This window comes from Paenibacillus wulumuqiensis, from assembly GCF_000971965.1.
GTDB classification, from domain to species: Bacteria; Bacillota; Bacilli; order Paenibacillales; family Paenibacillaceae; genus Saccharibacillus; species Saccharibacillus wulumuqiensis.
This window is the reverse complement of sequence record NZ_LAQP01000019.1, coordinates 57,672-115,342: the sequence shown is the minus strand read 5'-3', so window position 1 is coordinate 115,342 and position 57,671 is coordinate 57,672. Positions and strand designations below refer to the sequence as shown.

The 57,671-nt window shown below is 50.1% G+C and carries 48 protein-coding genes and 2 pseudogenes (1 of these 50 only partly in view); 32 read left to right on the top strand and 18 right to left on the bottom strand.

The window, feature by feature from the left end; translation table 11 throughout:
• Nucleotides 1-87: 87 nt before the first annotated feature.
• Entirely contained in the window at nucleotides 88-708 is a 621-nt protein-coding gene (locus tag WH45_RS21070) for a hypothetical protein (RefSeq protein WP_046216376.1), read from the bottom strand.
• 221 nt (nucleotides 709-929) lie between these two features.
• Here WH45_RS21070 and WH45_RS21065 point away from each other — a divergent pair, with 221 nt between their 5' ends.
• The 3 genes from WH45_RS21065 to WH45_RS21055 all read left to right on the top strand — a co-directional run bounded on the left by WH45_RS21065 (nucleotide 930) and on the right by WH45_RS21055 (nucleotide 7,371).
• Nucleotides 930-2,129: an ROK family protein gene (locus WH45_RS21065; protein ID WP_046216375.1), complete on the top strand. Its 1,200-nt coding sequence runs from the start codon at nucleotides 930-932 to the stop codon at nucleotides 2,127-2,129.
• Between the two features lie 586 nt (nucleotides 2,130-2,715).
• Nucleotides 2,716-3,936, top strand: coding sequence for an S-layer homology domain-containing protein (locus WH45_RS21060; protein WP_052723898.1), 1,221 nt, complete (start codon nucleotides 2,716-2,718; stop codon nucleotides 3,934-3,936).
• 537 nt (nucleotides 3,937-4,473) lie between these two features.
• A complete protein-coding gene (locus WH45_RS21055) occupies nucleotides 4,474-7,371 on the top strand; it encodes a DUF5704 domain-containing protein (RefSeq protein WP_407668046.1) in 2,898 nt (965 codons plus the stop codon).
• Between the two features lie 359 nt (nucleotides 7,372-7,730).
• On the opposite strand, the gene WH45_RS21050 is transcribed toward WH45_RS21055, so the two are convergent.
• Nucleotides 7,731-8,315, bottom strand: coding sequence for a hypothetical protein (locus WH45_RS21050; protein WP_046216374.1), 585 nt, complete (start codon nucleotides 8,313-8,315; stop codon nucleotides 7,731-7,733).
• Nucleotides 8,316-8,386: 71 nt separating this feature from the next.
• On the bottom strand, nucleotides 8,387-9,037 hold the full coding sequence (locus WH45_RS21045; protein WP_046216373.1) for a hypothetical protein: 651 nt from the start codon (nucleotides 9,035-9,037) through the stop codon (nucleotides 8,387-8,389).
• A 300-nt stretch (nucleotides 9,038-9,337) separates the two neighbouring features.
• Here WH45_RS21045 and WH45_RS21040 point away from each other — a divergent pair, with 300 nt between their 5' ends.
• Nucleotides 9,338-10,774: a dihydrolipoyl dehydrogenase family protein gene (locus WH45_RS21040; RefSeq protein WP_046216372.1), complete on the top strand. Its 1,437-nt coding sequence runs from the start codon at nucleotides 9,338-9,340 to the stop codon at nucleotides 10,772-10,774.
• Nucleotides 10,775-10,880: 106 nt separating this feature from the next.
• Here the strand turns inward: WH45_RS21040 and WH45_RS21035 are convergent, their stop codons facing one another.
• Nucleotides 10,881-14,585 (bottom strand): collagen binding domain-containing protein, encoded by a 3,705-nt coding sequence (locus WH45_RS21035; protein WP_052723896.1) that lies wholly within the window; start codon nucleotides 14,583-14,585, stop codon nucleotides 10,881-10,883.
• Between the two features lie 282 nt (nucleotides 14,586-14,867).
• Here WH45_RS21035 and WH45_RS21030 point away from each other — a divergent pair, with 282 nt between their 5' ends.
• Nucleotides 14,868-15,872, top strand: a complete 1,005-nt coding sequence (locus tag WH45_RS21030; RefSeq protein WP_046216371.1) for an LLM class flavin-dependent oxidoreductase — start codon at nucleotides 14,868-14,870, stop codon at nucleotides 15,870-15,872.
• Between the two features lie 111 nt (nucleotides 15,873-15,983).
• Nucleotides 15,984-16,667, top strand: coding sequence for a hypothetical protein (locus tag WH45_RS21025; RefSeq protein ID WP_152663619.1), 684 nt, complete (start codon nucleotides 15,984-15,986; stop codon nucleotides 16,665-16,667).
• A 99-nt stretch (nucleotides 16,668-16,766) separates the two neighbouring features.
• Here WH45_RS21025 and WH45_RS21020 read toward each other — a convergent pair whose 3' ends face one another.
• The 3 genes from WH45_RS21020 to WH45_RS21010 all read right to left on the bottom strand — a co-directional run bounded on the left by WH45_RS21020 (nucleotide 16,767) and on the right by WH45_RS21010 (nucleotide 20,210).
• On the bottom strand, nucleotides 16,767-17,369 hold the full coding sequence (locus WH45_RS21020) for a nitroreductase family protein (RefSeq protein ID WP_046216369.1): 603 nt from the start codon (nucleotides 17,367-17,369) through the stop codon (nucleotides 16,767-16,769).
• Between the two features lie 339 nt (nucleotides 17,370-17,708).
• On the bottom strand, nucleotides 17,709-19,511 hold the full coding sequence (gene pepF, locus WH45_RS21015) for an oligoendopeptidase F (RefSeq protein ID WP_046216368.1): 1,803 nt from the start codon (nucleotides 19,509-19,511) through the stop codon (nucleotides 17,709-17,711).
• A gap of 219 nt (nucleotides 19,512-19,730) precedes the next feature.
• A complete protein-coding gene (locus WH45_RS21010) occupies nucleotides 19,731-20,210 on the bottom strand; it encodes a GAF domain-containing protein (protein ID WP_046216367.1) in 480 nt (159 codons plus the stop codon).
• Nucleotides 20,211-20,569: 359 nt separating this feature from the next.
• Between WH45_RS21010 and WH45_RS21005 the strand changes: the two genes are divergently transcribed.
• From WH45_RS21005 to WH45_RS20990, 4 genes are all read left to right on the top strand, one after another.
• Nucleotides 20,570-20,902 (top strand): hypothetical protein, encoded by a 333-nt coding sequence (locus tag WH45_RS21005; protein WP_046216366.1) that lies wholly within the window; start codon nucleotides 20,570-20,572, stop codon nucleotides 20,900-20,902.
• A 185-nt stretch (nucleotides 20,903-21,087) separates the two neighbouring features.
• Complete coding sequence (locus tag WH45_RS21000) at nucleotides 21,088-21,843, top strand: energy-coupling factor transporter transmembrane component T family protein (RefSeq protein ID WP_046216365.1); 756 nt, start codon at nucleotides 21,088-21,090, stop codon at nucleotides 21,841-21,843.
• 212 nt (nucleotides 21,844-22,055) lie between these two features.
• Complete coding sequence (locus WH45_RS20995; protein ID WP_046216364.1) at nucleotides 22,056-22,658, top strand: ECF transporter S component; 603 nt, start codon at nucleotides 22,056-22,058, stop codon at nucleotides 22,656-22,658.
• A gap of 1 nt (nucleotide 22,659) precedes the next feature.
• Nucleotides 22,660-24,189 carry an ABC transporter ATP-binding protein gene (locus WH45_RS20990; RefSeq protein WP_046216363.1) on the top strand — a complete coding sequence of 510 codons (1,530 nt, stop codon included), beginning with the start codon at nucleotides 22,660-22,662 and terminating at the stop codon, nucleotides 24,187-24,189.
• A gap of 142 nt (nucleotides 24,190-24,331) precedes the next feature.
• Here WH45_RS20990 and WH45_RS20985 read toward each other — a convergent pair whose 3' ends face one another.
• Nucleotides 24,332-24,799, bottom strand: a complete 468-nt coding sequence (locus tag WH45_RS20985; RefSeq protein WP_046216362.1) for a MarR family winged helix-turn-helix transcriptional regulator — start codon at nucleotides 24,797-24,799, stop codon at nucleotides 24,332-24,334.
• A 702-nt stretch (nucleotides 24,800-25,501) separates the two neighbouring features.
• Between WH45_RS20985 and WH45_RS20980 the strand changes: the two genes are divergently transcribed.
• A complete protein-coding gene (locus tag WH45_RS20980) occupies nucleotides 25,502-26,404 on the top strand; it encodes a glycerophosphodiester phosphodiesterase family protein (protein ID WP_052723895.1) in 903 nt (300 codons plus the stop codon).
• Between the two features lie 164 nt (nucleotides 26,405-26,568).
• On the opposite strand, the gene WH45_RS20975 is transcribed toward WH45_RS20980, so the two are convergent.
• Nucleotides 26,569-27,843, bottom strand: a complete 1,275-nt coding sequence (locus tag WH45_RS20975) for a BaiN/RdsA family NAD(P)/FAD-dependent oxidoreductase (protein ID WP_046216361.1) — start codon at nucleotides 27,841-27,843, stop codon at nucleotides 26,569-26,571.
• Between the two features lie 305 nt (nucleotides 27,844-28,148).
• On the opposite strand from WH45_RS20975, the gene WH45_RS20970 reads away from it, so the two are divergent.
• The 6 genes from WH45_RS20970 to WH45_RS20945 all read left to right on the top strand — a co-directional run bounded on the left by WH45_RS20970 (nucleotide 28,149) and on the right by WH45_RS20945 (nucleotide 34,985).
• Complete coding sequence (locus WH45_RS20970; protein ID WP_052723894.1) at nucleotides 28,149-29,846, top strand: ATP-binding protein; 1,698 nt, start codon at nucleotides 28,149-28,151, stop codon at nucleotides 29,844-29,846.
• A 189-nt stretch (nucleotides 29,847-30,035) separates the two neighbouring features.
• Entirely contained in the window at nucleotides 30,036-30,470 is a 435-nt protein-coding gene (locus WH45_RS20965) for a BrxA/BrxB family bacilliredoxin (protein WP_046216360.1), read from the top strand.
• A gap of 210 nt (nucleotides 30,471-30,680) precedes the next feature.
• A complete protein-coding gene (nadE, locus tag WH45_RS20960) occupies nucleotides 30,681-31,487 on the top strand; it encodes an ammonia-dependent NAD(+) synthetase (protein ID WP_046216359.1) in 807 nt (268 codons plus the stop codon).
• Nucleotides 31,488-31,747: 260 nt separating this feature from the next.
• Nucleotides 31,748-32,149, top strand: a complete 402-nt coding sequence (gene acpS / locus WH45_RS20955; protein WP_046216358.1) for a holo-ACP synthase — start codon at nucleotides 31,748-31,750, stop codon at nucleotides 32,147-32,149.
• 16 nt (nucleotides 32,150-32,165) lie between these two features.
• Nucleotides 32,166-33,611, top strand: coding sequence for an A/G-specific adenine glycosylase (gene mutY / locus WH45_RS20950; protein WP_046216357.1), 1,446 nt, complete (start codon nucleotides 32,166-32,168; stop codon nucleotides 33,609-33,611).
• Nucleotides 33,612-33,836: 225 nt separating this feature from the next.
• On the top strand, nucleotides 33,837-34,985 hold the full coding sequence (locus WH45_RS20945) for an oligogalacturonate lyase family protein (RefSeq protein WP_235338440.1): 1,149 nt from the start codon (nucleotides 33,837-33,839) through the stop codon (nucleotides 34,983-34,985).
• A gap of 322 nt (nucleotides 34,986-35,307) precedes the next feature.
• On the opposite strand, the gene WH45_RS20940 is transcribed toward WH45_RS20945, so the two are convergent.
• Entirely contained in the window at nucleotides 35,308-35,919 is a 612-nt protein-coding gene (locus tag WH45_RS20940) for a superoxide dismutase (RefSeq protein ID WP_046216356.1), read from the bottom strand.
• Nucleotides 35,920-36,762: 843 nt separating this feature from the next.
• Between WH45_RS20940 and WH45_RS20935 the strand changes: the two genes are divergently transcribed.
• From WH45_RS20935 to WH45_RS23630, 7 genes are all read left to right on the top strand, one after another.
• Nucleotides 36,763-37,191 (top strand): GNAT family N-acetyltransferase, encoded by a 429-nt coding sequence (locus WH45_RS20935; protein ID WP_046216355.1) that lies wholly within the window; start codon nucleotides 36,763-36,765, stop codon nucleotides 37,189-37,191.
• 386 nt (nucleotides 37,192-37,577) lie between these two features.
• Nucleotides 37,578-38,759: a tRNA epoxyqueuosine(34) reductase QueG gene (gene queG / locus WH45_RS20930; protein WP_046216354.1), complete on the top strand. Its 1,182-nt coding sequence runs from the start codon at nucleotides 37,578-37,580 to the stop codon at nucleotides 38,757-38,759.
• The gene (locus WH45_RS20925; protein ID WP_082097019.1) at nucleotides 38,756-39,334 is read left to right on the top strand and encodes a methylated-DNA--[protein]-cysteine S-methyltransferase; all 579 of its coding nucleotides are present in this window, start codon (nucleotides 38,756-38,758) and stop codon (nucleotides 39,332-39,334) included. The genes queG and WH45_RS20925 overlap by 4 nt, the downstream gene beginning before the upstream one ends.
• An 89-nt stretch (nucleotides 39,335-39,423) precedes the next feature.
• On the top strand, nucleotides 39,424-40,458 hold the full coding sequence (locus WH45_RS20920) for an HD-GYP domain-containing protein (protein ID WP_046216353.1): 1,035 nt from the start codon (nucleotides 39,424-39,426) through the stop codon (nucleotides 40,456-40,458).
• Between the two features lie 145 nt (nucleotides 40,459-40,603).
• A complete protein-coding gene (locus WH45_RS20915) occupies nucleotides 40,604-40,879 on the top strand; it encodes a YneF family protein (RefSeq protein ID WP_046216352.1) in 276 nt (91 codons plus the stop codon).
• Between the two features lie 52 nt (nucleotides 40,880-40,931).
• Nucleotides 40,932-41,528, top strand: coding sequence for a GTP cyclohydrolase I FolE (gene folE / locus WH45_RS20910; protein WP_046216351.1), 597 nt, complete (start codon nucleotides 40,932-40,934; stop codon nucleotides 41,526-41,528).
• A 255-nt stretch (nucleotides 41,529-41,783) separates the two neighbouring features.
• Nucleotides 41,784-41,957 (top strand): hypothetical protein, encoded by a 174-nt coding sequence (locus WH45_RS23630; protein WP_156075165.1) that lies wholly within the window; start codon nucleotides 41,784-41,786, stop codon nucleotides 41,955-41,957.
• An 87-nt stretch (nucleotides 41,958-42,044) separates the two neighbouring features.
• Here WH45_RS23630 and WH45_RS20905 read toward each other — a convergent pair whose 3' ends face one another.
• Both WH45_RS20905 and WH45_RS20900 read right to left on the bottom strand, forming a co-directional pair.
• A complete protein-coding gene (locus tag WH45_RS20905) occupies nucleotides 42,045-42,890 on the bottom strand; it encodes a MurR/RpiR family transcriptional regulator (protein ID WP_046216350.1) in 846 nt (281 codons plus the stop codon).
• Between the two features lie 68 nt (nucleotides 42,891-42,958).
• Nucleotides 42,959-44,164 (bottom strand): serine hydrolase domain-containing protein, encoded by a 1,206-nt coding sequence (locus WH45_RS20900; RefSeq protein ID WP_052723893.1) that lies wholly within the window; start codon nucleotides 44,162-44,164, stop codon nucleotides 42,959-42,961.
• Between the two features lie 406 nt (nucleotides 44,165-44,570).
• On the opposite strand from WH45_RS20900, the gene WH45_RS20895 reads away from it, so the two are divergent.
• The 5 genes and pseudogenes from WH45_RS20895 to WH45_RS23485 all read left to right on the top strand — a co-directional run bounded on the left by WH45_RS20895 (nucleotide 44,571) and on the right by WH45_RS23485 (nucleotide 48,682).
• Nucleotides 44,571-45,536 (top strand): N-acetylglucosamine kinase, encoded by a 966-nt coding sequence (locus WH45_RS20895; protein ID WP_046216349.1) that lies wholly within the window; start codon nucleotides 44,571-44,573, stop codon nucleotides 45,534-45,536.
• A gap of 3 nt (nucleotides 45,537-45,539) precedes the next feature.
• Complete coding sequence (gene murQ / locus WH45_RS20890) at nucleotides 45,540-46,448, top strand: N-acetylmuramic acid 6-phosphate etherase (protein ID WP_046216348.1); 909 nt, start codon at nucleotides 45,540-45,542, stop codon at nucleotides 46,446-46,448.
• A gap of 216 nt (nucleotides 46,449-46,664) precedes the next feature.
• A complete protein-coding gene (locus tag WH45_RS20885) occupies nucleotides 46,665-47,519 on the top strand; it encodes a lipoate--protein ligase family protein (RefSeq protein ID WP_152663618.1) in 855 nt (284 codons plus the stop codon).
• A gap of 104 nt (nucleotides 47,520-47,623) precedes the next feature.
• Nucleotides 47,624-48,366: pseudogene (locus WH45_RS20880) on the top strand (SDR family NAD(P)-dependent oxidoreductase).
• Between the two features lie 136 nt (nucleotides 48,367-48,502).
• Nucleotides 48,503-48,682: a hypothetical protein gene (locus WH45_RS23485; RefSeq protein ID WP_152663617.1), complete on the top strand. Its 180-nt coding sequence runs from the start codon at nucleotides 48,503-48,505 to the stop codon at nucleotides 48,680-48,682.
• A gap of 516 nt (nucleotides 48,683-49,198) precedes the next feature.
• On the opposite strand, the pseudogene WH45_RS20875 reads toward WH45_RS23485, so the two are convergent.
• Nucleotides 49,199-50,176: pseudogene (locus WH45_RS20875) on the bottom strand (alpha/beta hydrolase); the annotation flags it as partial.
• A gap of 308 nt (nucleotides 50,177-50,484) precedes the next feature.
• Here WH45_RS20875 and WH45_RS20870 point away from each other — a divergent pair.
• A complete protein-coding gene (locus WH45_RS20870; RefSeq protein WP_046216346.1) occupies nucleotides 50,485-51,228 on the top strand; it encodes an IclR family transcriptional regulator in 744 nt (247 codons plus the stop codon).
• Nucleotides 51,229-51,277: 49 nt separating this feature from the next.
• Nucleotides 51,278-51,481, top strand: a complete 204-nt coding sequence (locus tag WH45_RS20865) for a hypothetical protein (protein WP_046216345.1) — start codon at nucleotides 51,278-51,280, stop codon at nucleotides 51,479-51,481.
• A 144-nt stretch (nucleotides 51,482-51,625) separates the two neighbouring features.
• Here the strand turns inward: WH45_RS20865 and acnA are convergent, their stop codons facing one another.
• From acnA to WH45_RS20845, 5 genes are all read right to left on the bottom strand, one after another.
• Nucleotides 51,626-54,355: an aconitate hydratase AcnA gene (acnA, locus tag WH45_RS20860; RefSeq protein WP_046216344.1), complete on the bottom strand. Its 2,730-nt coding sequence runs from the start codon at nucleotides 54,353-54,355 to the stop codon at nucleotides 51,626-51,628.
• Between the two features lie 297 nt (nucleotides 54,356-54,652).
• Nucleotides 54,653-54,799: a hypothetical protein gene (locus tag WH45_RS23625; protein WP_156075164.1), complete on the bottom strand. Its 147-nt coding sequence runs from the start codon at nucleotides 54,797-54,799 to the stop codon at nucleotides 54,653-54,655.
• Between the two features lie 35 nt (nucleotides 54,800-54,834).
• Nucleotides 54,835-55,557 carry an AAA family ATPase gene (locus WH45_RS20855; RefSeq protein ID WP_052723892.1) on the bottom strand — a complete coding sequence of 241 codons (723 nt, stop codon included), beginning with the start codon at nucleotides 55,555-55,557 and terminating at the stop codon, nucleotides 54,835-54,837.
• Nucleotides 55,558-55,573: 16 nt separating this feature from the next.
• Entirely contained in the window at nucleotides 55,574-56,368 is a 795-nt protein-coding gene (locus WH45_RS20850; protein WP_046216343.1) for a hypothetical protein, read from the bottom strand.
• 219 nt (nucleotides 56,369-56,587) lie between these two features.
• A complete protein-coding gene (locus tag WH45_RS20845) occupies nucleotides 56,588-57,475 on the bottom strand; it encodes a LysR family transcriptional regulator (RefSeq protein WP_046216342.1) in 888 nt (295 codons plus the stop codon).
• A 134-nt stretch (nucleotides 57,476-57,609) separates the two neighbouring features.
• On the opposite strand from WH45_RS20845, the gene WH45_RS20840 reads away from it, so the two are divergent.
• A protein-coding gene (locus WH45_RS20840) for an HlyD family secretion protein (protein WP_046216341.1) crosses the window boundary here: on the top strand, nucleotides 57,610-57,671 show its beginning. Its footprint extends 1,339 nt past the window's final position; 62 of the gene's 1,401 nt are visible here — the first part of the coding sequence; the start codon lies at nucleotides 57,610-57,612; the stop codon falls past the right edge of the window.

The window sequence follows — 57,671 nt, the reverse complement described above, 5'->3', positions numbered from 1 at the left end:
GGATATGGCAACAACGCTTGCAGTGGATACCTGGTATCCTGCAAGCGCCTAAGGAAAATCAGTATTTAGCAGCTGTGGAGCAGCAATCTAGAATTGGGCTACATAGTTAAATAATTCCGTATTATATTGATCGATCCACTTTTTGCCGGATTTCAGTTTATTATTGGCTTTATAAAAGAGAAGATCATCGCGCTTGGCTTTGCTAAAATATTTTTGCAGCAATTGAAAACCTTCCAGTTGCAGGCTTATCCCTTTAAGAAGATTTTGATGAAGCTTGTTCAATTTGGAATCAGCAGGGTTTACCGTTTTCATCAATGAAACGAATTTCTTATAGTTGGGTATAACGGAATGGGTCATACCGTTATACGATTGCACACGGGTCTTGACGGAATCCACACGGTATTTTTGATATGCCGTATTGGCCAGAGCTTCATATTTCCGGTGTTTTAGCGTCGTGGTTAAATAGATGACGTAATCATCATAAGCGTCCAGCATATCCGGTTCTACCAGTTCACGGTAGGCGCTCAGATATTGCTTCAAGTCTGCCTGAAGTGAAGGCTGGGTCAGAATATCTTCGTACATAATAGGAGCAACAGCAGATGAAGAGTCCGCAGCAGGGTCGGCAGAAGCGACGGCAGGCAGCTGGAATACAGTCGATGCCAGAAGTACACCGCTTAGTAGCCAAGTGATCAAACGATAATTTTTCAATGGTTTCTCTCCTTTAAATCTATGTATATTGTCTTCTTTCTTCATATCGGCAAAATGATGAGAAAATGGAATATCCAAGGTGAATTTGGGTAAAAGCTGTTATTTTTATTGTCATGTATGAAAAGGCCTGTGCAGGATACAGGTGGTTATTCGGCAGTTCGGAAGATACAATAGAACAAGGTGCTGTTCGCAGCCAAAGTTACCAAGGACAGGGAGAATGAATGATTGTGTATCAGACTACAGCCAAAACGTTAAAACGGCAGGTGTACGACCGGATAGCCGTTCAGGATGACGTTTACAAGCTTGAACTGATGAAAGATATCGATATTACAAGCAGCAGTCTGAACCGGACGCTGGATGAACTGCTGCATGAAGGTTGGATCGTCGAATCGGGTCTTGGACCGTCGACCGGTGGCAGAAGACCGACACTGTACCGGATCAATGCCGGCCACCGGTATATTTTCGGACTGGATATTTCGCGGATCTATTCGGTGCTGGGATTGTACGATCTGCGTATGAATGCATTATATACACACCGCTGGCAGATGGATGAACAGATGGAACCGGAAGTGCTCGCCGATTATGTCGCTGCCCGTATCCAGGAGGCGCTGGCAGAGCGCCATCTGAGCCGTAAACGGATTCTCGGCATAGGTGTTGGCGCTGTCGGCCCGCTGGATCACCGGCAGGGAACGATTGTGAGCCCGGCGCATTTCCCGGCAGCCGGCTGGCAAAATGTGCCGATCTGCCGGATGCTGACCGAGCGTACCGGACTGTCTGCCCGGCTCGATAATGGTGCCAATACAGCACTCATCGGAGAGCACTGGGCGATGCGGGAAGATAACATCCAGCATATGCTGTACGTCAATGCCGGAGCAGGGATTCGCTCGGCGATTCTGTCATCCGGCCAGCTGGTGAGGGGAGCGATGGACAAGGAAGGCGCCGTCGGACAGATGGTCGTCCAGGCTGGCGGTGCACGACTGCATGATGAAGGAAATTATGGTGCGCTGGAAGCCTACGTATCCATCCAGGCACTGGAACAGCAGGTACGGCAAAGGAGCATGATCGGTCTGGAACTCAGGGGAGCCGGAGAGCCACTGCAGCCGGAGCAGATTCATTTTGATACGCTGGTAAAGGCACTGAATGAAGGCAACCCGGTGCTGCGGGAGATGTTTAACCAGTCGGCCGGTTATATGGGAATTGGCCTCGCCAATCTGATCAATACGCTGCAGCCCGAAAAGGTCATTCTGGGCGGCGCGCTGATCAATGCGGACCCGGGTTACTATGACACGGCGATAGCGGTGGCGAAAAAGCAAATCTATGGCGAGGAACGCTTTCAGCCCGCCTTTTCTAGAGGAATTCTGCAGGACAAGGCCGTGTCGGTCGGAGCGGCGGTGATGATCATGTCGCAGATGGACATGTAATACAGATGTTAGCAGAAACTGGTTGAACGGCGATATCAATTGATGTCAGACCTGAGTGCATAGGAAGCAAGCAAGAAAGTAATTGACAATAATATACTACTGAAATAAGATATGGATATTGATAGACCGAGTAGGGATCAAAGCGAAGCACGCTGAATGTCTTGGGCATTTTGCGTGCTTTTTTTGTGCGCGATGACATCCGATCAGGAGAATGGGATTATTCGAAAATCCCGTTTCTTCCGATAAACATAAGGGATGTCCCGGCAGTGAGGCATCACAACAGACTGTCAAAATGAACCTACATAAGCCAGACATTCGTTAAAGTACGACCCAAGCATAATTGGAGGAATGAACGATGAGAATGAGAGCCCACCTGCGGCTCTACAACAGCCATTATTGATTGTGAGAATAATTTTCTTTCAAGCATCCTTATGATTACTGAGATATCGGCAAACTGGAAATGCTGGATATTCCGAAAAAGGTAATCGAAGTAAACATGCCCCGATTAGAGTATCGAGGGTGTAAGTAAGAAATGTACGGATTATATTCAGCAGTTCACCAAAATACGTATATGGGGGAAGTAACTATGCCAACCAAAATGATGAAAAAGACCATCCTGTCCGTGATTGCAGCTTCGATGCTGGCAATCAGTATTCCGGCGGCGCAGCAAACCAGCGCCGCTGCTTCATTCAAGGACGTTCCCGCATCACACTGGGCCAAGACCGCTATTGAACAGGCTGTTGCTAAAGGCTATTTCAAAGGCTATGCCGATGGTACATTCAAGCCTGGTGCACAGGTGACACGTGCGGAGTTCGCTGTACTGCTGGACCGGGTATCGACCAATCCGGCGACCGGCACAGCTGGAAGCTTTGCAGATTTAAGCGGTAGCTGGAGTGAAGCAGGTGTAAAAGATGCGGCAGCCAAAGGATTTATTACTTCTGCCGATTACCCGAATGGCTTCAAGCCTTCTACACCACTAACGCGCAAGGAAATGGCCAAATGGATGACGTCTGGTCTGGCTGCAGCAGATACGGATTATAAGCAGGCGATGAGCGATACGGCAGAGACTGTCATACCAGTAGCGGAGTACTTCAAAAAAACATTGTCCAAAAGTGACTATCCCTATGTATCGGTAGCTCTTGGAACTGGCTTGATGTCCGGTTATGCCGATGGGAATTTTGGTCCGGCCAAGACAACAACACGTGCGGAAGCAGCCGTTATTTTGATGAGACTGGCGGATGTGCAAAAGCAGGGAGCGGATACCTTTACCGGTTTGAAAGAGCTGAGAGCGGTGGGGACGACGGGGACGAACCTTAATGTTCTAACAAATCTAAACACAGGAGTTACCCCTTTTAAAAATGTACAATTTAAACCTATGAAATTTAGAAATGGTGGGGGACGTCTAACACTGAACTATTTCATTGTAGTAGATACACGGAATTGGACTAATAAGAAAGGGATTTATCAATCTGTATTTGTAGCTGACAGTGATGATAAAGGAAACGAAAACGAATATTACCGTGTGTATGAACAACAAACTATTTACCCTACAGTAAAAGAATTTAGTATAGGTAACTATATGAATTCCAGCTTAGATACTCTGGCTGTTGGTATGGCGATTCGCAATGATCTCCCCAAAAAATTTGGTTATCTGACATTGCCTACAACCGAAGCTAAAAAGGTTTTTAGTAAGTATGTAGGAAATGAATCTGGTATGAATGTATGGGTATCCAACTTTATTTCAGTAAAAAATCCACACGAAACCTATCAAGCAAGTGATGGCTCATTCTTTGGAATATCCAGTTAAGATATAGGTGAAAACATGAAAAGAAAGTTTAAGCTTCTATTACTAATTGCTATTTTAGCATTTGGTACAACAAATTTTATTGGGAATTCTGCTTATAGTAGAGATATGTCTTTGGGATATCCTTCTAATATAGTGGTTAGCCCAAAAGGTCCGGTAAAAGTTCAAACGTTAAAAATACCATTAAGTGGAATAAGTAATCCGAATCCTAAGGTTGTATGGATTCAAACCGATAAGGATAAGTGGCTTGCTTCTAGGAATAACGGTTACGATAATTATGAAACAGGAACTCATGGGTCAAAAAATGATACTTATCCACTGGCACATGTAGTTACAGATAAAATTACCGTAGATGAATATCCGCCTAAAAGCATGAGAGATAAAAATAATAACCCTTATGATCAAAAATATATTAGCGAGCTAGGATTTGAACAGGTAGAGTTTGATAAACAGTCTGCTTATACAGGCAGTGGAAACAAAGAAAATTTCTTGTATGGTGGAAAGAGCATTGATTATACAAAAGGCAGTATTTTTGCTGTAATCCAAACAGAGACAGGGTATCCCTATAGTTTCTCTGATGAATCCAAATACAGCACCAGACCAGACGGCTATGATAAACGACAAGTTGAATACTACACGCCACTCCTAATCAATTACACAGGTTATGCCATAGAAAAAAAAGAAATCCAAGTGACGGAGAATTCCAGTCTTGAAGTAGGAAATACTGTTCAATTGAAAGCGGAGGTTCGCACAAAAGAGTACAACGAGCAGGAATTTGGAGATAATTGGGTGGATATCACAACTCGCTCGCAAACTAGCTGGGTATCTTCCGATCCATCTGTAGCGCAGGTGAGTCCATCTGGACAGGTTACTGCACTCGCCAAAGGAACTACAAAAGTATCAGCAGAATGGAAATCTGAGGATGGCGTATGGCATCTGAAAGATAGTGTAGAAATTACAGTCGGTCAAGAGGAAACGCCTACTCCACCTTCGGGCAGCTGCACGTTCACCATTCTGCCGCCCACTCGCTCACAGGAAATCGCCAAATCGGTTATGAATCCGGAAGCTTCCGGACATATTCTTGGAGATGACGCTGCCAATGGACGTCACTTCGATGCGACTAGAGGAATACCCACCAGCGACAATCTGTATGCTAATGCCTGGGGATACAATTATCTGTTCCAGCATAAATTTACGGAAATGAAAGGCAAAATTGAATACCAATGCAAAATCAGTGTGAAGTACAGCCTTAAATGGCAGGAGAAAAACAACAAGGACAAATGGAAAACCAAAACAGGTTCCGCAACCAAATCGTATTCATTCAGCTTCACACGTGACTATGATTACTGGCAAATCAATCTGCTGGAAGTGCTGGGTATCGATCATGCAGTGATGAACAACTATGCACTGCCGGGTGGAACGGTAACGCTGCCAGTGAGTGGCTATTCCGCACCCAAAGTACAGAAAACAAACAGCAGCAATGTCAAAGATCATGTTCGACCGGACGAGACCGGTGCGATTAACTACAACCCACCAACGGTCAACGGTGGGAAAAGCGGTCGCCCTACGCCTCCCAATGACCGGGATAAGCTGAAAAACATGGCCGAAGGCAAGACGGATGATCCACAGGTACGTAATGATGGACTGCAGTTTACGTTTAATAATAACAAGACCGAAGTTATGAACAGCGATTGGGTCAAGAAAATCGGTCCACAGCCTAAAGAAATCCCTGCACCAGCCAAAATCCGTTCATTCAAGGATTCCGGCGAAAAAGTGCTGTACAAAGGTGCCCAGCTGATCAGCAGCAAGCTGGTCAACAAGGCGAGTACGTCATCCAGTGGAACCATTTTCTATTCCATGCTGAGTGAGAATGTACAGGGATCAGGCAATAAAAATTTTCCGATCCAGAACATCAATACCGTCACCGTACATACACCGGTCGTCGATTATGCCTCCATCTCGGATGACAAGGCTCATAACCAGAAAACCGTGCCCAACCCGAGCCGGATGGCGCTGATCCTGGATCGCCCGTTTACCGTGCGTATCCCCACTACCGGGCAGCATCTGGATGGATCGACCTATCCCGGTTATGGTAGCCGGGAGTATGCCAAGTATTTCAAAACCAAGCAGGTGCAGTTCCCGTTCGACGTCTATGACCAGCAGCGCAAGCACTTTTATCCGAGAAATACCTGGATCGATGTCCCGGTCAGTCAACTGGATACTGTGTTTGTACTGCCCGTCTGGGTCGATGAAGGCGACTATACGGTCTATTTCCGCAATATCGCCGAGAATGCTCCGACCGGGTTCACGACCCAGCCGGATGCCAATACGAATCTGACGCATCATGTGGCCACCGATACGGTAGCAGTAGAAGTCATTGGACGGCTGTACGATTTCCATGTGACCGATATTGCCGACTTTAATTGGGAGAGTGTCTTCCGTCAGAGCAGCGGCAGCCGCCAACCGACAGGTAAATCTTTCTGGGTAGGAACCGGCAGTATCGACGGAGCAGCGAGGGGCAATACAGCTCCTTATACCCTGCCGATTATGCGAGGCAGTCATTCTCTGTCTGGCTACAAAAATGTTGCTGTAAAAACCGGTTACCATTTCAAATTCGATCTGAAAACGAAAGGCAATATGTTTGGTGACAAAGATGGCATTCGAATCACTCCGACATTCTTTTACCAGGACAAAGATGCGTCTACCGCACCAGAACGCGTGCCGGTCGATCTGTATTACCATACCGACGAGCGGAAGTTTATCCGGATCGGCTCCAGCCAGGATACCGAGCGGCGTATGGTCACGCTGAATCAGCGGCTGCGCAATGTACCGGCCCAGGATCTGATCGATACCGCCGCAGCGATCTATGAGCTGTCTACCGGATGGACGCAGAGCAAGGCGCAGTATATTGCCGCTTTTCAGAAGCGAGCCAACCAGACGACCTATACTGGCGGATATGATATCCAGCTGCTGCCTTCGCCGCTGCGTACTTTTATCCAGTCAGCGGAGCAGCGTCCAGAAAACGCCAGCGCTTCACCGTCCAGAGTAACAGCGAGCGTACAACAGTGGTACGGCGAATACAGCCTGCCTGCGCAGGTGTATGTGGTGCCCGGAGGAACCGATCTGGCCGCCTATGGACGCAGTCATGTACTGGATGAGAAGTCACCGGTCTTTCTGAAAAATGGGTATATCACGGTGAATTTTGATATTGAAAGTATCGTGAACGCAGACACCCAGCATCCTCACCTGCAGTACATCCATGCCCCGCTGAGCAACCAGTGGTGGAGCATGGAAGGGTACGACAATACCGATGGCAGCCGGGATCACTTTGTAACCGATCCTTATCAGGTAAAATACCGGGTGGAAGATGGTGACGTATTGTTCTATGATACCGACCAGTCTTCATACGGTGACTTTACTTCAAGAGGAACGCATTAATTGACTGGCTGTTGCTATGCGAATATCCGGAACTGCTTTTTCTGCTGTAAGAGATCGGAGTATGATCCTGATTACACCGTGGAAATAACTCTGAGATTACTTGCAGCCCAAATGTTGTTCAACCGGGGACTGGATGGATAAAAGCAGCATGAAATTCAATTACCACTATAAGTGCAAATGAAATGCCGGTACGAATATAGATACAGATACGAATATAAATACAGATATAAGAACAAGAAGAAACACAACCACAAAAAAGCCACCGCCCGGATCATCCATACCCTATAGGGAATTATGATTCGAGCAGTGGCTTTTTTTGCAGCTATAGCATACCTCTGTATCCCAAGCAACCAATCCGGTTATTCGAATTTCTTCGAATACTGTTTCATGTCCTCATAGTATTCATGCAGCATTTTGATGCCTGCATCCACTTTGAGATTCGCCTGCTTGAGTGTGGCGGACTTCAATTGAGGAGTGGATACGTATTTTTTGAACAGGGTCAGCGCCTGCAGCTGCAGGGAAGCGGCTTTGATGTATTTGCCATGAATTTTAGCCAGTTCCGGTGTGGATGGCTTGATCTGCTTCAGGCCGGTGACAAACTTGGTGTAGCTTGGAACAACGGTATTGTTCATGGCTGTATAGGTTTTTTTACGGTTGGACGATGTGACATAACGAACCGAATTGTACGTATCGACAGCCTTATCTTCATAGGCGGCAATTTTGCCCAGCTGATCCAGGTAATCGAGCAGATCGTTTGCTTCTGCGATAAGGGCCGGGTCCAGATCTGCATAATCTTCGCTCAGTTCATCGCTGGTGGATTCTTCGGTAGATGCGGAACTGCTGGTTGTCTGGTCGCCTGCAGCATGGACAGAACTCAGCGGGAACAGACTGGTGCCGGACAGCAGGAAGGATAGCGCCAGCAAAAGGATTAATTTCTTTTTCATGGTTCGGTTAACTCCTTGGAATATGATTATATTTTGGCGACTGATCGTTATGCAGTGCCAATTAAATGCTTTTACTGCAGTGCATCGAATTTGCTGACATATTTATCGATTTCTTTATTAAACTGGTCGATGAGCTTGCCGCCTGCCTGCAGTTTGAGCTTGGACTGTTTGAGGATGGCATCATTGAGTGTAGCGCTGGATACGTATTTTTTGTACAGTACAAATCCTTCCAGTTCCAGATAGGCCCCTTTTACATATTTGGCATGGATTTTGGCCAGTTCCGCGTTTTGTGGTTTGACCAGCTTGATGCCGGATACGAACTTGGTATAGTTAGGTACCACGGTGTAGGTCATCAGCTTGTATTCCTGTTTGCGGTTGGAGCTTTTCACGTATTCATTAATATTATAGGCATCCCAGGCTTTGGTCTCGTACGTGAACAGCGGTTCCATTTTATCGGAGTATTCGAGGAACTGACTCGCTTCTTCGATCAGTGCGGGATCGGCGTCTGCCCAGCTGTCTTCACCGTCGGAGATACTCTGGTCAGCATTGTCTTCAGCAGGCGCTGCGCTATCTGCGCTGTCGTCTGCATTGCTGGTCAGATCCATCGTATAACTGCCGTCGGGTGCATCATCTGTCGCTGCGTACGTTATACTGGCAGGCAGTGCGGAGGAAGTCGTAACCAGTGCTGCGAGCATCAAGGTCAGTAGTAATTTGTTCTTCATGTTAGTAACCCCTCTATTATGTATTTATTAGATTATTTTTACAATTTAACACGTTAAGTCATGAAAAAGAAAGACTGAAAAGGTAAGAAATGCAATATAATGACAGATCAGGCCGTATATCGATGAAATTGGTTGAATAGTCGCATAAAACGGTAGGATATCGGTCACTGTCCTCTATAGCCACCAGTTTCGTCATTGCGTAATAGTGCCGCCGATTGTGGTTGTCATTTGAAGTTTAAAAGAATAAGAGAGTGACTTCTAACCAGGTGACTTGAATTCAGATAAATGAGGCGATAATTGATGGAACAGCATTTTGATCTCGTTGTAATCGGTACCGGCAGTGCAGGAGCTGCTGCGGCTCAAGCCTGTCGTGAACAGAACTGGGAAGTCGCCATTATCGATTCACGCGAATATGGTGGTACCTGTGCACTGCGTGGATGCGATCCCAAAAAGGTACTGGTCGGAGCAGCAGAGCTGGTCGACCGTACCGCACGGATGGTCGGCAAAGGATTGCAGGACAGTGTCCGCATCAACTGGCCGGATCTGATGGCCTTCAAGCATACATTTACCGACTATATCCCCGATGCACATGAACAGAAGCTGCAGGATGCAGGCATTCATACGTTTCACGGACATGCCAGATTCGTCAGCGAGGATACGATTGAAGTGGAGGGCCAACGGCTGATTGGCAAGCACATCCTGATTGCCACCGGTGCCAAGCCTGCGCCATTATCGGTAGAAGGGGAGCAATATCTGGCAGACAGCGACCATTTTCTGAATCTGGAACAGCTGCCTTCTCCGCTCGTATTCGTCGGTGGCGGTTATATCTCGTTTGAATTTGCGCATATCGCTGCCCGTGCAGGTGCAGAGGTACATATTTTGCATAAGGATGAACAGCCGCTCAAAGGATTCGATCCGGAGTTGGTACAGGAACTGGTCAAACGAAGCCGGGAGATTGGCATCAAGATTCATCTGAATACATCGCTGCAATCCATTGAACAGCTATCCGGCGGAGAGACTGATCAGTCAGTGGCAAATGAACAAAACGGTCGTACCGCCAATGCTGCCAGCCGCGCAAGCTATCTAATCCGTGCCAGTCAGAACGGTGGTACAGAAGGAGATAACGAACTGCATCTGGAGTGCGAACTGGTCGTGCATGGTGCTGGACGGATGCCCAATATTATGGATATGCAGCTGGAACAGGGCAATGTGGAATATGGCAAAAAGGGCATTCATGTTAATGAATACATGCAAAGTGTGAGCAACCCGCGCGTCTATGCTGCAGGTGACTGCACCGATTCTCCGGGACTGCCGCTCACGCCGCTCGCAAGTCTGGAATCGCAGGTCGCTTCCCATAATCTGCTGAACGGCAATACACGTACACCGGATTACCGGGAGATGCCAAGTGTAGCCTTTACCCTTCCCAAACTGGGTTCGCTCGGCATAACGGAAGAGGAAGCCCGCAAGCTGGGGAATCATGTAAAGATCAATACATTTGATACGTCGTCCTGGTATACGTACAAGCGTACCAATGAACCAGCCGCAATGGCCAAAATTATTATCGACACCAACACCCGAAAAATTCTCGGTGCTCATCTGTTGAGCGGAGAAGCGGACGAGCTGCTCAACCATTTCGCCGTCGCGATCCGGCTGAACCTGACGATCGATCAGATGCGGGATGTGCTGTATGCCTATCCGACGGCAGCATCCGATATCGGCTATATGCTGAAAATCTAACTTACGGTCTTGCTTCGCTAACATCACAAAAAAGCACCTGTCATTCGTATACGATGATCCAATCTCATCGAACGGATGACAGGTGCTTTATGTTAAATAATCCTATTTATTTCCCGGATGTTCCGCGTTCAGCAGAACGTCTGCGTGCGGCCTGTACCTGATACAATACAAGACCCATTGCCAGCAGGGCTGCACCGGTCAACCAGTATGGCATCCGGCTGGATTCCCCTGTCTGCGGCAGCGTCGGCTGCTGGGTTGGAGTACGATCCGGCTGCGTTGTTCCCTGCGGTACCGGCTCGTCATTCACCGGAATATCCGGTTGTTGAGCAGATGCCGGTGGAACAGTGCCGCTTGGAATCGGCTCGTCCGGAATTGGCATATCCGGCTCACCAGGATTGTCTGGTGAAGGTGGTAATGTCTCCGGTAGAACGGACGGATTGGACGGGGTCGGATCTACCGTACCCGATGGAGTAGGCTCGTCTTCAACCGGAATCGTCGGTTCCGTTACCGGTGTACCTCCTGATGGATTGCCGCCACCTGGTGGAGTAGACGGTGTTCCCGGCTTGTCGTTATCCGGTTTGTTGTCTGTCGGGCTTCCCGGATTGCCTGGATTATCTGGCGATCCCGGGTTACCGGGGGTACCTGGGCTTCCTGGATTGCCAGGGTTGTCAGGATTGCTCGGCGTTCCCGGATTATCTGGATTGCCCGGAGGTACGATCGGCTGCTTGGTATTAGTCAGCGTCAGGAACAGCGCATTATTGGACTGCTTGATGCTGGAATTGATCGTTACCGTGTGTACGGTTGGATCGAGTATATAACCTGCAGGAGCAACCGTTTCCTGCAATGTATAATTGCCAAACAGCAGTCGGGTAAATAATGCCCGGCCCTGTGGATCGGTAGTGACGGTTATTGCCGGTCTGGCTTTGGCTGCATCCTGCAGGACAAAGGTTGCGCCTTCCAGTGGAAGTGTCGCATCGTCCTTGTCGACTTTGGTTACGATGAGGTTGCCTACTACTCCTGTACCGGTACCGGAAGCGGAAGACGTACGCACGATAATTTCCTTGGTCGTATCAATCGTACCGGTTGTAATGCCATCTCCGGCAAATTGTACGGTGTTCCCGATTTGCTCTCTGTCTTCTGCCGTAATCATGGACGTATACTCCAGAATTAGGGCCGAACGGATCGGTTTGAGGAAAGTCAGTTCGAACTGCTCCGGACTGCCTGATGTAATGCTCAGTTTGTAATCTGTGTCGCGTACAAGCTTGGTTCCTTTGGCTAATCCGCCGTTGCTGGCGACACTGGCCGAGTACAGGTTAAAGGAATCCGTCAGCAGAATCTGATTCGGTGTCGGCTTGTCGGTAATCCGTGCATTTTCCACATAGGATTGTCCACGATTAATATAGACGGTCCAGTAGATTTTGTCGCCATCCTGCGTACCAGTTTTGGATACATACTCCCCACCTTTGGGGATGCTCACAGACGCGGCCCACGGATAGACAGCCTGATCGCTGTGCAGAACAGCATTGTTGCGAATCACCGGTTTCACCACATGATTGTCCAGAGTGGTCTTAAAGGTAATCCAGTACGGCGAATTGATCGGCTTGTTGAAGCGTACCTGCAGTTTGCCGCCATCCTCACCATCAGCCGGAAGGACGACAGTATAGTCGGACGGAGCAACCGCTTTGCCCCGGGTTACGCTGTTCCAGACGCCGACCAGATTCATATGGTTGACCTGCAGCGAGCCCGGTACATACGATTGACCCGGTTCCAGCATATCTTCGATATAGGCATTGGTCAGCTGACGACTGCTGTAATTGGCTTTGATGTTCCAGGTGATTTGCTTGGTAGTTGCATTGTACGAACCATCCTTGGAACCGTTATTCACGGTCATGCTATCCGGCCAGAAACGTGCTTCTGCGTCGGCTGTACGTGTTTTTCCATTTTCGATCCAGGATAGCTGTGCATGATTTAGAAACGATACATCGGTCTTGTCCTTTTTCCATTCCGCATCGAACAGTGTACGATAGGTAATCGTTAGCGGCTCCGTGAGATCGGTATGGAACGTAATCTTGAATCCGGATCGCAGATTGTCGCTGCTTACCGTATACGAAGAGGGCGGATACAAACTGCCATCCGCACGCTGAATCTGCAGGGAGCCCTGTTGGAATTCCAGTCCGCTGTTCGGGAATGTATCATTGATGATTGCATTGGACATTGGATAGCCATCACGGTTAAGCGTCAGCTTCCAGGTCGCATCCTTGCGGATATAGTTGGCATCACTCAGAACTTTGGTAAATACCACGTTTTTGATCACCTGGGAAGCTGTATCGCTTGCTCCACCCGAAGTGACGGTGTTGGTTACTTTCTCGTCTTTGTCCACACGATTTACCGGTTGGGTCTGGTACTTGATCGTGTAGGGAGAGCTGATATCGTACTGGAACTTCAGATCAAATCCGGTACGTCCGCTTTTGATCGGTGCCGGTGTGATCGTGTAGTCCTGGCCTTCAGTCAACAGAAGGTTTGTAGTCGCGTTATATACTTTGATGGAATCCTGTACCAGCTGCTGGCTGGCATTAAAGCGATCCTGCAGCATGGCCTGAGCCTGGGGAATTGAACGGCTGTTCAGATTGTAGCCGATAGACCAGGAAATGATACCGGTCTGCTCATCGTAATGTTCTACCTTTTTGGTCAAAAACTGCTGTTCCACCGATACTTCCGCTTTGGCAGTCAGTGTGCCTTTGTTGCTGGCAAAAGAGGCAGTATTGGTAAATTTACTCTGTGTATCCGTTGTAATGTCGGTTACATAGGTAATGCGATAAGCCGAGCGAATGACCGGCTCCAGTGTCAGCTTGAAACTGCTGCTGTCAGCTTCCAGCTGGTAGCCGGAAGTCAGTTGCTGTCCGCGGGTAGTGGTACCATCTACATTGACATTCAGCTCATAAAGCTGAATCGAACTTGTATCCAGTGACATGCCTGCAGCGATCGGATCGCTTACTACCGCATTCTCGATTTTTTCCTTGGTTGTATTCACGTCGATCGTCCACTCGATATGGTTCTGATCGAGCGCCTGTCCGCGCTTGCTGATGGAAGTGCCTTTATCCGGTTTGAAATAAACCAGGATGAACTGGGAGTCTCCATTCACAGGTACCGGAATCTGTACCTCGGTGCTGCCATGGGTCACTTCCTGGCTAAAGGCGGTACGGAACTGCATCGTTCCGTGTACATTCGAATATTGTTCGATCGTATCGTTAAATGTCATCGTGACATGTCCGCTGCGTGTTGCGCTAAAGCTGCCCACTGTGCCATCCTCAAATTGCAGAGGCACATTCGTAATATCGTTGTACAGCTGGAAAGCGGACGGCAGATCATATTCAAACGTAGAGCCGTTATGATAGGAACCGTCATCCGGCAGAGCCCACTCGTAATTCAGATATACCGGCGCATCCGGGTCAATCTGGGTATCCGGGTTGACCTGACCATCAATCACATTCTGGTTAATATCCGTTAGAAATATCCGTGTGATAATATTCTGATATGTATCAGCTGCGGGAGTTGCAGGAGGCTGAGTGTCCGTATCCGTAGAAGGTGATTCAGCATTCCCGCCTGGGGCCTTATCTGTGCCGCCACTCCCCGGCTGACCATAGGTGTCGGACTGTACGCTTGCTCCTGTATCGGAAGGTGAAGCAGAAGAGACAGCCGTATCGGAAGAAGTACCTGTATCGGCAGCATAGATGGACGAAGAACCGAACAGACCCGGTAATACAATAGTTAAAGTAAGCAATAACATACTTACTTTCTTAAATATTTTCATGAGTAGCTCCTTTTTATGTGTAGTTTTAGCAATACGCTGGCTGCAGAAACACTCCTTCAACAAGAGATAAGGGTGGATATCTCTTTGCTGGCTTTTTATGTAAAACGTGTTTGATTCATTATACATGATTATATAGAATAATTTGTTGATAATATTTTAGGAATCGCAAAAAAATAATATGCATATTTAGGAATCTACACGCCCCTCTCAATTTAACCAGAATACATCGTGCGAAACATGGGAAATATTGGTTCTTTGATTTGAGAAAGGAGAGAAATCGGAATGATTTCATTATCGATATTGGACTATTCGCCTGTAGATGAAGGCAGCAATGATCGTACAGCGCTGCAGCAAACTGCCGAGCTGGCACGAGCCGCAGACCGTCTGGGCTATCGTCGGTTCTGGGTGTCGGAGCATCATTATTTGCCACCGCTTGCCGGCAGTAATCCGGAGCTGCTGATGATGCATCTGGCAGATCAGACCGAACGTATCCGGATTGGCTCGGGCGGCGTCATGCTGCCCAACTATAGTGCTTACAAAATAGCGGAGAACTTTCGCATACTGGAAGCACTGCACCCGGGCCGGATCGATCTCGGAGCCGGAAGGGCTGCCGGTGCCGGCCGGATTGGCAAGCAGGCGCTGAACGAGGGACGCACCGAAATTGTGCCTTATGAACAGCAGCTTGTCGACCTGATCCGCTATCTGCATGATGAGGATTCGCCGGATCACCGGTTTCCAGGTCTGAAAGCAACCCCCATGATCGACACCCGGCCCGAACTGTGGATGCTGGGAACCGGTCGCGGAGGAGCCCAGCTGGCTGCGGCTCATGGAACCGGGCTGGCCTTTGCCCATTTTATCAATGCATCATCGGTCGGCCGTGCGGCCATGAGGCAGTACCGGGAAGACTTTCGTCCTTCCGCCGGACTGGCGAAACCAAGCGGCATGGTCGGTATATTCGTGACAGTGGCCGATACGCAGGAAGAAGCCGAACAGCTGGCCCGGAGCTGGGATTACTGGCTGCTGATGTCAGAGAATAAGGGGCAGCGCCGGTCCTTTTTTCCGGCGCCGGCAACGATACAGTTTCAGGAGTATACGGAAAAGGACAGGGAAGTGATTGCTCGCAACCGCAGTCGGATGCTCGTGGGGACTGCGGATAATGTACGGCAGGGGATTGAAGAACTGGCTGCCAGTTATGAGGTGGATGAAGTGCTGATCCTGCCGCTGATCTATGGATTTGCCAACCGGATGCGCGCGATTGAGCTGTTGGCCGAAGCGTTTGAATTGTAATGGGCAGGTGCTCCCTTTAATTAACGTTTGGAATTACCCTGGTTTGGGGTAAAGAAATATGTGAGTGTGTAAATTGATTCCCGTAACGGAGATTACAGAGAGGGGCTTGGCATGATGATAAAAACATTTAAAATGAGTGCAGCGGCAGCGTTGCTGTTGTCCAGTGTGATAGCAGGCTGCAGCGATGCACAGGAAAGCCAGAGCAACGATCCGACAACAGCCGGACAAAGTGCCGCTGAGTCCAAACCGGAAGATACCGGAAAGGATAATACCAACCCGGTAACGACAGATGCGGATTTCCGCCAGTATTCCAGCGATCCGAACAAGTCCAATACCGATTCGGATTATAATCTTGTAGGTACTTATGTAGCCGAGAATGAAGATACAATGACGCTGGAGGTCAATGGCAAGCAGCTGGTCATTCCGAAAAGCAATTCGTATGAGCCGGCAGCTTCCCTGCCGCCTTCCACCGATCTGGCGGGCCAGCAGATCAGTGTTACGCTGAGTGCACAGGATAGCATGATCACTGTAGCCGAGCCTGCCGACAAAGCAGATGATGCAGATAATTCCCAACAGGATCTGGTAGGACAGTATGTGTCCGAGACAGCTACCCAGGTTGTCATCAAACAGGGTGAGAAAGAAAAGACATATACCAAGTCTGCCCAGTTTGAAGGCGAAAAAGAGCCTCAAAATGAAGAGCTGCAAGGTACAACCGTACGTCTGGATCTGGACAAAGACGGCAATGTACTGCGTATCCGTACCCAGTATCAGGATGGCAGCTCGGTCGGCGAATAATACGTATTTTCATATGAGCCAACAACAGCAAAAAGCTCCTGTCATCGCAATCGGATGGCAGGAGCTTTTGTTATGTGTTATGCATGGTGGGAGCGACTATTATCTGAAAAATTTCACGCGCTCGTCTACCGGCTGATACGTTTTCTCGCCAGCAGGTGCGGCCGGTTTGCCGAAAGGCATTTGAGCGACCAGCTGCCATTGTGCAGGAATGTTCCACGTGGATTTTACTTCTTCGTCGATAACCGGGTTGTAGTGCTGCAGAGTAGCACCCAGACCTTCTGCTTCCAGTGCAGTCCAGATTACCAGCTGCAGCATGCCGTTAGCCTGTTGTCCCCACAGCGGGAAGTTATCACGATAAGCTTCGAACTGATTTTGCAGGTTCGCAATGATGTCCATATCTTCAAAGAACAATACGGTGCCGTAACCGTTTTTGAACATGTTCATTTTGTCGGCAGTGGATTGGAAGAGTTCTTCGTTATTTACGATACCGCGCAGTGTCTCGGTAGTGATATCCCACAGCTTGTCGTGCTGCTCACCGACGAGTACGACTACACGCGCACTCTGGGAGTTGAAGGAAGATGGTGTGTATTTAACGGCTTCTTCAACGATGTGTTGAATCTTGCTGTCTTCGATTGGCGATTCCTTGCTGATCACATAGATGGAGCGACGGTTTTCAAGAGCTTTCATAAATTCAGTAGACATATTCGGTAATCCTCCTCGTTTATATGTAAATGTTTGTTACTTACTTTTATAATGATACTACAAATAAAACAGAAATCAAGCCTTTTGAGAAAATAATCTTAATTTAAAGAGAAATAGCCGCTGTAACGGCAGCAGAGCATTATCAAGGGGCTTTGCTGCCGATGACAGGCGGCTATTCAAAAAAAAGGGATACTGTAGTTTGCCTTTTTGCTGTGGTCTGTCCTGATTTTAGAATGACTACTGTACTGCATTTCCGATCCCGTGTGATATCAGGCTAATCAGATAATATTCAGCATGATAACGCTCGGCTGGAATGGTAATAAAGCAATAGTCTGTTCATTATTCATACAGTGATTCCAGCTCGGTGATCAGGGAACCGACATAAGCAGCAGCCGTGGAAATGGGTTCCGGTCCGGACATATCGACACCGGCCAGCTTCATCAGTTCGAGCGGCGGCAGCGAACCACCGGCTTGAAGCGCCTGCAGCCAGCGATCCACGGCAGGTTGTCCTTCCTCACGGATCAGCTGCATCGCAGCGGTGGAAGCGGTAAGTCCTGCAGCATACGTATACGGATACAGACCCATATAATAATGAGGCTGGCGCATCCAGGTCAGTCTTGCACCTTCGTCAATTTCCACCGTATCTCCCCAGAAGCCGGACAGAATTGATCCTTTGGTGGAAGAAAGCCAGTCTGCGGTGATTGCCTGTCCCTGCATCGCGGCGCCATAGACCTGGCGCTGCAGCTCGGCCTCCAGCAGATGGGTGACAAAGTTATGGTAGTACGTGCTCAGGAGCTGCAGGATGACCCAGCGGCGCAGCTGTTTGTCATCCGATTCCTTCATAAGGTGATCAGCCAGCAGCAGTTCATTCATGGTGGATGGCGCTTCGATAAAGTACAGGGAAGGACGATAATTAGACAGACGCTGATTCCGGGCAGCCAGGGTCAGATGCCCGGCATGTCCCAGTTCATGTGCCAGAGTAAAGGCATTGCGCATATTGTCTGCCCATGCCATCAGAATATACGGATGCTCTCCATAAATGGAAGAACAGAATGCACCTGTCGATTTGCCGGTATTGTCCGCATAGTCGATCCAGCGGGAGCGGAAAGCTTCCTGCATAATATCCATATAATCTTTTCCCATGATTGCGAGAGCTTCCTTGACCTTGTCGGCTGCTTCCTCAAACGATACGGATGGATTGTAATCGGGATCAAGGGGTGCCTTGAGATCACAGAATGTCATGCGGTCCAGTCCGAGCTGGCGCTGCTTGAGCCGGGCGAGCCGCTGCATATGTGGAGCCAGCTCGCGGAGCAGCACATTATGGATATTGTCGTACATGTCCCGGGTGACTTCCTGCGGCTGCAGCAGCATATCCGTGACCGATTCATAGCCGCGCAGACGAGACATGACGATCTGCTTTTTCACTTCGGTTGCGTACGTCTCGGCAATCGTATTGCGGTAACGGCTCAGCGTCCGGGTAAAGGAGGCGAAAGCACTGCGGCGCAGTTCCGTATCCGGCGAGACTTCATACGCATTTTCATACAATCGGAAAGAAACGGGCTGCACCTGACCCTCCTGATCCGCCGCATCGTCAAACGACATATCCGCCAGCTTGCTGCGCAGATAGATCTGGTAAGGTGCACCGGTCACTTCACCAAGAGATGCCAGCGCAGCTTCCACATCCGGAGACAGGCGATGGGCGCGTGTCTTCAGCAGCAGGTTCAGATTGCGTTCATAGACCGCCAGTTCCGGCGTACCGGCGATATAACCGGCAATCGTATCTTCGGGCAGCTCCAGAATCTCGGAATTGATCCAGGTCAGCCGGGCATAGACAGCGGATAATACATCACCGGATTTGGCAGCACGGGCGATATTGGACGGATTGGTGCCATCTTCGGACTGCTGCAGGCTCGCATAGCTGGATGCTTTTATCAGCTTTTGCATCAGGGTCTCCTGCATATCGAGACATTGCAAAAGCGTATGAGCGGATTCGACGAGACGGCCTTTGTACGATTGGATATCCTCAGCGAGCTGCTGCAAAGCGGAGAGATCCTTTTCCCAGTCAGCTTCGGTAGCATACAGATCACTCAGATTCCAGGTGGAGGAGACAGGGACTTCAGAACGGGTCAATGTTTTTGACATTTCATTCATTCCTTTCCGGGATTATGTAAAATAATATGTCACAACAATAGTATAAGTTTATTCCACATTAAAGTAAAAATGACATGCATAAGTATAAAAAAGCAGCCTTACTCATCGAAAATGAATAAAGCTGCCTGCAGTATAACGATTAACATGTATCTCAAACACAAACGTTAAAATATGAACCGGATAAAACGGAACGAAAAACAATCAACCTGCTCAGATCGCCTGTACCAGAATGGCAGCGAATTCCTCGAGGAACTTCTGATCCTGTTCATCAAAGCGGGATTTGAGCGGGCTGTCGATGTCGATGACACCGATCAGTTCGCCGTCTTTGACCAGCGGCACTACGATCTCGCTGTTGGATGCGGCATCACAGGCGATATGGCCGGGGAATTCATGCACATCGTCGACCAGCATCGTACGGCGCTCGGCTGCAGATGTACCGCATACGCCTTTGCCCAGCGGGATACGGATGCAGGCAGGCAGTCCCTGGAAAGGACCGAGTACCAGTTCCTTGCCGTCATACAAATAGAAGCCTGCCCAGTTGGTATCGGTCAGAAACTGCTTCAGCAGAGCGGACGCATTGGACAGATTGGCAATACGGTCGGGTTCATCGTGAATAAGGCCTTTGAGCTGGCTGAGTGCCATGCTGTACTGCTCTTCACGGGAACCGGAATAAGCTATATTTTCAAACATGAGATTCACCTTTTCCGAAATAGAATTTACAGATCATCTTCTGCAGGGATGGCAGCTGTACGGAAGCGGGACTTCGGTGACAGCGCATAGGGATAGTATACAACCCGCAGGTGTTTTTGCAAATGAAGATACGATGTAATCTGCAGGAATATACCCTCTCAGTACATAAGGTAAAATTTGGAATAAAACACCGGAAATATGTTTACCAAGCTGGCAAGGAGGGTAAGTACAGCATGAAGCCCTTAAGGACAGAAAAGGCTAGGTCTGCCGCGGCTATATCCTTGTTTGTACGAACTCTTAGCCAGGAATGGATACACGGCCTTCATAACTTACACATCACTGGAAGGAGAGAAGAGTATATGCATGCGGAGGTACAAAATCTTTTTATCCGAATTCACATGCTGCACCAGGCTACTCAGCATAAGCTGACGATCAACGATATGCAGCCGATTCTGGAGAGTCACGGCTATCGTGTAGGAGATCGCGAAGTAAAGCAGGAACTGGAGCATCTCACTACGGAAAATATGCTGACGGCCAATGGTGAGGAATATATGATCACCGGCACAGGTATCGGAGAACTCAAAGAAATCCGCAAACGTCTTACCATGCTGTGCAGTGAAGTGGTCTCCCATCAGACCGGTAACCTCTCTGACCGTACCCGCTCGGAAAAAAAATCATCTGTCGTTGTCTGATCGCTGACTACATAGGCTGCAGCGGTCTTCCTTCATGAGAAGAGCGTATCCCATAATGCATTATGGGATACGCTCTTTTTGTGCGAAGCGGGGCGGAAGAGAGCACCTGCAGACGAACGGGGATTGACGGAACGGCGGTTTTTCGTCAATATATGAATGTTCCATTAACAGAAAGGATAGATTGCATGACTTTAACGAACAATAAATCCGGGTCCCGCAAGTTTCTTTATCGGATAGACCCTTTGACCAAAATCGTCATGCTGCTGTGCATCTCGGTACTGGCCGTTCATATCGAACACGTACTGCCGCAGCTGCTGTTATTTGCCGCTGTATGGATCGCCATAGTGCTCGGTTCCGGACAAATGGTGAGTACGCCGCTGATCCGGCTGCTGGCTGCGATCGGCATTCCGTATTTTGGCCTATCCATGCTGTCGGTCAGAGAGGGGGATATCTGGTGGCAGTGGGGAGCGCTGCAGCTGACTTCCGGAGGACTGGAATATGGAGCAGTGATGACCTTGCGCATTTTTATTCTGTGTCTGACTTCGGTGGCTCTGTCGATGACGACCGATTACCGTGAGCTGGTGGGTGCACTTGTCCTGAAGCTGAAGGTCCCTTACCGGCTGGCATATGGTCTGGCACTCGCACTGACATTTTTGCCACTGCTGCGTGAAGAAGCCCGGCTGACTCTAGCTGCCCGGCGGCTGCGTGGCCAGCAAAGGGCACGCGGACTGGCTGCACTGCTGCAGACCAAAGACTATATGGGAGCTATATTTACCGGCTCGATCCGCCGTATCCAGCATATTGCAGGTGCCATGGAATCCAAAGGGTTCGGGGCCTATCCGGATCGTACCTTTTATCATCCATTTGTACTGCCTTCATCGGCACCGTACTGGATGGGTGGCAGTGTACTGGTCACGATAATTTTGTATCTCACGGTATAGATGTTCCGGACAAAGGACATGTAAAGTACAGTAATGATATCGCTAAACAGACAGAGAACACCGGGAGCAAATATCCGCTGCCAGGCAGCCGACACGACAAAGGCTGACTTTGGATACCAGCCGGCTAAGAAGAAAAAAATTGACTTATTCTTATTGTTAACCTAAATTATTAAAAGTAGTTAACAATAAAAGTTTGAGGAGAGAACTTTTTTATGAGCAATGTAATGAATCGCAGTGTAAATAAAACCCTGCAGGCATTTACCACTATGGAGATCGTACTCATGGCTCTGCTGGCGACGGCCAATGCGGTAATGACCATGTACCTGTCCGGAGTAAATCAGCTGCTGAGCAGCATCGGCGGTCCGATTATGACGTCCAGCATTACCGGTCTGTATATGATCTATGGACTGCTGGCCTACTATATTATCCGCAAACCGGGTACGGCAGTAATCACCTATGCCCTTGGTGCGCTGGTGCAGTGTTTTGTCGGTACATCGTACGGGATTGCTTCAGCCTTTGCGGCAGCGATCTGTTATATGGTAATCGCGGAATTGATCTTTGCGCTGCTGCGTTACCGTCGCTGGTCGATGGGTGTAATGATGCTGGTCGGCGGAGCCATGGTACCGATCTGGTTCCTGGTAGCGATCCAAATGTTCGGTTATTCCAAATGGGGTATGACCGTGCTGAGTATCGCGATGATCGTACGAATCGCCAGCGGTGTCATTCTGTGCGGTATGCTAACGGTTGTATTTGGCAAGGCGATTGGTCGTACAGGACTGCTGCGCCGGTTTGCCGCTTTCTCCAAAGAGCGTTAATATGCTTACTGATTCAGCACCGTTCTTACAACTCAGCGGAGTATCCTACACGTATGAAGACAGCGATCGCCGGACACTGGAGCAGATCTCGCTGGATGTGCGTGCCGGTGAGTGGCTGATGATTATCGGCAGCAGCGGCAGCGGCAAATCGACGCTCTGCCGTGTGATCAATGGACAGCTGCCGAGGATTGCTGGCGGCCAGCGTGAAGGAACGGTACGTATTGGCGATATGGACCCCGGATCAGCAGAGCCGGGTCTGCTCGCCAGCCGGATGGGATCGCTGGGACAGGACCCGGATGCCGAGCTGGTCGTAGGCACGGTCGAAGATGAGATCGCTTTTGGACCGGAGAATTTGCGCGTTGCGGGCGAGGAGATCGGCCGCCGACTGGATCGTCTGACCGAAGCGCTGACTCTGGAATCCGTTCGTCATGAATATGTGCACCAGCTGTCCGGTGGTCAGCGTCAGCGTACAGCACTGGCCGCTGTCCTGGCACTGGAGCCGCAGCTGCTCATTCTGGATGAACCTGCAGCCAGTCTGGACCCGGCAGGGAAAAAGGACGTACTGCGCATTATAGAACACTGGCATGAATCAGGAGGTACGCTCATTACGGCTTCTGCCCGCTGGGATAAGACGGTCCTGCAGTGCAGCCGGGTCGTGATCCTGTCGGAAGGACGTATCCTGCTGGAAGGACCGCCGGATGAACTGCTGCGCAATCACCGTGAATTATTGGAGCAGATGTATATTTTGCCCCATGATACGGTGAGTCATAATGATAAGCAGGCAGATGCTTCTATAGATAACGATACAGTTAAGCAGCCTTTTGCAAATATGAATCATCATCGACAGCCTGTTGTGAAGGTATCTGATCTGACCTATATGTACCCCGGCGCCCTTCGTCCGGCGTTGGATGATGTCCATCTCACTCTGCAACCGGGCGAAATGGTGCTGCTCTGCGGTGCCAATGGTTCCGGCAAGACGACACTGACTCGTCTGCTGTCCGGTCTGCTGCAGCCGCCAATGCGAAGCATTTACCGTAACCACCAGGATACTGCCAGGCAGTCGATCTATGACCGGGCTGCAGATACGGCGTATCTGTTCCAGCATCCGGATCACCAGTGGGTCGCTGCTACAGTGTGGGAAGAGTGTGTATACGGTGTCCGGGCGAGTCTGAATCTGCACCCCCGCGATCCACTGCCGGATCGTTACAGGCAGGAGGCGGAGGATATGCTGCGATTTGCCGGACTGCTGGAGCGGCGCGAAGATTCTCCGTACAGTCTCAGCGGCGGGCAAAAGCGTCTGCTGGCGGCGGTATGCCAGTTCCTGCTGCCGCGTCCGCTGTATATTCTGGACGAGCCCGGCTCGGCGGCAGATTATTTGACCATCGACCGTCTGCTGTATCTGTGCCGCAGGGCGGTAGACCAGGGAGCTGCGCTGCTCATCGTTACCCATGAACCGGAGCTGTTTGCGGGGGCGGATCGGATGCTCACTCTGGAGCAGGGACGATTGATCGAAGCAGCCAGCCCGGTATAAGCATGTCCATACTGTTCATTAATCGGAATGAAGAACAGAGACGGGCTGCTGCTCAAAAAGCCATTTCCTTTTCCCGGCCTGTATGCGGCTGGAGAAATAGAAATGGCTTTTTGCATATACGATATAGTGAATGCGTGAATGATTACTTACGCGCAGCAGGAGACAGGCGTTCAGCTTCCATACCGAGCTTTTTGAGCAGGTAGATGAGTTGTTCCTTTTCCTGTACATTCAACCCGCCCAGAGCATAGCTGAGACGGTCTTCGTACTTCGGATAGATCTCGTCCATCATGGCACGTCCGCGGTCGGTCAGCTCGGCATAGATCACACGGCGGTCGGTAGGGCAAGGATGACGACGCAGCAGTCCACCATGCTCCAGTTTGTCGATCACATAGGTAACGTTGCCGCTCTGCAGCAGCAGTTTGGCCCCGATCTGTTGAATAGGCTGGGCGCCCTTGAAATATAGTACTTCCATAACGGAAAAGGCAGTAGAGTTAAATCCTTCGATTTTGCTGCCGGCGACAGCATGTTCACTCAAACTTTTGAAGGCCTTGGCGAAGACACGGTATAGATGCATGGATTGTTCGGTATTGTTCATAGACATGTTAATCATGATACAGTCACCCTTTCTGATGATGAGTTCTATAGAATCTATTGGATAAAGTAATAGAAGAGGAACGTTAATCTAGATTTATCTTATAACCATTTAAAATAGAAGAATATGTGATTTGTCACAATGCCGGACTTTTTAAATATTAAATTTAAATCTTAAATTGCGTTTAAGTGAATGGAAAAAGGAAGGCGCAAATACGTTGTAAGGGTTGTGGATAACTATTTTTTTTACAAATGGAGTATAAATGAGAAATGGAAAATAGTTATACCTGGCCTGTGTACTTTTTGTGTATAAGTGGATAGAATTTGTGGATAACATTGTGTATAAATAAACATGCCCTTCAAAAGGATGATTTTCATGAATATTTTTGTGATCATATGCAATCATTTCGAAAAAAACGGCTATTTTCCACTATTTATCCACGTATGATTTTGCATATTTATTTTTGCCTGTGTATAGAATGGTAAGGATTTACTAAAATCTATCCTCAGGCTGTGTATAACATGTTGATAACTTGGGTAAAAACGGTTGATATCTGGTCCTAATTTGTGTATATAGTGTTAGTAACTGTTTTGAAGCTTTTACATAGGGATTGCACAAATATCCATTACAGTTAACGCTCGAAGGGTAGAGTAGTAGAAAGTCATTTTCCAACATTACCCTAAGGATATGAGTGAATATATGAATCGGAGAATAGATGCGATGAGAGATGATTCCGTGACGATCTGGCGTGAGGAGTACAGGCCTGTGATTGAAGAGATTATATCCAGCTTCCTCGATAGCCGGGGGCGGATGATGGTCGCTGCACACCGTGGCAACTGGAAGCAGGCACCGGAGAACTCTCTGGCGGCGATTCAGTATTCGATCGTGGCAGGGGCTGATATGATCGAGATTGATGTGCATCGTACATACGATGGTGCGCTTGTGCTGATGCATGATGAGACCGTGGACCGGATGACCGATGGAACAGGAAGAATTGCTGATATGACGCTGTCCGAGCTGCGCAGCCTGCGACTACGCCAGTATCAGGGAGGCGCCTGTCAGCCGCTGACCAACTATACGATCCCTACGCTCGAGGAAGCGCTGATCCTGATCCGCAGCAAGGCGATGATCAACCTGGACAAATGCTGGGAATTCCGCGAGGAAGTATATGCGGCGCTGCTGCGTACCGGTACGGTGGATCATGCCCTGTTCAAAAGCAATGCGTCTCCGGAAGAGGTACGGCATTTTTTGCAGGATAAAATCAAACCGCCGCTGTACATGCATATTCTGGATGAATCCAATACACCGCTGATATACGATCTGGATGCGCTGTTCAGCCAGATCCGTCCACAGGCCGTGGAGATTTGCTTTGAAGAGGAAGACAGTATGCTGATTCATCCGTCTGTGCTGCAGAAGATCAGGGATCAGGATTGCCGACTGTGGGTGAATACGATGTGGGATTCGCTGTGCGGCGGTCATACGGATGGCGCTTCATTGATTGACCCGGAGCAGGGCTGGCAGTGGCATCAGCAGCGCGGATTCAATATGATCCAGACGGATTACACCGAAGCATTGATTCGCTATCTGAATGAGCAGCAGGGTGCGTACGGGTGGCAGATGTAACCGATTTTTTGGAGGAAAATACAGCCAACAGGAAAAGCCCTTTGCGAGCGCAAAGGGCTTTGTGATGAGAAATCAGAAATAAGTCGCTCTCCAGCTGCTTAAGCTGTACTTCTGCATTCTTCTATAGAAGGAAGCGGACTGGAGCAGCAGACAGCAGGCTTCGCCTATCCGCGATATTCCTGCAATGCCGCAGCTGCACTTTTGCCGGCCGTATGTCCGGTCGTAAAGGCAGCCGTAATGTTATAGCCGCCGGTGTATCCGTGAATATCCAGCACTTCCCCACAGAAATACAGCCCCTGGGTCAGCTTGGATTCCATCGTCTGCGGATTGATTTCCTTGAGGTTCACTCCGCCGCCGGTCACAAAGGCTTCCTTGAGCGACAGTGTGCCATTGGCTGCAATCGGGAACTGCTTGATCAGGCGAGCCATCTCCATCCACTGCTGTCTCGGAATATTATGATAGGTCAGATCATCGGGCAGATTCGAGCGCTGCAAAATGAGCGGAATCAGGCGCTCTGGAATATAGCCTTTGAGTACGTTTTTGATCGCTTTTTTGGATTCCTGTTCGGCAAGCTGAAGCGTCTCCTGATAGATCTCATCGGCTGTTTTGTCCGGGAAGATATCCAGGGTGATCTGTACCGAAGTGACCGGGAACTTTTTGAGTGCCTTGACGACATACTGGCTGCACCGCAGAGCCGCCGGGCCGGAGATGCCAAAGTGGGTGAACAGCATATCACCATCATGCGTGACCAGCTTTTTCCCTTTTGGATTCCATACGGTCAGACTGATATCGCGCAGGGACAATCCCTGCAGTTCCTTGCTCTGGATAAAGGATTCCGGTGAGGTGATTGGCACCTCGGTCGGATACAGCTCCGTGATCGTATGTCCTGCCTGCTCTGCCCAAGGATAGCCGTCACCTTCGGAGCCGGTCTGCGGTACAGACTTGCCGCCAACAGCGACAATTATCGCATGACTGCGGATAACTTCGCCGGAGCGCAGGCGTACGCCGTATACTTTTCCATTCTCGTACAGCACTTCCGCTACCGGACTGTTGACCCGGATATCCACGCCCTGGGCGCGTACTCGGTTTACGAGCGCATCAACGACCGTCTTGGCTTTGTCGGTCACCGGGAACATGCGTCCATTGTCTTCTTCCTTGAGGGCGATGCCCATATCTTCAAAGAAGCGCATAATATCCGTATTGCTGAATTTGGCGAGAGCGCTGTGCAGAAAACGCCCGTTGCCGGGAATATATTTGATCAGTTCGTCAATTTCCTTGGCATTGGTCACATTGCAGCGGCCGCCGCCGGAGATACCGAGCTTGCGGCCCAGCTTGTTGCCTTTATCCACCAGCAGTACGCTGGCACCGTCTTCACTGGCGGCTACACTGGCCATCAGACCGGCAGAGCCGCCGCCAATTACAATAATATCGTATTTCAAATGTATCTTTCCTTTTTATCTGATGTCATGAATCACTATTTTAATATACCATTAATCCATAGGGAAAAACGGCTAAAGTTCAAGGTTTTCGACCATTTTGGCGTCCCGAAGCGCAGCAAACGGCCAGGCCGGGGGGAATCTGTTTATAATTGGCATTATTAGGGGTATTGTATTAGTGGCTTGAAAATGCTGGGTCAACATACTATATATTGTAATGTTTGGCCTGCTATGCTTTAATCGAATTACGACAGAGAGAGAGGGAGGGGCACATCATTATTATTGCAGTAAAGGAAATCCTGCTGCAAATGCTGGCTGTAGGATCTGCCGTGTTTTTGTTCTCGAACATCGTGGAACGCAGCGGCGATGATTCCCTGCACAGTGTACGATTGACCTGGCGGGGATATTCCCCGATTCTTATGCTCTCGTCCGCGTTCAGCATTGTGATCTGCTGGATACTCTCCATCTATAGTGCGATTACGCTTGAGATTCAGATGAGCCTCGTGGCTCTGGTTATTGGAGTGCTCTACATAGGGGCTGCACGCGGGCTTCTGCTGCTCATACTGGAGACATTGATGTATCTTATGCTCGGTGCCGGCAGCGGAGTGATTGATTTTCTCGTCCATAGCGGTGTGTTATTATATCCTGCTGCTGCGTTATGCTCGCCCCATTTCGCCAAATCCTCTCTTCGGCAAAAACGGCTGATTACCTGGCTGCTGATCCTGTTAAGCGCTACCCTGACAATGCTTGCTGCCGGATTGCGTATGCGCCTTCATAATCTGGATACTGGTACCTGGTGGATCATTCTCCTGATTGTGGGAGCAGCAATGATTGCGGGGAGTTATTCGATTCAGGCGATTGAGCGGATCATGGAACGCAAGCAGCTGAATCAGCAAATGCTCGAACTGTCCAACCGTGTTATTACCGAGGCGGAGAAGCTCCGCCAAATTATGAATGTAGCGCCGATGATGATCACATCCATTGATGCGGATGGACAGATTACGGCTATTAATGAACGGGCACTGGCAATCCTCAAGCGTTCGCTGCCTGATATTACAAAGGAAACAGCGCTTGATGTGAACCTGTTCAAGCTGAATCCGGAAACGATTACTCCGGGACTCAAGCATACGATCGAAATTATTCAACAGCTGCCCGAGGAACAAGTTATTCATAATGAACTCATGCGGCTGGATTATGGAACATTCTATATTAGTGTAGCACCGATCCGCCAGTTACCGGAGCATAATCTGACCGGGGTGGTGATCATCGCCCAGGACATTACCGAGGTAGAACGATTGCGCAACGAGCTGAGCCATGTCGAGCAGCTCAGTCTGGTCGGCAAAATGGCGGCCAGCATCACGCACGAGATTCGCAACCCAATGGCGGTCGTTCGCGGCTTCCTGCAGCTGATGCGGGAGAAAAGTCCAGCTTCCCTCGATCATTACTATCTGATCGTTATGGATGAGCTGGACCGTGCCAACAGTATTATCAATGACTTTTTATCTCTGGCGCAGAACCGGATTGTCGAAAAGCAGCTGTATGATCTGCATGCCATTATCGAGGAGCTGCTGCCGCTATTATGGGCGGATGCCAATCTGCGTGGACAGTCAATTGCCTTTATCCCGGGTCAGGATGTACCGCGGCTCGATCTGAATTCCAAAGAGATCAAGCAGCTGATCCTCAATCTGGCACGCAACGGCATGGAAGCGATGGAAGACAAGGGTGAGCTGACGATCGAGACGGAAGCGACTGCTCATGAAGTGATTATGCGCATCCGCGATACCGGTCCTGGCATACCGCAGGAGAAGCTGGACAAGCTGTTTGAGCCTTTTTATACGACCAAAGCCAAAGGCACGGGTCTTGGATTGTCTCTCTGTCTCAGCATTGTGGAGCGTCATCAAGGCCGTATTGTAGTGGATTCGGTGGAAGGGGAAGGCACAACGTTCTCGGTTATTTTCTCGCATTCGTTTGGACCCAAAGAAGAGGCACCGGAAGAGTTGGCCTGATTTCTCCGGCTCTCCATGGGACAGGAGTACGGATAGCTAAATGTTTCTCATTTTCAAGACTAAGAAGATCCTCATTTCTGCAGGTATAATGTGATAAAATTTGCCCGAATCCGGCCTCGTGCGTTGGTATTCTCGGGCAACCTGTGTATAATATAAGTTAATGCTTATTAAAAGTAAGGAGTGAATAAGATGTCCATGTCATTTGATCAATATATGAGAGATATGGTTCAGCCGATGCGTGACGAGCTGACCAGCATCGGGATTACCGAGCTGCGCACACCTGAAGAGGTGGAAGCGAGCCTGGAGAATGCTTCTGGTACAGCACTGGTTGTTATCAACTCCGTCTGCGGATGTGCAGCGGGACAATGTCGTCCGGGTGTAGCCCATGCCCTGCAGGGCAGCGTGAAGCCGGATCATCTGTATACTGTATTTGCCGGTCAGGACAAAGAAGCCACTGCCAAAGCGCGTGAGTACTTTGCTCCGTATCCGCCATCTTCCCCGTCGATTGCTTTGCTCAAAGACGGCGAACTGGTTCACTTTATCGAGCGTCACCAGATCGAGAACCACTCGGCTGAAGATATTGCAGAAGCGTTGAACGAAGCTTTCGCAAAATACTGCCAGTAATCCTGAGCAGCTGTTATGCACATCCTGCACCTGTCACTTTATGTGATGGTTGCAGGATGTTTGTGTTTTGGGTATATATTAATAGAATGTATGCTGTGCTGGTAGCTTCAGGGAGCGGGAAAGCTGATATTACAGGTTCCCTGGTCCGCCAGAAGCCTCGCCGGTACAGCCGCAGGACAGATCAGAATAGCCGAAGGAGTGGATGACAATATGAGTATGCAGCAGCAAATTATTGATGACCTGAAAGTTCAACCTACAATCGAGCCAGAGACAGAGATTCGCAAGCGTGTGGATTTTCTGAAATCCTACATTGAGAAATCCGGTTCCAACGGACTTCTGATTGCGATCAGCGGTGGCATCGACAGCGCTGTCGCTGCAGGACTGTGCAAGCGTGCGACCGATGAGCTGAGCGAGTCCACAGGCAAGGAATACAAGACGGTTGGTGTCTTCCAGCCTTATGGTTCCCAGGTGGATATCCATGACAGCTATGCGACGGCAGAAGCTTTTGACCTGAAATACAAAGTTGAGACGAATGTACAAAAAGGCGTGGATGCGATCGAAGATATCGTGAACAGTGTGATGCCGCAGCTGGAGCAGCAGCCGATCACTCCACAGGCCAAGGGTAATATCAAAGCGAGAACACGCATGGTGGTACAGTACGGTATTGCCAATGCGATGAATCTGCTGGTCGTAGGTACGGATCATGCCTCCGAAGCGATCACGGGCTTCTTTACCAAATACGGTGATGGTGCGGTGGATATCACGCCGCTGAGCAGCCTGAACAAGCGTCAGGTGCGCCAGCTGGCTTCCCATCTGGGCGTTCCTCAGTCGATCCTAGACAAAGCCCCTACAGCCGGTCTGTGGGAGAACCAGACCGATGAGACTGAACTGGGTATCAGCTATGCCGATAACAGTGACTATCTGGAAGGCAAAACTATCGCTCCTGCAGTAGCGGAAAAACTGGAGTCGTATTACAAACGTACAGCGCACAAGCGCGATCCGATTCCGGGTATCTAATACAACTTCCCGGCAGACTGACGTATAGAGGTAGAGATGCCGGAAGGCGTAGAACGGGCAGCTTCTTCCATTTTGGAAGGGCTGTCCTTTTTCATGAAGAGACATCTGCTGTGAGGGGATTTGCAGCTCTGTTGTAACCAGATGGAGACAATGTATTTTCAGGATGGAAGAAGATTGGATGAATACCTCCGTCAGTGGAGATTTATCCGGCCACCTCTGTTACAATAAGGGAATCCGATCATGCAGGAGGTAGAGCAACCTTGATCTATGGAGTAGGGCACGATGTACTTGAGATCAAACGGCTGTCCATTCTGATCAGCGGCCCGCAAGGTGAGAAATTCATGAACCGGGTGCTGACCGAGCAGGAACTCGCCATCTCCAGAACCAAAGGCGCCAAGCTAAACGAGTTTGTTGCCGGACGATTTGCCGCCAAGGAAGCGATCACCAAAGCTTTTGGCTGCGGAATCGGCCGTACGATTAATTTTACCGATATGGAAATACTGCCGGATGCCCTGGGCAAGCCGATCGTCCAGCTGTCCAAAGCCGCATGGGACAGATTGAATCTGGAAGGTGGAGCGGCAGCCTATCATATACATCTGAGCATTTCACACCAGACAGAGATTGCTTCGGCATTTGCTGTCGTAGAGAGAATACAGGCTTGAACAAGGGAGAATTAGAATGTCCAATATAACAGCAGAACAGGAAGCGAAGCGTTATTTCAGCCGCGAACTGCTGGCATGGTATGACGAACACAAGCGGGATCTGCCCTGGCGGCGCAGCCGGAATCCGTATCATATCTGGATCTCGGAGATTATGCTCCAGCAGACCCGGGTCGATACGGTTATTCCGTATTTTCTGCGCTTTGTCGAGAAGTTCCCGACCGTAGAGATTCTGGCGAATGCGCCGGAAGAGGAAGTACTCAAGTGCTGGGAAGGGCTGGGATACTATTCGCGCGCCCGCAATATCCAGTCTGCTGCCAAGCAGGTGGTAGAGCGTCACGGCGGTATCGTACCGGATACGCCGGAAGAGATCTCCGCACTGAAGGGAATCGGTCCATATACGGCGGGCGCTGTGCTCAGTATCGCCTACAATGTACCCGTGCCTGCCGTCGACGGCAACGTGATGCGGGTGCTGTCACGCTATTTTTGCCTGGAGGATGATATTGCTAAGAATCCGACCCGGATCAAAATGGAAAAGCTGGCCGGCGAGTTAATTCCTGCCGGCAGAGCCTCCGATTTCAACCAGGCGCTGATGGAACTCGGCGCGCTGATCTGTACGCCCAAGTCGCCGCACTGCCTGACCTGTCCCGTCATGAAGCATTGCAAAGGACGAATTAACGGAATGGAAGAGCAGCTGCCGATCAAGACCAAGGCCAAGCCGCCGCGTCCGGAGCATCGTCTGCTGGCGGTGATCGAGGGCGAAGGGGAACATGCGGGTAAAGTGTTGATTCGTCAGCGTCCGGCGACAGGACTGCTCGCACGCATGTGGGAGCTGCCGCATGTCATCGCGGAAGAATCCAAAAAAGCTGGCGCCGGTGCCGGTCTATCCGAAGAAGCAGCCATGCAGCGGCTGAGTCAGGCGCTGCATAATGAAGGCGTGGATATACGGCCGGGTGAAGCATGGATGACTGCAGAGCATACATTTAGCCATATTCAGTGGTATATGCGTGTGTTCCTCTGCACTGAAGTGAATGCATCCGCTGAGCAGGCAGCATCAACTGCAGCCGAAAATGCATCTGCGAATACGAATGCCGACGTATCCGTAAAGGATACAGACCCATCGGCCATTCATACGGATGCCAAGCCATCTCGCGGTACCCGTCAGCCGCAGGTGAGCAAGATGCAGGAGCTGGAACAGGGTACGCTCGATATCAAGCTCTCGGGCACAACCCCGGAGAGCCTGGAGAATATCCGCCAGCAGCTGGCCGTCAGCGCGGCAACCGACACGATGGACAAGATCAGTCATGTGGCCGAGCAGCAGGAAGCCTATGCGGCCGTACCGAGCACACTGCTTGGTGAAGCCTTTGACTATGATTACCGCTGGATCAGCCGGGAAGATATGGAGAAGTACGCGTTCCCCAATCTGTTCCTGAAGATTCTGCAGCAGTATTTTAACGAGAAATAGATAGATAAACAGATACAGATACATCTTAAGAGTCTCTGCCAGATCCAATCGGCCGGGACTCTTACTATGTGGTCGGGATTCTACAGTATACCCATACTGAACTCCGAAGCTGCACTGCAAGATAGGGTAACTGATTAGGTCGTTCGAGAGCCGGGTACTCGTTAGATAGGAGAAAACGGAACGGTCTATGCGGCTGTTCACTAACAGCATGGAGGAGGGATTATCATGTCCAGAACAATAGCCATGGTCAAAGGGACCATCTGGGCACCGGAGCGCAAACAGTATGATGATCCACTGACCGGCGTACAGGTGCATCAACTGACCGATTACAGGGGACACAGCCGGCATCTGCATTTTACCCAAAATGGGCTGTATGACGAAGGCAGACGTCTACTGTTTGTATCCGACAGGGACAACAGCGCCAACCTGTTCTCGATCCATCTGGTGACCGGAGAGATGACCCAGCTGACTACCTATACGAATAACGACGAATTGGGCGTCTGCCTGACCCCGGATGGACAGCAGGCGCTGCTGCAAAAGGAGGATACCATCTCGCTGCTGGACTTGACCTCTTTCCGCGAGCGGGTCAAATACCGCTGCCCCGAAGGATTCCGGCTGGGCAATATCAGCTGCACGGCGGATGGTGAATCGGTACTGACATGTATCTGGAGGAATCGTTGGTCCGGGATGGATTATGAAGACAGGAATCTTCCTACATCAGAAGCCTCTCCGCTGCTCAGCCAGATCATAACGATCGATATACAGACCGGACGATCAGAGATCATCCACGAGGAGCCAAGCGTCATTACACATGTTCATGCTTCACCCGTGCACCCCTGGCTGCTGACCTTTTGCCATGAAGATCCATGGTCTCAGGTCGATCACCGCATCTGGGGAATGGATTTGCGCACCGGCGAAGTCTGGCCGATCCATTCAAGAGTGGAACCGGGCGAGGCTGTAGAAGGTGAGCATTTCCTGAACGACGGCGAGATGATCGGTTACCATGGAATACGCTCGGATGGCACATCCTTCTGGGGCAGCATCCGTTACGATAACTCCAATCGACAGGAGCAGCCTATCCCATTCGCCATCTGGCATGCCTACCTGGACAGCCAGCAACAGACCGTCACAGACGGCCAGGCGGAGGTGCAGACCCTCAGCCTCTGGAGAAGGAGTTCGAATGGAGCTTATGACGGTCCACGCATACTATGCGAACTGAAGTGCAGCTTCCATTCCAATAAAGTCCATTCCCACCCCATCATCACCCCCGACGGCCGCCGCCTCTTCTACACCAGCGACCGCACCGGCTACGCCAATATCTACATGGTCGAACTCCCTGATGATATTACCACGCTGCCTCTATGGCAGCCGTAAAAGCCAAAAGGGAAGAGAAGAGGAATAAAGCAGTACACAACCGTATGGAGCTGCTTTATTCCCCTTGCGTTTGGTTTGTGCTGGCTTAACCGGAGGACGTGCTCTTATTCCTTTTCGGAGTGGAGTGCTGCCATCCGCATTGCCAAACTGAATATCAACAGCCACCTCCAAATGGCAGCAAAAACAGCACAAAACAGCAAAAAAGCTGCCCATAAACTACAGGCAGCCTTCCGCTCATCACCGAGTAAACACTGCCGCATAAGCAGCCCACCCAATGATGCAAATATATCGTTGCTGTTAAGTAAGAAAGGGGATCTTTCGATTACTTCGCAGCAGTGTAACGTGCGTTTACAGCGTCCCAGTTTACTACATTCCAGAAAGCGGAGATGTAATCAGGACGTTTGTTTTGATATTTCAGGTAGTAAGCGTGCTCCCATACGTCCAGACCGAGCAGTGGAGTCAGACCTTCCATTACCGGGCTGTCCTGGTTAGCAGTGCTTGTGATTGCCAGTTTGCCGTCTTTGCCGACAACCAGCCAAGCCCAGCCGCTACCGAAGCGAGTTGTAGCCGCTTTGGCGAAATCTTCTTTGAATTTGTCAAAGCCGCCCAGTTCACTGTCGATTGCAGCTGCCAGTTCACCAGTAGGTGCGCCGCCAGCATCAGGACCGATAACTTCCCAGAACAGGCTGTGGTTGTGATGTCCGCCACCGTTGTTGCGTACGGCTGTACGGATATTTTCAGGTACACTGTTCAGATCGCTGATCAGTTCATCCAGGCTTTTGCTTTGCAGTTCAGGAGCGCTTTCCAGAGCAGCGTTCAAGTTGGTTACGTATGTGTTATGGTGACGATCGTGGTGAATCATCATCGTTTGTTCGTCGATGTGGGGTTCCAGAGCGTTGTTAGGGTACGGTAATGCTGGTAATTCGAATGCCATCGTAAAATACCTCCTGAGATTTGGATTGGGGATACCGATAAAAGAAGTCCCCTATGTAGATAAACATGTTACTGTCTCTATTAAACCGTATATTTGAGACTAAAGCAACATTTGTGTTTAGAAAGTCCATGTGGCGCGGGCTGCGGAGGATTTTATTTTTATTTCTACTTCACTCAATCAGGGGGAATCGTACGTTATCTGTTGTGTTTTTACACTCCGCTGTATCCAGGTGAGATGGATTGTCAGACGGAATTTTACTCCTTGGCCTGCAGTAATAGGGAGAAAACCGATGGCAGGAGGAATGGGTAAATGCACATATGCTGTACTATTCCAGTGCAGGTAGAGTCTGCCATACGTCCGGCGTCCTTTTTTTATCGACATAATATAAGCCATAATGCTTAATTATGACAAAAAGTATAGTGACATGACGATGGTAGTGTTATACTTGTATTTGTTGCTAATATAATTTCAATTCGAGATGTCACTTTTACAATGAATATTTATTAAAATTAATCGATATTCATACAGGCATGAGGTGTTAACAATAATTGTATTTTGCTAAAGCAAATTGGCGAAAAACGGAGATATGAAGCGCTTTCATAAGAAAAGTGATGTAATTCCGCGAAAGTTGTGGTTTAATTAACATTGAGATTATATTGTGCAATTATTTGCGCTTTTTTGCCGTATTATCGTCTTCCTGTACAGCAGGATTTTACACAACTCTTTATGTAGGGCGTATGGGGTAGTATACGCAAATGTCCTTCTTTTTTGTGTTGTAGCATGATTGTCAGGGGTTATTAACGAAACGGTGTTTATCAAGCTGATGAAAAGGGAGTTTGGATCATGAAAATTCGTTCCTTTAAGCTAAGTGATTTGAACCTTGTGAAGGAGCTGCTTCAGGTAGCTCTGTCGGAAGAATGCTATGAGCATACAATGGGACCTTTTGCGAGACAATTGTCCTGGGATTCCGAACTGATTATGGTTGCGGAGCAGGGAGAAGAAATTATTGGCTTGTTAATTGGTACGATTGACCGCAATTTCGGTTGTTATTACCGTATTGCTGTTCATCCGGATATGAGAGGCAAAGGAATCGGCAAAGCGCTGGTCGCAGCTATGGAGAAACGTTTCCAGCAGCGTAATGTCAGCGGAATTATGATCGCAGGAGACGAGCATAACGAGGCGGTAATGCCACTGTATGCAGCTCTGGGCTATGATGAGAGCAAAATTCTTCGTACGTACGAGAAGTTGAGCATTGTAGCAGCTAACGCATAATATTATAGAGATAACTTAGAAGATAATTACAGATTAAATCATACTGTTTTGTATATATGGACACATCTTGCCTTCCAGCTTTATAAGGGATGCAGGTGTGTTTTTCTATTTTTTAGACGTATTTCCAGTTGGATCAGGTATAATGGAAATGGAACCCTGTTTCCGTCCAAAACAGACAGACAGAGTGTTCCGGGTGATCTGTCAAGAACGGTCAACATGCAGAGGCATCTCATGAAATAACGGCGTATTTGGGAATGTATTTTTCAATGGATGCATTCATTATGATAACGTCTGTCGTCCGTTCGAAGTAAGATAGACAAAGACATAAGTACACAATGAATCCCATAAATAGTAAGCCGACACCTGTCGGCAGGAGGTGACAGTGAGTGACGCAGCAGCAACAGACGATACCAAGCCCGACAACAACAAGATGGGAACAGCTCAAGCTTGAGATCAAGGAAGCTGCGCCATCGCTGGGAATTGACGATATTGGCTTTACGACTGCGGACCCTTTCCTGTTTTTGAAGGAAGTGCTGGAAGAACACCGGCGCAAAGGGTACGAATCCGGCTTCGAAGAACCGGATCTGGAGAAGAGAATCAACCCGTCACTAACCCTGGAAGGCGCACGCTCGATCATCGCCATCTCGGTGACTTATCATTCCAAAATGGAAAATCCGCCACGCTCGGAGCCCGGCCAGTATCGGGGCATTATGGCGCGCTCGGCCTGGGGCCGGGATTATCATCATGTGCTGCGTGACCGGATGCAGCGACTGGAAGACTTTATCCATGAACGGGTGCCGGAGGCGCGAATAGAGAGCATGGTCGATACCGGCGCACTCTCGGACCGGGCGGTTGCCCAGCGTGCAGGAATCGGCTTTTTCGGCAAAAATTGCGCGGTGATCTCGCCGACGCTCGGTTCTTGGATATTCCTCGGTGACATGATCACCGATATTCCGTTTCCGCCGGATACGCCGGTGACCGAGGACTGCGGCACATGCACCAAATGCATTGATGCCTGCCCGACCGGCGCACTGGTCGGACCGGGACAGCTCAATTCGCAGATCTGTGTATCCTTTCTGACGCAGACCAAGGGAATGCTGTCGGACGAACATATGCGCAAGATCGGCAACCGGCTGTACGGCTGTGATACCTGCCAGATCGTCTGCCCCAAAAACAAAGGCAAGCACTGGAACCACCAGGAAGACCTACGTCCTGATCCGGAAAAGGCCAAGCCGCTGCTGCTGCCAATGCTCGATCTGAGCAACAAGGAGTTCAAGCAGGAGTTTGGCGATACGTCAGCGGCCTGGCGCGGCAAAAATCCGATCCAGCGCAATGCGATTATCGCGCTCGGCAATTTCAAGGATAAAAGTGCAGTACCGCGTCTGACCGAAATGCTGCTCAAGGATGTGCGTCCGATGATTCGTGGCACGATTGCCTGGGCGCTCAGCCGAATCGGCGGTCCGGATGCTCTGGCTGCGGTAGAGCGTGCTCTGGAACGCGAGCAGGAACAGGACGTTATCGATCGATTGATCGAAGCGAAAAGGATACTGGAGGAGGAATCCGAATGACCGATGCACCTCATGCGGCGAATATGCTGCTCCCGCATCTGCAGCAGCCGACAACATTGTATTATGCCGAAATGGATTCACCTGTCGGCCCGGTGACACTGCTGCAATCGGCAGATGGATTATGCCATCTGGAATTCCGTTCGTATGCCGAGGCGCAGCCCGGGCTATCCGCCTGGTCCCGCCGCTGGTACGGGAAATATGAGCATGTGCATTCACCGTCACAGCTGAGTGAAGTCGTGCATCAGCTGGGGCAGTACTTTGCCGGAGAGCGGCGTGAATTTGATCTCCCGTTGGATCTGCGGGGAACGGACTTTCAGCGTCAGGTCTGGCAGGCATTGCAGGTGATCCCATATGGTGAAGTCGTCTCGTACAAATGGATCGCTGCCCATATTGGCAGCCCGTCTGCCGTACGTGCTGTCGGGGGAGCGAATAACCGGAATCCGGTCTCGGTCATCGTACCGTGCCACCGGGTGATCGGCATGAATGGTCAGCTCGTCGGATACGGTGGCAGGCTGCACCGCAAGGAGCTTCTGCTGGAGTTGGAGGGATATGCACGCCAGGCGGTGCTTTTCTGAATAAAGGAATCGGCGGCTTTGAATCTTCTCGCTTGAATCCGGATCAATGAAATGAAGTATCTATCATTGTAAGCCAAAGGGGATTGCTGATGAGGTACGTGAGTATAGACAATGTAGAGACCGGACAGCATCTGGGGAAATCCGTTTATTCCAGTAATGGTACAATCCTGCTGTCGGCAGGAGTGCAGCTGACGGTATTTATGATTAATACACTGAACCGGATCGGCGTCACGATGATCTATATTCAGGATGAACAGTTCGCCGATGTGGAACCGGAAGAGATTCTGAGTGAAGCGACCAAGCAGCATATGATCCGGGAGATGAGTGATACCTTTGATGCGGTTCGATCGGGCAAGGACTGGAGCCCGGCCCGTATTACGCTCAGCGTGGAGAATCTGCTGGAGGATATACTGGGCGCGCGTGAAGTGCAGGTACAGCTGACCGATATCAAGACGGCGGATAATGCCCGTTACTTACATGGCATGAACGTCTGTCTGCTGTCTGCGATTATCGGCATGAATACCGGTATGAACCAGCAGCAGCTGCGTGATCTGGCAATTGGGGCACTGCTGCATGATGTGGGCAAAGTGTCCGGCAGTGAAGCTTTTGACGTGATTCCGGGTTCCAAAATGCATCATACCTGGAGAGGATTCGAGCTCATCAAGTCCAAGCGCGATTTCAACCTGATGATTGCGCATGTAGCGCTGCAGCATCATGAACGAATGGATGGAACGGGACAGCCGCGCGGTCTGAATCATGAGGAGATCCACCGATACGCCCGAATTGTAACGATCGCCAATACGTACGATAATCTGATCACATCCAAGGAGCACGGCGGCAAGGGATTGCTGCCGCATGAAGCCTGTGAAGAGATGATGGCACTGTCCGGTACGGCGCTGGATCATGATCTGCTGGTAGAATTTAACCGGATCATTTCCATTTATCCGAACGGTACCGGCGTCCGGCTGTCCACCCGGGAGACCGGGGTTGTAGTGAGCCAGCACCGCGGACTGCCGGGGCGTCCGGTGGTGCGGATCGTACGCGGCAGCGGGGATTCGCTGGATGTCAAAGAGATCGATCTGGCGAATGCTACAACCGTTTTCATTGAAGCGGTGATGAATTAGACAAGATGCAATATCCACTTTGAAAATGTTTGCTAGAGCAGGCGGTAAAATGGTATGATAAGTGCTGTTCATGCCTGCAACGGCAAGGAAAGCCATGTGCTTTTCGAGAACGAAATACAATGAATATACAGGGGTGGCACTTATTATGTGGTGGAACTGGGTCATACCTATCGTGACTCTTATCGTGGGTCTCGTCGGGGGCTTCTTCATTGGCGCATATTACCTGCGCAAACAACTGGAAAAAATGCAAAGCGATCCGCAGATGATGCAGAAAATGGCCAAGCAAATGGGCTATAACCTGAATCCGAAGCAGATGCAGCAAGCACAGCAAATGATGAAAAACGGCGGTGCTCCCAAAAAAGGCGCCAAGCCACAAATGCCTCCAATGGGTCGTGGCAATCAGGGCAAGCGTAGAAGATAATTACATGACAGGCATCAGTACATGAAGGCCTTGAGTGTGGAAGGAGGTCAGCATGGCTGGAATTAAGGATTATACCAACCTGAAGGTCGCAGCACATCGCGACCAGATTGAATATCATATCAAGGAAATTCTCAACCTGATCGGTGAAGATACCGAGCGGGAAGGATTGTTGGAGACACCTGCACGGGTAACGCGGATGTACGAGGAGATTTTTGCCGGATACAGCGTGGACCCGCGCGAGGCGCTGGGCGTTACTTTTGACGAGAATCATCAGGAGATGGTCATCGTCAAGGATATCGTCTACTATAGCCAGTGCGAACATCACATGGCCCCATTCTTCGGCAAAGTCCACATTGGTTATGTACCGAGCGGTAAAATCGCCGGTCTGAGCAAATTCGCCCGTCTGGTCGAAGCGGTTACCCGCCGCCTCCAGGTACAGGAGCGTATTACGAGCCAGATCGCTGATATTCTCGATGAAGTACTGAAGCCAACCGGTGTAATGGTGGTCGTTGAAGGTGAACATCTGTGCATGTGTGCACGTGGTGTCAAAAAGCCGGGCAGCAAGACGATCACGTCGGCTGTACGCGGCGGATTCCGGAATGATGCGCCGCTGCGCGCAGAGTTCCTGTCGTTGATCAAGGATCACTAGGTTCTGAATTGCTGAATAGCTGAATCATCCAAACAAACAAATAGGCAGGCAGTCGTCATCCGCGGCTGCCTGCTTTTTTATATTCGGGTGTGCCTGATATCACTGCAGGTACAAATAGGGTGGTATAGCATGGAGAACCAGTGGGTATATTTTAATCAAAGGCTTGCTCAAAGCTTGCTTTGTAGATTAGACTCTTATGCAAGGTTATTACAGACAGCCTGCTACACATAGAATAGGACGAGTGGAGGAGATTATATGGAAATACGTGAATTTCTGGACCAGAGGCTGACCGAGCTGAACGATGAAGAGAAGACAGCTTTTATCAAGGAAGTGTGCCTGATTCTATACAACCGCAACAATTCGGATCTGATCGTCCGTGCCAAAGTCAATGAGCTGGTACAGCGTTACGAACTGGCTCAGCAGCAGTAATAGGGTGGTCCATTTCAAATATTAGCGTACTCCTCTCCGGTTTGGAGGGGAGTATTTGCTTTGTCCGGCGGCTGTTCTGGTTGAAGGTTACCCTTTCATGCGCTGGACCGCATGGCGGCTCTGCTCCAGGTAATCCAGCGAACGGTGATAGCTGCGGCTAGCTACGCCCAGATACAGAATATCGATAACATTCAGCTGGGTGATACGCGATGAAGTGGCGCCGCTGCGGATCTCGTCTTCCAGGGCAGAGATATAGAGAGGGATCATCGCCAGATTGCTGACGGCATTGCTGCCATAGCGCGTGATGGATATGGTGGTCGCTCCGGCATCACGGGCTATTTTCATACATTCGGTAGTGACAGTAGTCTGGCCGGAATAGGAAATGCCGATCACCGTATCCTCCGGCGTCAGCATACTGGAGGCAATCAACTGCCGATCCGTATCGCTGAAAGCAAATCCCGGTTTGTTGATGCGCAGGAACTTGTGCTGCGCATCGCTGGCTACGAGATGGGAAGCTCCGGTGCCAAAAAAGAACAGCCGCTGTGCCCGGTTCAGTGCTTCGATCGCCTGTTCGACATGCAGCGGGTTCAGGACTTTGACCGTATCCCGAATCGATTGGATCGTATTCAAGGATACCTGCTCGATGATTTGCTGGATGGAGTCGGCCGGATGAATCTCCTGATAACCGCCAATAGGAGATTCATCCCGTAGATCGCCGGCGACTTTGAGCATCAGCTCCTGATAGCCTTTGAATCCGGCAGATTTGCACAGTCGGATAACGGCAGCCTGGCTCCCGCCGCTCTGCTCGGCGAGCTGGGCTACAGACAGACCAACCAGCTGTCGGGGATGCTCCAGAATAAAGCTGGCTACTTTGCGTTCGGAAGGGGTGATTGTCCCGATAATCTCACGCAGTCTCACTAATCCTCCATTCATAAGGTTGCTCCTTTGCCCGTAGTTTATAGGTTGAGTCGCAGCAGTCTGTGTAAGCGGATAAAAGATTTTTATGTACGCTGTCCAGTATCCGTCAGATCACTCAAAGCCTTGGAAACGGCAGTATGAAAATCCCTGCGCAGCTGCTGGATCGACTGCTGGCGTCCATAATGTACCCGGTTCGTCAGCAGTACGATCGCCAGCTGCCGCCGAGGGTCGATCTGAATGCTCGTTCCCGTAAATCCGGTATGACCGAAGGCAGTGGAAGAAAGGCAAGAACCCGATACGTCTGCCTCGTCGCCTTGGAGTACCCAGCCGAGTCCACGCCGGACTCCGGGAAGGGCGGGTGTCTGGGTCGATACGGCTTCCTGCATAAGCTGGTTTGAAAGAGAGAGTACAGTGGCTGAACGTTCCTTGGACAGCTGCAGCGGGACAATCGGTGCAGTATGAGTCACGGCTTCCAGCCAGTATTGGGCATAACGCAGCAGATCGCCGGTAGTGGAAAATAACCCTGCATGCCCGCATATACCGCCCAGCGCCCGTGCGTTCTCATCATGAACGATGCCCTGCAAATGGGTACCTGTGTGTGTATCGTATTCGGTAGCAGCGATTGCTGCAGTTTTACTTTTCCCCGGTGTGAATAGGCTGAGCTTCATTTGCAGCGGATCGAAAATAGACCGGGCTGCCCCTTCCGCCAGAGTCAGGCCGGTAATCCGGGTAAACAGCTCCCCGAGCAGAATAAATCCCGGATCACTGTACACCCGTGCCTGTCCGGCTGTATAGGCTGGCGGCATCTGGCTGATCTCCCCGATGACCTCCGGCATTGTCCGGATGGTGGAGTGGAAATCTCCAATTGCAGGCAGTCCCGAAGTATGGCTGAGCAGCTGCCGAATCGTGATCTGCCGGTGTGGACCTGATCGTAGTTCGGTTAAATGCGCTGATGCTGGCTGATCCAGCTCTATCATGCCACGCTGAATGAGTGTCAGAATCAGGGGTAGCGTAACGATTACTTTGGTAAGCGAAGCGCAGTCGTATACAGTGTCTGTATGGACAGGAATCTGCTGCTTTGCTGTATCGACTGCCAGACCAAGCGCCTGATGCCAGGTATGTCCCTGCCAGTATACAGCAGCAGAAGCACCCGGAATGAGCCGCTGATGGCAGGCAGTATGCAGGGGTTCCCACATTTGGTTTAGCTGCTGCAGTTGATCGGATGTTAACGGAGGCGCAGTTGCATGCGCCTGATGTATGGCTGGTGCTGAGTGTATATGTTCATTCACGGTATTCCCTCCATGAGCCGGCGTGTAAATTGTGCATACAATAGTGAGCTTGAAGCAGAATAATATGTTGAATGTTGAATGTTGAATGTTGAATGTTGAATGTTGAATGTTGAACTGGAGACAAAATTTTTATCCAATTGGAGCAGTAAGAATGTCAAAGATTAATTGTATCAATGTGTTACTGTGTTGTTAATTAATATAACCTCACAATCGATACTATGTCACTCAAATTATACACGGAGAAATAATAGTCTAAAATAAGCTTGAAAAAATAAAATATAATTTCAAAAACAAACATTAAGCTCTCTTCAAACATGCTATAATGAACCCGAATTATGCTTGTATGTCAAATTTTATCACAGTAAAGTAGTGGGTCTACTGTAAATAAAACATAAGGGATGAGCATATGGAATACGTAATCGGCATCGATGGCGGCGGTACGACAACGACGGCAGTCGCGCTGGATATGCAAGGTACGCTGCTGGGCCGGGCAGAGGGACAGGCGAGCAATCCCAAGTCTGCTGCCGGGATCGAATATATGGAAAATATACATAATGTCATCTCGAGGCTGTTGGATCATGGTTCATTGCAGTTGGCGCACTGCCGCGGAATAGGAGCAGGGCTGGCGGGTATCTATACTCCCGAAGAATGTGCAGCCGGGGAACAGCAGCTATCCCGATACTGGCAGGAACGAGGCTATACTTCCCCTGCTGTTCATGTTGTGAGTGATGCGGAGACTGCCCTGACTGCCGCTTTTGGTACCAATCTTGGGATTGTAGCGATTGCAGGTACCGGTTCGATAGTTCTGGGGGTGCTGCCTGACGGTCAGCGGGTGCGTGCCGGGGGCTGGGGACATATTCTCGGGGATCAGGGCAGCGGCTATGCGATCGGCCAGCGAACACTGCAGACGGTGATGCTCGGATATGATGGCATTTTACCGGTGAGCGGGCTTACGGAGATGGTGCTGCACCATTATGGAGCCAAGGCGCCAGAAGATCTGCGGTGGATCATGTATCAGCCGCACAATGGCAAGCGGCAGATTGCAGCCGCCGCCAGACTTTGTATACAGGCAGCACAAGCGAAAGACGAACTGGCACAGCAGATCATCCGGCAGGCGGCCGGGGATATGGCTGTATTTGTGATTGCCCTGTTGAACCGGTATCCGCAGCTGGAACAGACAGGCATCGCGGTGACGGGTTCGATATTCCGGTATTCGGAACTGTACCGGGAGACATTTATCCGACAGCTGCAGAACCGTAATCCTGTGCCGTCGGTGCGATTGACTGAACAGGAGGCGGCGTATGGTGCGGCTGTTCTGATCATGAAAGTGCTGGCGGAAAAGAAACATTTCGTGGAACCGGGAGGAGAATAAAAGATGAATCCATCATTAGGCAGGCTGCTGACCGAGCAGCAAAACCCGCGTACGATCGGGATCGACGGCATGACAGCGGAACAGATTCTGAGAGCGATTCATGAGGAAGACCGAACGGTACCGGCTGCGGTGGAGCGCTGTATTCCCGAGATTGCCAGAGCAGTCGAGGCGATCACGGAGAGCTTTCGCAGAGGCGGCAGGCTGCTGTACGCCGGTGCAGGCACGAGCGGCCGACTGGGCATTCTGGATGCGGCGGAATGTCCACCTACCTATGGAAGCGATCCCGAGCAGGTGATTGGCCTGATTGCCGGCGGTACCCGGGCGATCCAGCAGGCTGTCGAAGGTGCGGAAGACAATCCACAGCTGGGACGCCAGGATATCTGTGACTATCAGGTGTCTGACCGGGATGTCGTCGTCGGCATCGCTGCCAGCGGCCGGACACCGTATGTACTGGGAGCGATGCAGGAGGCCCGGGAACGCGGTGCCATCGTTGTCGGCATCAGCAATAATCCCGATTCGGAAATGGGCCGGATCGCTGCCATTATGATCGAAGCGGTGACCGGTCCGGAGGCTATTCTCGGCTCTACACGCATGAAGGCCGGCACAGCCCAAAAACTGATCCTCAATATGCTGACTACAGCTTCCATGATCCGCAGCGGCAAAGTGTACCGTAATCTGATGGTGGATATGCAGCCGACCAATGAAAAGCTGGCTATTCGTGCCCGGCGGCTGATTCAGCTGGCGACCGAAGCCGAAGACGAGATCGTGGAGCAGGCCTATGCGGCTGCCAAGGGTCATGTAAAGACTGCAATCGTCATGATCCTGCTGCAAATGGATGCCGAGCCTGCAGCAGAACTGCTTCAGAGCAGCAGCGGCATAGTCCGTCAGGCGCTTGATGGGCATGGCAGATAAATCGCTGTGTATAGGCACCATAGAAATCAAGTGCTGCGTACAAGCATTATGGACTTTTACTTATTTCATTACAGGCGTCTGCACATCTGCAGGCGCTTTTGCTATGGGTTCTGTCCCGCTATAGCTCTGCGGAGAGAACTGGTATAATAATAAGAAATACATTTTAATTCAGACAGAATACGGATAAGACGAACTGTTGGAAACGGAGGGAGCAGATTGACAGATAATCAGCAGATACAGCCCACAGGAAATGGGGCGGAGGAGATGCAGCGGCCGGAGGGACTGGAGCAAGCCATATGGTATGAGACACCGCTACTGGGCAGGGAAGTACCGGTATTGCAGCCGCTGGCCTGGGAAGAATTAATGTGCCGCCGGGTCGGTGCCGGCCATCCGCCGGTAGTCCACATGTGGCGGCATACGGACGGTATGACCATCGGTCTGCGGGATCGCCGGCTGTCGAACGCCGCAGCTGCGATGCAGCAGATTCAGCAGGAAGGGACTTCGATCTGTGTGCGTCCTTCCGGCGGGGCAGCCGTACCGCTGCATCCGGGTATACTGAATCTGTCGATCATTTTGCCGAATCCAAGGCACCGGATCAATATTCATGATGATTTCAAATTCATGGCGGAGTGGATCAGCCGTGCGGTCTATCCATGGATTAGGGATGTGCATACAGGCGAGGTGGATGGCGCCTTTTGCCCCGGAGATTATGATATCAGTATCCATGGCCGCAAGTTCTGCGGGATCGCCCAGCGCCGTCAGGCCAAAGCGTATATTATTACGGCCTTTGTCATTGTGGACGGACACGGGGACGAGCTGGCGGCACAGATCCGGCAGTTCTACGAACGGGCAGCCGGCCCTGACGATCAGGGCTATCCAGAAGTCCGGCAGGGAACGATGGGCGGGCTGCAAGAGCTGGCAGGTGTCCCATCGGTTGGCGAATACATGACTGAGCTGCAGCGGCTGCTTCGTAACGGACAGCAATCGGATCTGCTGGATGGCTCACATGTATTCAGTACGGAAGAACTGGATCAGATGATAGCTTATCTGCATGGACGCTACGACGAATAGACAAACAGGCATAGACAGAGGGCGGTCGCTGTCGAGAGACACCTTGTATGAGATGACAGCCGCCGCTTCGTGCCGATTCTTACCAAGCAAAGGAGCAACTGTCCATGAACCCATCTACCCAACACCCTGCTCCTGCCCGAATCGCCCTGATCACCGGCAGTTCCAGCGGATTCGGTCTGCTGACTGCATTGACACTGGCGCAGCAGGGCTTTACCGTAATCGCCACCATGCGTGATCTGAACCGTCGGCAGGCGCTGGAAGAGCAGGCGGCGCAGCAGGGAATGGAGGACCGTATCCGCTGTCTCCAGCTCGATGTGACCGAGGAGCAGAGCATACATATCGCCGTACAGACTGTTCTTCAGCAGTACGGTCATATCAATGTGCTGGTCAATAATGCCGGTTATGCAGCGGGAGGATTTATCAAGCATGTGCCGATGCAGGGCTGGCGGCTTTTCCGGGATATGCACCGTATGCGACGTCCAAGTTCGCTATCGAGGGATTCAGCGAGAGTCTGCGTCATGAGCTGTCTCCATTCGGTGTAAAGGTCGTACTGGTCGAACCGGGTTCCTACCGGACCGATATCTGGGACAAAGGACTGGACAGTATTCATACGGCGCCGGATTCCCCTTATCAGACACAGCTGGAAGCCGTACTCCGGTATTCGCGCCACTCTGCCGAACATGCTCCTCATCCCCGTCAGGTAGCCGAGCTGATCGGACGCATCGTCAACCGTAGACGTCCGCGCCTGCGCTACCCGATTGGACAGGGCAGTGGTCTGCTCGTAATCGCCCGCAGGCTGCTGCCATGGAACTGGCTGGAATGGATCATCCGCCGGGCTACAAAATAATTCCAGAAATAACCTTATAATGATGATTAATGCCTCCACCCAAAGGTTAATACTAGAAGGGACATACAGGAACAGCCGAGAATGAACATACGGCGCCCTGTTTGTATGACAACTTTGATAGACAAAAGGTGAGGACATGAACAACACACATAACAGCAAAAACACATATAAAAGCAAAAACTTCGTCGTATGCAGTCAGTGCGGACACCAACTGGAAAATGTACTGGAACATGTGAAGTACGTATTGAACGGACATTGTGAACACTGCGAGAGCGCAGGCGTTCACTCGGGTGCCAGGCTCAGACGTTCTTCCTGATCATACCGAGAAGGTACAGATCTCACCCGGCGCATATGCGAACCCTAACGAATGGAATGACTAAACATTGAATAGAGCAGCTTCCAGCAGCAATAAGGCATGATCCCTACCGGATATCCGGAGAGATCATGCCTTATTATTTTACAGCTTATTAAATAGGTCGCTGCCTGTGATAGATCTGCACAGCTGAAGGAAAATCACAGCCTCTATGGTGTATGCAGCCATTCGGGAATTGTGCATACACCTATGAAGTTATTGTGCTGTATCGTTCTGCTTTTCGGTATCTTTGGCTGAGCTGCCATTAGTATCCTTTGTCCGGGTATTACTGTTGGATGAAGAAGTGTTATCCGGATCGGTTGTATCTGTAGGACTGTCTTTTTCCTTGTCCGTGGATTTGCCTGCTTCCGAAGCAGGGATCGGCGGCGACAGTGGGGTAGAACCGGAATTTAGTCCGCTATCGTCAGTCGTTCCGTTCAGCATTGGGTCGGTATCCATCTCATCGCCTGTTGCCAGATCAAGATTGCTGAGGAAGTTGGATACATAGCGAAGGTATTCGCGCGGATGCTCCCGGAATTCCAATTCGTGATGCGCACCCGGGATAATCCAGACTTCCGAATTCGGGTTGGTCTGGTTGGCCGCGAGCTGTTCGGCAATCTGATAAGGTGCCTTGTTATCCTGGGTCCCGTGAATAAAGAAGATCGGGAACGGATAATCCTTTTTCTTGACCGTCTGGTAAGGGATCTGGTTCAGGCTGGTCCCGTTGACGACCGGCAGCAGGGTCTCCAGAATCTCGATCGATGGATGCTGCGGCAGAGCCATCTGCTGGCGGATGTTATAATACAGTGTATCCGGCTCCAGCAGGAAGGTGCTGTCCAGAATCATCGCATCCACCTGATCGGTCAGCAGACCGGTCTGCAGTGCGGTTCCGGCTCCCATTGAGAATCCCCAGACGACCAGTTCCTGAGCGCCGCGCTGCTTGGCCAGATCGATGGCCCCGAGCAGCTGCTGGGATTCTTTTTTGCCGCCGGTGGCGACTTCCGGATTGGTCTTGGAGGCGAATCCGTAATCGAACATAATGACATTAAAATTAAGCCGGTGGGCATAATGAGCCAGATCGTACATCGGAATCCATGTTTCCTCACGATTGGCACCATAGCCGTGGCTGAATATAATTGTCTTGGTGGAGTTTTTCTCCGCTGGTATATACCAGCCCTGCATCATCCGGCTGCCATCACGGGCAGGGAAGGTGACATCTTCGTACGCCATATTTTTGGCTTGCATTGGGTTGGAGTAGACACTCGCAACCGTCGGATACGAGAGAACCCAGGCGATATAAGCATGAAGCGCAATGAAGCAAAATAAAAAGAAAAAGACGACAGATAGCAAAAGAGCTACGATGACGTGCTTCACACGGACCTGCTTTGGCTGGATGAGATATGTCTCTTCCGGTTCGGATGAATGGGGCGCTGTATTGCGTTGTGCAGTTGAAGACATAGAGCCCCTCCTGATTTCATAAATAAGTCATGTCTTGCATACATACAGCCGACGAACAATAAGCATCAAACCATCTGCATTTGTGTATTATCGTAAAATGCAGCCTGACCAAAGTCAATTTTGAACGCTGTGATCGCAGGCAGTCTACATTGTTATTATCGACGTATTTCGCTTTACCTTTAGAGTCAGCTTCGATATAATTTATGTAACCATGTTTCATTGAGTGAAACAATAGTGTGGTAAAGTGCTGTTCATCCAAGTCATTGATCAGGGCTGTACAATCAGCCAGCCATTGGAGGCGAAAGGAAATGGAAGACCGCAAATTAACCGTGCGTGCTGTCGAGCGTGCATTAGACATATTACTCTGTTTTACCCGATCCAGCGACCTCGGACTCACGGAAATTGCTTCCGAGATCGGACTACACAAAAGTACAGTGCACCGACTGCTGGCGACTCTGGAGGAAAAAGGCTTTGTCGTGCGTAACAGTGCCACCGACAAATACCGGCTGGGCATTAAAATCTGGGAGCTGTCCACCCATCTGTCACAAAATGACGATCCGGCAACCATGCTGCTGCCTGATATGGAGCAGCTGCGCGAACAGCTGGGCGAGACGATCAGCCTGTACATTCGTGATGGCGACGAACGTCTGCGCATTCAGGCGGTGCAGAGCAATCAGGCGATCCGCCGAGTGGCACAGGTTGGAGCACGGCTGCCGCTGACCGTGGGCGCATCGAGCAAAGTGCTGGTCGCTTTCTCCAGTGAAGCCGAGCAGGAACAGCTGCTGGGCAGCGCCGAATGGCCGCCTACCGTAGACCCGGATATGTACCGCCAGCAGCTGGAGGAAGTGCGCCATAACGGCTACTCCACCAGCTACGAAGAACGCGAACCCGGCGCAGCTGCTGTAGCCGTACCGATCTTCGATAGTGCCGGACAACTGCGCGCATCGCTGTCATTGTCCGGACCGGTCAGCCGACTGTCGATCGACAAGCTGCATGAATACGCGCCTGTACTGATCGCAGCCGCTCGTGAGATGGGTATCAAGCTGCGCTGAACCAAGTTTGGATTGCCAACTGGATTCCGGCAGCAGATAGCTGAGGCGAATGCCGGGCGATGTTGCCTGTTGTTCCTTTGCAAAGAATCCGAAAGGAGCTGGAGCAGCTGTTCCTGCACGTACCTGCGGAGTGGCACTGTTCGAATTTTCCCGTGGATTGCACACGGACTTGAAATTCCGCAACTGCTCCGTCCGGCTGCGATGGATCGGTCTGATTGTGCTGATCGTCGGAGTGAATCTGATCCTCTGGTAAAGTAACAATCTGAAAGCTGCCAGCCTTTTGGTATATAACACAAAAACAGGTGCATATCTGCCGCTCCCGAAACCGGGAAGCAGCAGAATATGCACCTGTTTTATTTTGGAAAAGGTAAGTCTATCTGGCAGCGAAGGCTGTCAATTAAACCGTTTCGCCTTTGTTGGTGTTCTGGATCATCTGACGCAGAACGGTCTGCAGGATACCACCGTTATGGTAGTAGTCTACATCCACAGCACTGTCCAGACGGACAATGGCAGGGAATTCGAACTTGGTGCCATCTTCACGCTGTGCAGTCACATTCAGTACCTGTCCTGGCTTCACATCATTGCTCAGACCAGTGATATCGAATACTTCCGTGCCGTCCAGACCGAGCTGTTTCCAGCTGTAGCCTTCCTGGAATTGCAGCGGCAGTACGCCCATACCGACCAGGTTACTGCGGTGGATACGCTCGAAGCTCTCCGCGATAACCGCTTTGACGCCCAGCAGGAATGTACCTTTGGCTGCCCAGTCACGGGAGCTTCCTGTACCATACTCTTTACCGGCAACAACGACCAGATTCTGGCCTTCTGCCTGGTAGCGCATGGATGCATCGTAGATGGACATTACTTCATCCGTAGGCAGGAACTTGGTTACGCCGCCCTCTGTACCAGGAGCAACCTGGTTACGGATACGAATGTTGGCAAATGTACCGCGCATCATGACTTCATGGTTACCACGACGGGAGCCGTAGGAGTTGAAGTCTTTGCGTTCGACATTGCGCTCTTTGAGATATTGTCCGGCTGGAGACGATGGAGAAATGTTACCAGCTGGAGAAATATGGTCAGTTGTTACGGAATCGCCCATCAGTGCCAGTACGCGTGCGTTGCGGATATCCTGGATATCTGTCATGCCGTTAGCGAGATACTGGAAGAACGGCGGATTCTGGATATACGTGGAGTTGTCATCCCACTCGTACAGTTCACCCTGTGGTACAGGGATCTCGTTCCAGCGTTTGTTGGCAGTAAATACATGCTCATATCTGCTGCGGAACATTTCCGGACTGATCGACAGGCCGATCGTATCACGGATTTCCTTGGAAGTTGGCCAGATATCTTTGAGGTATACAGGCTGTCCTTCCGGATCATGTCCGATTGGATCTTTGGTCAGATCGATATCTACCGTTCCGGCCAGTGCATAAGCAACAACCAGCGGCGGAGATGCCAGATAGTTCATTTTCACCTGGGCATGGATACGTCCTTCAAAGTTACGGTTACCGGACAGTACGGAAGCTACCGTCAGATCGTTATCCGCGATCGTCTGGCTCACTTCATCAGGCAATGGACCGGAGTTACCGATACATGTCGCACAGCCGTAACCTGCCAGATAGAATCCGAGTTCTTCCAAGAATTTGTCCAGACCGGCTTTTTGCAGGTACTCGGTAACGACCAGAGAACCTGGAGTCAGACTTGTTTTGACATAGCCCGGTACTTTCAGTCCGCGTTCTACCGCTTTTTTGGCGAGCAGACCGGCGCCGAGCATAACGCTAGGGTTGGATGTGTTTGTACAGCTGGTAATCGCTGCGATAACGACTGCACCTGCGCCCATTTCGCTGGTTTTGCCGTTCGGATGATTCACGGTGACTTTCTCAGCCAGCTTCTCATCGGACAGGCCATAACCGCCGGATTCAACCGGTGTGCGGATCGCTGTGTCGTAGCTCAGTTTCATATTGGTCAGTTCGATACGATCCTGAGGACGTTTTGGACCGGCAAGGCTTGGTACCACGGAAGCCAGATCCAGCTCGATCACGTCGGTGAAGACCGGATCAGGTGTCTCGGATGTACGGAACATGTTTTGTGCTTTGTAGTAAGCTTCGACCAGCTCAACCTGCTCATCGGCACGGCCGGTGTTGCGCAGGTAGAACAGCGTCTCATCATCGACAGGGAAGAAGCCGATTGTTGCGCCGTACTCCGGAGCCATGTTGGCTACAGTTGCACGGTCAGCCAGGCTGATGTTCGCAAGGCCCGGGCCATAGAATTCGACGAATTTGCCGACAACGCCTTTTTTACGCAGCATTTCGGTAACGGTCAGCGCCAGGTCAGTCGCAGTTGCGCCTTCGCTCAGGCTGCCTGTCAATTTGAAGCCGATAACTTCCGGCATAACGAAGTACAGCGGCTGTCCGAGCATACCTGCTTCGGCTTCGATACCGCCGACACCCCAGCCGACAACGCCCAGACCATTGATCATGGTTGTGTGGGAATCCGTACCTACGAGGGAGTCAGGGAAGACCTGAGTCTCACCATCAATTGTTTTCGTAGCAGCTACGGAAGCCAGATACTCCAGGTTAACCTGGTGAACGATACCGGTAGAAGGTGGAACGGCACGGAAGTTGTCAAATGCAGTCTGTGCCCAGCGCAGGAAGCGGTAACGCTCTTCGTTGCGTTCAAACTCTACATTTACGTTATATTCAAGAGCATCGGAAGTACCGTATGCATCTACCATTACAGAGTGGTCAATAACCAGGTCTACAGGTACGAGCGGGTTGATCTGTTTTGGATCGCCGCCGGCTTTTTTCACGAAGTCGCGCATTGCTGCAAGGTCAACGACTACCGGTACACCGGTGAAATCCTGCAGTACGATACGTGCAGGGATAAATGGAATTTCTTTTTCCTCACGGCCCTCAGCCCATCCCGCGAGTTGCTTAACGTGCTCTTCAGTGATGGCATGACCATCAAATTGACGAACAGCAGCTTCAAGCAGTACCCGAATAGAGAATGGCAGCTTGTCGATGCTGGTGTAGCCTTTTTCTTTCAGCGCTTCGAGGCTGAAATAACGGTAAGTCTTGTCTTTCACTTTCAGTTCACGGCCAACGGAAAATGAATCTTTAACGGACATAGATGAACCTCCTTGAATGAAATACGGCTTACTGGTTACAGGAAAAGATAACATTATTGAAAAAAGAATCAATCCGGAGGAAACAATCTTGTATATACAGAATGCTTGTTTCACAGAATGAAACTTGATTTCAAAATCAATCAACACTCTAAGTATACCGTTTACATGTGAGGTAGTAAAGTGGTTTTTGGTTAATTTCTTGGAATTTTATGGAGAAAATTAAATTGAATGAATCAAACGGAATATTAACTGAAAAAACCGCCATTCCCTGTTCAGTTCAGAGAATGACGGTCTGGATTACGTAAGTACTTTAATCCAGCAAATAATACCAGCAATGATCACAATGGAGGGAAACAGCAGCATACGAATGCCACGAGGGATTTTGATCCACATGTGCAGCAGCTTCATGGTAAATTCATTCCATTTCTCGGGATCGATCAGCATAGAACAACTCCTTAAATGTATGGAATACAGGATATTCACTCCATGGAATGAAGCATATTTTGAAAAGCAAAATCAGGGTCTTCATGCTTGTAGTACGCAAGGAATTCCATATAATCCCCTTCAAAAATTTTCTTTCCACGATGGAGTGCATACAAACGGCAGGGATAGTTTTTCAGTTCATGCAGCGTATGTGTAGACATAATAACGAGTTTTTCCGGATGAGCCGCCAACTGCTGAATCCGGTTCATTATCCGCATCCTTGCTTCAGGATCAATAGCAGAAGTAGGCTCATCGAAAATATACAGCTTTCGTTGCATAAGAGTAATAGCGAGAATACTGAGATAGCGGCGCTCTCCGACGGACATATCTCCATAACGGGTTGTCCATAGGCGCTCCATCATATCCATCTCGCCTGCAGTCATCTGCTGGTCGGTATACGGTTGTTTGGTGATTCGGATCGTATTGCGATAATCGGTATACAAAAAGAAACGAAACAGATCGTATCCGGTCAGCGAAGAAGGGAACAGGATTCCCTGCACCTGATAGAGCGTCTCCTGATCTGCCGGAAGGCCAGTAATGGCAGCGGGCGTATCGAGCACATGGGTGAGCAGATCAAACAAAGTCGTTTTCCCCGCACCATTATGTCCGATCACTACGTTCAGCGTTCCGGGTCTGAATTTCAGTGACAGGCTATTCAGCACTTTGCGATTGGAGCCTTTGTACTGGTAGGTTAAATTTCGAATATTGATATCATGCATGAGCGGCATCCTCCTCTCATAGGCGTCCAGCTACCGACGTGACAGAAATTGCTCGCATGGACATAAACCCGACAATAATATAAACCAGCAAAATGATGAGAATAAGTAGTGGATGATGTACAGGCATGGAGGTGTGTATCAGTTCATTAGACAGCATATACATTATCTGGCGTGCGACTTCAAACGGATTAACAAACAGGGTCAGCGTACCCAGCCAGCCGGGTAGCGTAAAATCGTTCGTCGATATCAGGAAAAATAACAACAGCAAAATACTGACCATCGTGAACAGCGATTCCTGCTTTACCCGTAGTAATAACAGCCAGATGAAAAATAATGATAATGCAGGAGTGACAATTATACAGGCAACCAGCATTACAGCCATAAACAAGAATATATCAGAGAAATGAGGAAGGATCAGCGTTCCCACGAGCGTCGCAAACAACAGCATCGCTATCAGCACCGCTGCAAACTGCGTTACCAGTTGGGAGAGTATAACGGTATATTTGGAGCCGGAAATAAATTTAAATACTTTTAATGCACCATTCTCCCGCAGTCGAATTAGATTAAGCGGCCCATCAATCGACAGCAAAAAGATAATGTAAGCTGCAAACACGCTCGTATGCAAATAAAAAAGCTCAGGTGCTGGCGAAGAAACGAGCCAGCTGTAATGCGAAAAGAAGAAGAGAATATTTGGAAAAAGCAAATACCAGCCAAGCGAAAATTTGTTGCTGATCAGCATTTTGGCAAACAGTCTTATGTACTCACTCAGTATACGAATACGTTGCCGTAAAGGAACGGTACTTACGTGCATGGATGTCCTCCTTGTATATTGATATCCTGCTGCTTTGTTGCTATTTCTAAATGCTCTATTTTATTAGATCGCCATAATGCCTTGGGTATAGAGCAATCTGCAATATAATGCCCCCTTTTTGTTTTATTAATTGAATACATAGCAGGAATGCCAAAGATTATACCAAAAAAAAATTCAACTTGCCTGTTTGCATATATGACGATATCGATATAAAAAGCGTTATAACAACGAATTTTTGAACCGCTGGATAAACAGACGCGCCGCCCGGGACAGGGAGTGATCCCGTGAAGTGACCAGGCACAGGTAGGACTTGCCCTGAGCCGGCAGCTGAAACGGAATATTAACCATCTCCGGATTGTCCGGTGTAGTATACGCCTGCAGCGAGTAGCTGGTGGCGACGGTCACCGCGAGATTGGATTTCACCGCTTTGATCAGGGCATCGACGTTGTTGCTTTTGAACAAAATATCCACATCCGGGCCAATCATTTTGACAAATTCGATAATATTCGGATCATTGTACAGCACAAAAGGAACCTTCAGCAGATCCTGCTTTTGAATGGAGTCAATCTGGGCCAGTGGAGATCTGGCGTTGGCTACAATAATCACCCGATCTTCCGTCAGCTTGTCGAACAGCAGACCGGGATGGCGGTGCAGCAAATGCTCCTTCATCTGTACGAATCCGAGATCACTCTGTCCGCTCTGCACGTCTTCAATGACCCGTTCGGTGTTATCTTCGGTAATCTCGATCCGGCAGCCGGGAAATTCATGCTTCATATCCGTCAGGATATCGATCAGCAGGGAGATCGGTCCCGGGATCGCAGACAGTCGCAATTTGGCATTGTTCATTTCACTGTAGCTGCTGGCTTCGAGCTTTAGCTCGCTAATCTGGTTGAGAATGCCGGCGATTTTGGTTGTGATCTTTTCCCCTTCCGGAGTCAACACGGCGCCGGTACGCGAGCGAGTGAAAATGGGCATGCCGATCTCTTTCTCGAATAGAGAGATCGAGCGGCTGATGCCGGTCACTGTAATATGCGCATTCTCGGCAGCCCGTGTGAATGAACCGGACCGGGCCACTTCCATAACATGCTTGAGCTGTTCGATATTCATTGGTTTCCTCTTTCCTGTACTTTTAGTTCACTTACGTCTACTTTTGGAGAATATATTGTACTTGGAGTATATGATATATTGAGGGAAAAGTAGAGTGGAATCTCTAAAATTTTCGGGAGGATGAGGGAGAACCAATGAAATCCAGAAAATATATCGTATACGGTGTGGTAATCGTGTTAATCGTGGCGGGCATTTA

Excerpts from the sequence above, each read along its gene's own strand:
- WH45_RS21065 (WP_046216375.1), top strand. The coding sequence starts at position 930 with ATGATTGTGTATCAGACTACAGCCAAAACGTTAAAACGGCAGGTGTAC.
- WH45_RS21060 (WP_052723898.1), top strand. The coding sequence starts at position 2,716 with ATGCCAACCAAAATGATGAAAAAGACCATCCTGTCCGTGATTGCAGCT.
- WH45_RS21050 (WP_046216374.1), bottom strand. The coding sequence starts at position 8,315 with ATGAAAAAGAAATTAATCCTTTTGCTGGCGCTATCCTTCCTGCTGTCC.
- WH45_RS21045 (WP_046216373.1), bottom strand. The coding sequence starts at position 9,037 with ATGAAGAACAAATTACTACTGACCTTGATGCTCGCAGCACTGGTTACG.
- WH45_RS21040 (WP_046216372.1), top strand. The coding sequence starts at position 9,338 with ATGGAACAGCATTTTGATCTCGTTGTAATCGGTACCGGCAGTGCAGGA.
- WH45_RS21035 (WP_052723896.1), bottom strand. The coding sequence starts at position 14,585 with ATGAAAATATTTAAGAAAGTAAGTATGTTATTGCTTACTTTAACTATT.
- WH45_RS21030 (WP_046216371.1), top strand. The coding sequence starts at position 14,868 with ATGATTTCATTATCGATATTGGACTATTCGCCTGTAGATGAAGGCAGC.
- WH45_RS21025 (WP_152663619.1), top strand. The coding sequence starts at position 15,984 with ATGATGATAAAAACATTTAAAATGAGTGCAGCGGCAGCGTTGCTGTTG.
- WH45_RS21020 (WP_046216369.1), bottom strand. The coding sequence starts at position 17,369 with ATGTCTACTGAATTTATGAAAGCTCTTGAAAACCGTCGCTCCATCTAT.
- pepF (WP_046216368.1), bottom strand. The coding sequence starts at position 19,511 with ATGTCAAAAACATTGACCCGTTCTGAAGTCCCTGTCTCCTCCACCTGG.
- WH45_RS21010 (WP_046216367.1), bottom strand. The coding sequence starts at position 20,210 with ATGTTTGAAAATATAGCTTATTCCGGTTCCCGTGAAGAGCAGTACAGC.
- WH45_RS21005 (WP_046216366.1), top strand. The coding sequence starts at position 20,570 with ATGCATGCGGAGGTACAAAATCTTTTTATCCGAATTCACATGCTGCAC.
- WH45_RS21000 (WP_046216365.1), top strand. The coding sequence starts at position 21,088 with ATGACTTTAACGAACAATAAATCCGGGTCCCGCAAGTTTCTTTATCGG.
- WH45_RS20995 (WP_046216364.1), top strand. The coding sequence starts at position 22,056 with ATGAGCAATGTAATGAATCGCAGTGTAAATAAAACCCTGCAGGCATTT.
- WH45_RS20990 (WP_046216363.1), top strand. The coding sequence starts at position 22,660 with ATGCTTACTGATTCAGCACCGTTCTTACAACTCAGCGGAGTATCCTAC.
- WH45_RS20985 (WP_046216362.1), bottom strand. The coding sequence starts at position 24,799 with ATGATTAACATGTCTATGAACAATACCGAACAATCCATGCATCTATAC.
- WH45_RS20980 (WP_052723895.1), top strand. The coding sequence starts at position 25,502 with ATGAGAGATGATTCCGTGACGATCTGGCGTGAGGAGTACAGGCCTGTG.
- WH45_RS20970 (WP_052723894.1), top strand. The coding sequence starts at position 28,149 with ATGCTGGCTGTAGGATCTGCCGTGTTTTTGTTCTCGAACATCGTGGAA.
- WH45_RS20965 (WP_046216360.1), top strand. The coding sequence starts at position 30,036 with ATGTCCATGTCATTTGATCAATATATGAGAGATATGGTTCAGCCGATG.
- nadE (WP_046216359.1), top strand. The coding sequence starts at position 30,681 with ATGAGTATGCAGCAGCAAATTATTGATGACCTGAAAGTTCAACCTACA.
- mutY (WP_046216357.1), top strand. The coding sequence starts at position 32,166 with ATGTCCAATATAACAGCAGAACAGGAAGCGAAGCGTTATTTCAGCCGC.
- WH45_RS20945 (WP_235338440.1), top strand. The coding sequence starts at position 33,837 with ATGTCCAGAACAATAGCCATGGTCAAAGGGACCATCTGGGCACCGGAG.
- WH45_RS20940 (WP_046216356.1), bottom strand. The coding sequence starts at position 35,919 with ATGGCATTCGAATTACCAGCATTACCGTACCCTAACAACGCTCTGGAA.
- WH45_RS20935 (WP_046216355.1), top strand. The coding sequence starts at position 36,763 with ATGAAAATTCGTTCCTTTAAGCTAAGTGATTTGAACCTTGTGAAGGAG.
- WH45_RS20925 (WP_082097019.1), top strand. The coding sequence starts at position 38,756 with ATGACCGATGCACCTCATGCGGCGAATATGCTGCTCCCGCATCTGCAG.
- WH45_RS20920 (WP_046216353.1), top strand. The coding sequence starts at position 39,424 with ATGAGGTACGTGAGTATAGACAATGTAGAGACCGGACAGCATCTGGGG.
- WH45_RS20915 (WP_046216352.1), top strand. The coding sequence starts at position 40,604 with ATGTGGTGGAACTGGGTCATACCTATCGTGACTCTTATCGTGGGTCTC.
- folE (WP_046216351.1), top strand. The coding sequence starts at position 40,932 with ATGGCTGGAATTAAGGATTATACCAACCTGAAGGTCGCAGCACATCGC.
- WH45_RS23630 (WP_156075165.1), top strand. The coding sequence starts at position 41,784 with ATGGAAATACGTGAATTTCTGGACCAGAGGCTGACCGAGCTGAACGAT.
- WH45_RS20905 (WP_046216350.1), bottom strand. The coding sequence starts at position 42,890 with ATGAATGGAGGATTAGTGAGACTGCGTGAGATTATCGGGACAATCACC.
- WH45_RS20895 (WP_046216349.1), top strand. The coding sequence starts at position 44,571 with ATGGAATACGTAATCGGCATCGATGGCGGCGGTACGACAACGACGGCA.
- murQ (WP_046216348.1), top strand. The coding sequence starts at position 45,540 with ATGAATCCATCATTAGGCAGGCTGCTGACCGAGCAGCAAAACCCGCGT.
- WH45_RS23485 (WP_152663617.1), top strand. The coding sequence starts at position 48,503 with ATGAACAACACACATAACAGCAAAAACACATATAAAAGCAAAAACTTC.
- WH45_RS20870 (WP_046216346.1), top strand. The coding sequence starts at position 50,485 with ATGGAAGACCGCAAATTAACCGTGCGTGCTGTCGAGCGTGCATTAGAC.
- WH45_RS20865 (WP_046216345.1), top strand. The coding sequence starts at position 51,278 with ATGCCGGGCGATGTTGCCTGTTGTTCCTTTGCAAAGAATCCGAAAGGA.
- acnA (WP_046216344.1), bottom strand. The coding sequence starts at position 54,355 with ATGTCCGTTAAAGATTCATTTTCCGTTGGCCGTGAACTGAAAGTGAAA.
- WH45_RS23625 (WP_156075164.1), bottom strand. The coding sequence starts at position 54,799 with ATGCTGATCGATCCCGAGAAATGGAATGAATTTACCATGAAGCTGCTG.
- WH45_RS20855 (WP_052723892.1), bottom strand. The coding sequence starts at position 55,557 with ATGCATGATATCAATATTCGAAATTTAACCTACCAGTACAAAGGCTCC.
- WH45_RS20850 (WP_046216343.1), bottom strand. The coding sequence starts at position 56,368 with ATGCACGTAAGTACCGTTCCTTTACGGCAACGTATTCGTATACTGAGT.
- WH45_RS20845 (WP_046216342.1), bottom strand. The coding sequence starts at position 57,475 with ATGAATATCGAACAGCTCAAGCATGTTATGGAAGTGGCCCGGTCCGGT.